Genomic DNA, 57671 nt, shown 5'->3' with positions numbered 1-57671 from the left:
CCAAAACTTTTTGCCAGCTGATTGACTTGTAATAGTATCATGTTCTTTCACCTCGGGTATAGAGTAAGTGTAACTCATTCATATATGTTCGGCAATAAAGGAGACAGGACTATAAGCACGCATGAAGGGCATTAAATCATAAAAAAAGGTAAATAAATATGTGAAGAACCTTACAAAGCACATACAAAGTAACGGAAAAATAGTGTATGATTTTGAAGAGAGGTGTTTTTAATGGCGGATTTTACTCATTTTAATCAAGAGGGCAGGGCAAAAATGGTGGATGTCAGCGATAAGCCTGAGACGTCAAGGACGGCCATCGCTCAGTCAAGTATTACGGTGAATCAGGAGATATACGAGAAGATCACTTCCAACTCCATGAAAAAAGGGGATGTACTCGCTGTTGCACAAACTGCAGGCATTATGGCGAGCAAGAAAACTTGGGACATTATTCCGATGTGCCATCCGCTGCCGCTAAAGGGTGTGGACATTTCATTTTCATGGAAAGCAGAAGAGGAAGAGTACGTCCTCATCATTACGGCTTCTGTTAAAACAAAAGGAAATACGGGTGTGGAAATGGAAGCGTTAACAGCTGCTTCTGTCTGTGCGCTGACCGTTTATGATATGTGCAAGGCTGTAGATAAAGGAATGGTAATTGGGCCAACCTTTTTAATAGAGAAAACTGGAGGCAAAAACGGAGATTTTAAACGAAATTAATTCATCATAAGAAATGGGGATGGACGAATGGCCAATGAACCAATTAAGATACCGCAGGCAACAGCTAAACGGCTGCCTTTATATTACCGCTTCCTAAAGAACCTTCATTCCTCCGGCAAACAAAGAGTCTCATCAGCAGAATTGAGTGAGGCGGTTAAAGTGGATTCTGCCACGATTCGCCGTGACTTTTCGTACTTCGGTGCGTTGGGGAAAAAGGGATATGGTTATAATGTGAACTACCTGCTGGGCTTCTTTCGGAAGACTCTTGACCAGGACGAGCTTACGAAAGTTGCTTTGGTTGGGGTAGGGAATTTAGGAACGGCCTTTCTTAACTATAATTTTCTTAAAAATAATAATACAAAAATAGAAGTGGCATTTGATGTGGATGAGAGTAAGGTTGGCACGAAAATCGGTGATGTGCCGGTCCATCATATGGATGACCTTGAAGAAGTGATTGTTAAAAATAATATTCAGGTGGCGATTCTAACAGTGCCTGCACCGCCTGCCCAGACGATTACCGATCGGATGGTGAATGCGAAAATAAAAGGAATCCTTAACTTTACACCTGCGAGGCTCACTGTACCGTCCTCGATTCGGATTCACCATATCGATCTGGCAGTGGAATTGCAGTCACTGGTTTATTTTCTGAAAAATTATCCTGAAGAAGTGTAAAAAAAAATGAGCCTATTGCGGGCTCATTTTTTCGTTTTAAAATGCTGACCAATCAAGCGGAGACCGGTGCCAAAATCAAATGTGGCAATTAGCATCAGAAAATAAGTAAAGAATCCCCAGCTTTCTTCCCGCTGGGTATTCTGGATGGCTATAAAGGTGAAAAGGCATCCGAGAAGGATGTAAATAAAGCCTGAAAACAAAGGTGTACTTCTCATGATAATCCCCCAGTAATTTTAAAACTCCACAGCATTTCGCTATGCTAGAAAAAGCTGATAAAGCTCTGCATGTTTTCCATTTCCTTTAACCACTTTTGCATATTATCCTGATTCAGCTGGACAACCGCAACAAAGGTGTTCATCGCCACATGGGCAAAAATCGGCACGATGATCCGCTTTGTCTTGACATATAAGAAGGCAAAGGTGAATCCCATTGCTGAGTATAACAGTACATGTTCAGGCTCAAAATGGGCAAGTGCAAAAATGACCGAGCTGATCAGGGCCGAAAGGAAGAAGTTGAAGCGCTTGTGAAGAGAGCCGAAAATAACTTTTCTAAAGACGATCTCCTCAAGGATGGGCCCGATGACGGAACTGATTAAAATGACGATTGGCGATGCTTCAATTATCCGGATAATCTGCTGTGTATTTTCAGATCCCATTTCAATGCCGATCAGGTTTTCGATGCTTGCAGCAGTAGCTTGAGCGATCAGGGCCAAAAATATGCCTCCAATAGCCCAGCCCACTGAGCCTGCTATAGAAGAGGCATCCCTATCCAGTCCCCGTTTCATTTCTTTCCTTAGTAATAGAAGTGTAATGATCAGCGTTATCGTGAAACTGATCACGAGCCAATAGGCAACAGCCAGAATCTGCATATTCTCCGGATTCTGTCCCAGGGCATCGGCAGCTAATAAAACGAGCGGAACGCCAAATAAGCTTGAAAGCTGCATGGCAATATAGGCGATTAATATAATCCAGTATTCCTTTTTCAAAATGTTTTACTCCTTAATCTGAGTGTTGGAAAACAAGTCCTAAAGTCATTGTACTCTTTATAAGGAGCGGGTTTCAAATATCAGCACACCCAAGCAGGAAAATACTATGGTAAAGATGACTTGTGTCGAAATATAGCGTGCATGCGCGAATGAATTTTTTTATAAAAAATTTAAGCTTCACCCTTGCAAATAGAAATGAGATTCATTAATATAATAATTGTGTTAGCACTCAAATAGAGAGAGTGCTAATAAATAAAAATATTTACATATTATTTGAGGAGGTTGTTTCACTTGTTAAAGCCACTAGGTGATCGAATCATTATCGAGCTTGTTGAAACTGAAGAAAAAACTGCAAGCGGCATCGTACTGCCGGACACTGCTAAAGAGAAGCCTCAAGAAGGCAAAGTTGTAGCTGTGGGAACTGGCCGCGTTCTTGAAAATGGTGAGCGTGTTGCACTTGAAGTTGCTGACGGCGACCGTATCATCTTCTCAAAATATGCTGGTACTGAAGTGAAGTATGAAGGCAAAGAATATTTAATTTTACGTGAAAATGACATTCTTGCTGTAATTGGCTAAGCGCCGATCAGACGAAGATTATTAAAAGATAAAGCTAAAATTTTTGAGGAGGTTTTTATCAATGGCTAAAGAGATTAAATTTAGTGAAGAAGCCCGCCGCGCGATGCTTCGCGGTGTAGATTCCCTTGCAAATGCGGTAAAAGTAACTCTTGGACCTAAAGGACGCAACGTGGTTCTTGAGAAGAAATTCGGTTCTCCATTAATCACTAATGATGGTGTGACAATCGCAAAGGAAATCGAACTTGAAGATGCTTTTGAAAACATGGGTGCGAAGCTTGTTGCTGAAGTAGCAAGCAAAACAAACGATGTTGCCGGTGACGGTACAACAACTGCAACTGTTCTTGCTCAGGCAATGATCCGTGAAGGCCTTAAGAACGTAACTGCAGGCGCTAACCCAATGGGCATCCGCAAAGGAATTGAAAAAGCGGTTTCTACCGCTGTTGAAGAGTTAAAAGCTATTTCAAAACCTATCGAAAACAAAGAATCCATCGCACAGGTTGCTGCGATTTCTGCTGCTGACAATGAAGTTGGCCAGCTGATCGCTGAAGCAATGGAGCGCGTTGGCAACGACGGTGTTATCACAATCGAAGAATCTAAAGGATTCACAACTGAGCTTGATGTAGTAGAAGGTATGCAATTCGACCGCGGATATGCTTCTCCATACATGGTGACAGATTCTGATAAGATGGAAGCGGTTCTTGAAAACCCTTATATCTTAATCACTGATAAGAAGATCACAAGCATCCAGGAAATCCTTCCTGTACTTGAGCAGGTTGTACAGCAAGGCAAGCCATTATTGCTTGTAGCTGAAGATGTTGAAGGTGAAGCACTTGCTACACTAGTAGTAAATAAGCTTCGCGGAACATTCAATGCAGTAGCGGTTAAAGCTCCTGGCTTCGGTGACCGCCGTAAAGCTATGCTTGAAGATATCGCGATCCTGACTGGCGGTGAAGTAATCACTGAAGAGTTAGGCCGTGACCTTAAATCTGCTACAATCGATTCTTTAGGACGCGCTTCTAAAGTGGTTGTTTCTAAAGAAAACACGACGATCGTTGAAGGTGCTGGAGACAGCGCGCAAATCGGCGGCCGTGTGAACCAGATCCGCACTCAAATGGAAGAAACAACTTCTGAATTTGACCGCGAAAAATTACAAGAGCGCCTTGCTAAGCTAGCTGGCGGTGTGGCAGTGGTTAAAGTTGGTGCTGCTACTGAAACTGAATTGAAAGAGCGCAAGCTACGCATCGAAGACGCCCTTAACTCTACACGTGCAGCTGTAGAAGAAGGAATTGTTTCCGGTGGTGGTGTTGCCCTTCTAAACGTATACAACAAAGTGGCTTCTATCCAGGCTGAAGGCGATGAAGCAACAGGTATCAACATCGTACTTCGTGCGATGGAAGAGCCTGTACGCACAATTGCTCACAATGCTGGCCTTGAAGGTTCAGTTATTGTTGACCGCTTAAAGCGCGAAGCAGTTGGAACAGGCTTCAACGCAGCTACTGGCGAGTGGGTAAACATGATCGAAGCTGGTATCGTTGACCCAACTAAAGTAACTCGTTCAGCTCTTCAAAACGCTGGATCAGTTGCAGCTATGTTCTTAACAACTGAAGCAGTTGTTGCTGACAAGCCGGAAGAAAATGCTGGCCCTGCAATGCCTGACATGGGCGGCATGGGTGGAATGGGCGGCATGATGTAATCATTGCCCATAAACGTTGATATACCAAGGATTGAGGGCTACAGAGGTAGCCTTCAATCAGTAAAAAATCACATTTCGTTCACATTATCTGCGATTTTGTGATATGAAGAATGTTGCTGAAATGGTCTTTTAATCCTTTCGGCAGCATTCTTTTTCTTTTTTCTGTAACATGTGTATGCGAAAGAGATTTGGAGTGGCATGCTTCTCAATAGAAGTCTTCTTAATATCCTTTACATTCGAACGATAGTGTTCTTTTGAATAAATCAGTTTGCTTTCTCTTTGCAGAAAATGAAATTGGCATCGTGATAATCTGGATTCATAAGTCGGTTTGCTAACTTATTCTTGTTCTGCTTTAAGTGTTGGTGGTGGATACTATGTTAATCGAGATACTAAGCTTAAGTAGTAAACACCGAACAAAACAAAGTTAAGAGCAGCTCAGTGTATTAATAATCCATATGGCTCTCAAAGCTACTCTTCAAACATAGGTGAAAGTTGGAATGTTACTTATGATGACTGGTGGTATGGGAAAACACTATATGAAATTAAACTTGTGGAAACAATAACAGATTCACATAAAACAGCAGAGATAGTTAAAGCTACATCAGGGGTTAGGGTGAGGAACTTCGAACCTGGACCGGGGGCAGACACAAAAACAGAAGAATGGGTAGTTTTACTTCTTGACGAAAATGATAATGACCCATTAATTATCTGGCAAATAAGAAATGAACAAACGATCTGGTTTAAAACAAAATAGAAATAAACTGAAAATGCCCTTCTCACTCGAGAGGGGCATTTTTATCGAAAATTACTTGAATATCCTTTACATTGACAAGTTCAATTTGCTTTGTGTCAAGGTCTCTAATCTCTCAATAACCAGATTTATATACATAAATCACTTAATAAACTTTATCTTTATATATTACTTTGTAGTTCCCCATAACTCCCCAGCTGCGTTTAAATGGTTTTACGGTTCTATTTTACTATTTAAAGAAAGTAATCCTTACTTCTGAAAACGGGAAGATTCTTAGACCTTCTCCAGATTTTCTCTAATTATTAGATATGCCCTAAGATAAAAATAATTATAGGATTATTTATTGCTTAACCTATGTATAGTGAAGTGGGGTTATTTGTAAAAAGTATGCTTATAGTTATATTTTTTATCGTAAATGAGCGAAATATAAATTAAAGACTGTCAGAATTACAATAGGTCTTTATTCTTATCAATTACACTATTTTTCCATATGTTGTTTAATTTTAGTAGAAAGTAACTAGCCATGAAAAATAAGTGCAGAAAAGGATATTTCTAAAATCTGAAGGGCGTTTAATAAGTATTTAATTGAATAGAGATGAGGAGAATTTAATATGAAGAAATTATTGTATACTCTTTTAGCTGCCTTATTTATTGCCGGTTGTTCCAATGAGGAAACTAAAGACGTTAAAAATGTGGAAAAGAGCACTGAAAACATAGCACAAGTGCCAATTAAACAGGCTAGTTTTGAGAGTTTTTCTGATAAAAAGACTTATGAAATAATTGGCGAGATGGAAAAATTCGCTTTATTTAAGAAGCCTTTTGAAGTAGAAAAGGAAGATACATATACTTGGTTAGTTTGGATAGAAAACCAGGAAAAAGCTGAGGAATTGATTGGAAAAGAAGTAGAGATTTTTGGAACAAATGAAAGAACTAAGGAAAAAGAGTTATTGACTTCTAGTAATATAGAGAAATTGACTTCCGATGATCCACAATTTCCTGGTAGTGAGTTAGCTGTGAAATTCTATGCTAAATTGAAATTGCTTAGAAAAGGGAAATGGAAAATAGAGTCATATGTTGATAACGAATTATTAGGTTCAACAGTTATTTATGTAGAAGGAAAAGATGAACTATAAAAAATGTTTACATACTAATTGGCCATTAGTTTGTTATAAAAAATTTTTGGAGGTGCAAAAATGAAAAAGAAAGTTATTAGCTGTATTACCGTATTAAGTTTATCATTCGGTATCGTAGGAGCTGCAGGAGCTGCATCAATTCCAACTGCAAAACAACCTACAACAAATTTTGAACCATCAATATCTATTCTAAATGTGCAAAGAGCCCACATGGAATACAGATATTACTCAAAACAGGAATATCAAATGAGTGGGTCAACTCCTTCAAGTCATTTTATTACTACATCCGATGGTTATTATGGTACCATTTATAGAAAATCTATTACTGAATATGGAGCAAATAAGGATTGGTGGAAAGTACAGTATTCAGGTACTTTAACAAAGTTTGAATAAGCGAAAAGCGCACAAAAGATGGGCGGCATGATGTAATCATCGCCCAAACCCCTTAATATTTTAGAGGGCTTATTATTTCTCAACTAAAATTAGAGGTTTCTCATGAGTTGTGCAAACTTGTGGGAAGCCTCTTTTTAGTCTAATAGGACAGTATAGTTGAAGAAGGAGCTTAATATTACATCTCGAATATCTAATGTAATTGAAAAATAAAAAGAAAGACAGGAGCTGGTTACAATGATAAAAGGTATTGGCGGGATATTTTGGAGAACCAAGAATCTTGATGTTGTGAAAAAATGGTACAGTGAAGTGCTGAAGATTGAAATAGATAATTGGAATGGGACTGTGATTACCCCCCAATTAGGAAATGAGACGATCTTTTCTTTCTTTGCAGAAAAGGACAGTTATTTTCCAACAGAACAAGAAGTAATGTTGAATTTCCAGGTCCATAATCTAGACGAGATGATTACACATCTAGAACAAATTGGTGTACCTCTGGTTAAGGAAAAAGAGGTTAGTGAGTTTGGAAAGTTTATTTGGATTGAAGATCCTGAAGGTAGACTGGTCGAGCTTTGGGAGAAATAGCGTATTTGATAATAAAGAGACATAGAGACAGGCGCCTTGTCTCAACCCCTAAACTGCTTATAACGCCAAAAAAGGAATTCCTATCTGGAAATTCCTTTTTTAAATAGTATACTTATTTCGAAAGGTATCGCCGCTGCTTATTCTTTATCCTGACCCCCGCCAAAAGCTTCCGGAATCATCGTAAAGCCTTCAATCACGGTATCTTCTTCCACCTCGATCATCAGGTAACGCTTGCCGTCAAAATTAATTTGTCTTACATATCTAAGATCCTGCGGGCAGATGGATATGTTGGCTGCTTTTGTGCTGATTTTGATTGATTTTGAATTGTATTTGGGCAGGACGCTGCTTGCTTTTATTTCATATTTGTCATCATCGATGATTTTTTGATAAGCGGATTGGACCTTTTCTGAATCAATGTCTTCGATGCCGCTTACCTTTAAAACATGTTCTACGTCTTTGGAATCCAGCTTCGGCGGTTCATCCTCTTCGTTTTCCACGATCATCCGGTTTATCTCTTCATATACGCTGGAAAGTGTTGATGGGCTAAGCTGATCTCCTGTGACGTCTTTAATAATTTCTTCAAAAACGATTTTATCATCCTGCGCCGTCATTGTTTCTTCCCCGTTTAACACGTCCTCAATGAACTGGTGGTCGGGCTCATGGACCTTGCCTGCAGAATACAGGACGTGATTGACATCAGCCGCGTGATCAGTGAAGCAAGGGAATAGGAACCCTGAAATGGGAGACTTGAGGTTGATAATCGGATCAACGGTAAAATGATATTTAAATTCCCTTTCAACATAATCAAAAAGCAGTTCTTTCTTCGGTTCCTGCGTGTTATTGATGCTGCAGAGAATAAAGGGATGAGAATAAACGGCATCCCGTTCACTTTCCTCGGCCTCTGGATTGCGGCGCTTCATAGGCTTTAGATACTCTCCGCGAATGAACGTAACAACAATATCTTTTTCATATTGCCGGACTCCCAGCATTTTGCCGACAATCTGAAGCATTTGTTCCGTCCAGCCCTCAGCATCATTGGTCAGCAGCCCTTGATGAAGGATGAGCTGACTGCTGTTTTCCGCATCCCTCTGAAACTTTAATTCAAAGAGCTTTTCATCCAATTGGCCGCCAAGCATCTTTTTGAAGTTGTCCATAAAGAGCTCCTGCTGATCCTGATCCAGCATTTCAAAAGGCTGGCTCTCATAATGATATATCTCGCTTGATTCCTTCATAATATAGACGTTAAAAATATCTGAGATCTTTAGTAAGTCATTATTTAACTTAAATTGTTTCCGAATCTGTGCAATGTCTTTTTTGTTCACGGTTAAAATCCACTCCTAAACTGCCCAATATGCATATTTACTAGAATAACAAAATACATCAGTTCTATAAATTATTAATCTCAGTTATTTTCGCTTTTTTGAAAAGGGACTTGTTAATTTAGAAATTAAGAACATAGAGTTGGTTTTTACCGGCCGGGGTTTGTGCTAACGATGTTCTGTGGAATGCTGCTATTTTGCTAACATAAAGATTGTTAATTGAGGCTTCTCATAAGTTGACTAAACCTATGGGAGACATTTTTATTTCTTTAATATCAAATTGTATAAAATTGGATTTGTAAATAAAAAATACAAGTATCGACAAAAAATGGCAAGTTTACTATAATGGTATAGTAAAATGTAATCGTGAAATTAGTCCTATTTAATAAAATAGAAAAAGGCAAACTTATCGAAAGGTAAGGACGCAAAGCTACGAGTCTAAAATCCTCTTGGGGTAATGACAGTCGGGTTGCCAAGGATAATAAAGACAGTTTATTTGGCTATCCCTTTTAATTTGGGGATAGTCTTTTTTTGGACACTGTCTAAATAGGCAAAAAAATATGAAGAATACAGGCAGAGGAGATCAGAGATGATAGTTGTAGATAAGAAAAAATACAAAATGGCCATTAATGAGGTTGCAAAGGAAGTTCATGTACAGGTTCATGGGTTAATGAGAGAGGAGGATGCGGAAGGTTATATGATAGATTTACAGGATACGATTAATAAGGTATCAAGGCAAAGTTATACATTTGTTGTAGATGGGACCCACCAATCACCTGTCCCATCAAAGGTGGTTCCACAGCTTGAACAGACAATGCAATTTTATTCTTCACTGGGATTTAAGGATATTCTTGTAGTAAAACCATCATCTAAAATTGCGCAGGTGCAAATCAGGAATGCACTTGAGAGAATTGAGTTCTCGGGTACATTCATTGATAAAGTGCCTCATGGCATCTGATGTTGGTGACAATGATGAAGGAATCATTATTTTACATTTGAAAGGGAGTAAAGAAGTGCAAACAACACTAGAGTTATATACATACGAAATCATAAAGAAGGATCAGCCAGAATTAATTGTGAAAGCAGCAGATTGTCTGGCTCGAACATTCATAGGGGTAGAGGTTGCAGGGAAATGGATTCAGGAGCCAATGGTAGGTCAATTGAATATAGGCTATGAGGATTTCTATCAGTTTACCAAGGATTATTTAGACTCTACGATTGAACAGGGATATTGCGCAGTTGCACTGGATGCTCATCATAATGTTGTTGGTGTACTTGCGGGAGATACAAATGCACCTGAGATAATCGGAGAAGATATATTTGAAGGTTCTTTTTATGATATGAATGTAATTCTGCGTGTTTTGGAAGATGTGGATAAACGTTTCATGGAAGATTATAAAATACAGAATGGACATGACATTATAGATGGGGAACTATTACACCTTTTTATGTTAGGCGTAATTGCTGAACATAATCGTCAAGAAATTATTCAGCAACTAGGAAATAGATTAATCGCAAAAGCATCATCCCAAGGATTAAAGGCTGTTCTAGGTGAAGCAACCAACCCGAAATCAATACGTGTAATGGAAAAATATCATAATATGAAAAAATATAAAGATACAGAAGGAAATTTTATCGTCTATAAATATCAAGAGAACCTTAAGTTGCGTGGCATTCCTGAAAATGTAGCGGATGGTACATATATCCTTATAAAAGAGCTTTAAATGTAAACACACTAAACTGAAGTTTAATTTAATTAAATAGATGTAAGGGGATTTTCAAAAATGGAAGCGATTATGCTAGGCATCATTATTATCTTAATGGGAGTATCGGTTTTTTTGGCCTACCGGTATTTTTCGTTAAAGCGCCATCTTCATATTCATAAAGAAATATTAAATGGAATGGAAGAATTATCAGCGGGCAACATTGCAAACAAAGTTGATGAACGAAGCTCTAAACATGCTGTATTTAATGGGCTTATCGACTATTTCGGCCTTGTAAGGGAAAAGTTTTATTCATATTCAAAAGATGTTCAGGAAAAAGGTGAAAACCTTACGGAAGTCGGTGAATATGCTTCTGAGAAAGCAGATATTGTTAGAGCGGCAATTGATGAGGTAGGCAGAGGGTTGACGAAACAATTGGCAGCAACAGAAGAAAGTGCTGCATCTATGGAAGAAATGACACAGGCTATCGAAAATCTATCCGGCAGATCACTTCAGATATCAGATCAATCGAATACTACCTTAGAACTGACGCAGGAAGGAAACGAGAAGCTAAAGGATTCCTTAGATAAGATGAATCAGTTTAATCAAACTGTAAATATAACATTTGATGCCATAAATAAACTCGGAGAAAAATCTCATGAAATCGGCACAATTGTAAAAGTGATAACAGGAATTTCAGAACAAATTAATTTATTAGCATTGAATGCGGCCATAGAAGCGGCCCGTGCGGGGGAGCATGGCAAGGGGTTTGCGGTCGTTGCTGATGAGGTTCGGAAATTGGCCGAACAATCACGGCAGTCTTCCTCTGAAGTATCAACCATTGTAAGGAATATACAGGAAGAAACTGAAATAGTTGTAAATTCCATGCAGCAGGGAACAGAGGAATTGAAAGATACAAATACCACCCTTGTAGAAGTTGGGACCATGTTCAAAAAAATTCTGGCTACTACAACAATTATTGCTGAAAATAATGAAAACTCTTCTGCGAGTACACAGGAATTATCCTCTGCTTCACAGCAGATCATGGCAACAATTGTTGAGATTGCCTCAATCTCACGGGAATCTGTTGAAATGTTTGAGGAGCTAATCGATATAAGTGATGATGAACTGTCTGCAATGCAAAAACTTGTACAGGTAGCAAAGAACCTTGTTGAGCTTACAAATGATGTGAATAAATTAATATTTGCATGGAATCATGGTGATGAAACAGAGGCGGCTCAGGGTCAAATTGCTGATAAAAAGGTCCGTGCAGCAGTATAAAGAGTTTTACCCTTGCTGGCTGTGATTCATATATAGGTTCTTATTTCAGTTAAGCGCAGCCTGTGGGAAGCTTCCATTTGATGCACGAATTAGTCCTTATGAAAGAATAAATAAATAGCACATTATTCCTTCTATTTAACAGGGAATATCTATGGCAGCCGGGTTGCCGGAAAGGCTGAATATTACTTAATGCGGCAATGATTTGTCCACCTGTGTGGACTTTTTTTATAGGATCTTTAGATAAATCTGCTTCTTGAAAAAGCATCCAGGAGGTACAGGATGAAGGAAATTCAAAAGTTATTTCCCAGTATGGACGGGAATGAACTTCAAAGAGAGAAATTATTGTCTTACTTTAAGACAATCTTAACGAAAATAGATGAGTTAAAGGATCCCAACAAACTAACACTTGGAAAAATGCCCGAGTACACAGAGGATTACTATAATCGTATCATCGAAAAGGCCGATGTTCCGAAAAAGGGTGTGCCGATGGAGGAAGTGATTCAGGAGCTTCTTAAATTGGCGGAAGGACACCGCTACGTCAATCGAAATTATGTAGCAAACGCAGCGCCCCTTCCGAATATAGCAAGTATGCTCGGGAACTTAGTAATGGTCCTGGTCAATGGGAACAATCTCTGGGATGTGGAAGGCCCAGCAGCGGCTGCAGCAGAAATCGAGATAACCAGTATGCTATCCAAATTAATCGGATACGATGAGAGCATTAGTGCAGGGTATACAACCTGGGGAGGACAAGGCGCTGTTTTTAATTCTTTGCGACTTGCCATTGCACGGTATGCACCGTCTTCAAAAGAAAATGGTGTGCCGCAAAATCTCTATTGCTTCTGTTCAGAGCTATCACACTATAGTCTGTATAAGTCTGTAGAAGCTGCAGGGATTGGCGTGAAGAATATGATTCGGGTAAAAGTGAATGCTGATCATTCTATGAATCTCGATGATTTAAAAGAGAAAATGGAGCTTGTTATTGTCAAAGGCGGTGTTCCTCTTTATGTACTTGCCACAATGGGAACGACTGATACATTTGGGATTGATGACATTGAGGGGATTAAGCGGGTAGCAGAAGACTTGGAACGTACCCATGGCGTATATCCGATTTATATCCATGCAGACTCGGCCATGGGCGGTATGTATACCTTCTTTAACCATTACGATTTTGAAAGTAACCCTCTGAGATTTGAAGACAATGTTAAGAAGGTTTTAAGATCCTATCAGCGTAAGTTCAAACAGATAAAGCTTGCAGATAGCATGGTCTTTGATTTCCATAAGCTTGGACAAACCCCATATATCACAAGTTTATTTTTAATTAAAAACAGAGAGTATCTTAAGTATGTAGATTTAGATGCAGCGGAAACGCCTTATGTTGGGAACCGTGGGTATGGGAGCTATCATACAGGCTTCACGCTGGAATGCTCACGGATGGGAAGTGCTTTAGGGATTTATGCATCTTTATTAGCATTTGGAATGGAAGGCTATCAAGAGCTTTTGGCCAATTATATCCGTGTCAATATTGCATTTAGAGAGATGTTAACAAGAGAAGTTTCGAATGTGGCAGTAACGAATGAAATTTCTCCTATTACAACATTCCGTTTTTACCCTGAAAAGATAGAATGGGATAACGAATTGAACAGACATTTAACTATGGAAGAAATAATGGAAATTAATCAATTTAATGACGAGTTTGCTGAAATAATTGGTACTGAACGAGATACTGTCTTTTTTGGAAATACAAAAAAGCAGCGACTCGTTGAAGCGGCAGACTTAAACAAGCAGCTGCCTGTGTACGCACATAAATTTTTCGCGATCTCTCCCTACACTACGATAGAAGAGGTCAACCGTTATGTCGGATTCTTAAAAGAACACTTGGAGATATTCCTGAAAATGAGAAATCGTAAGTATAGTATTTTAGGTTCCTAATGAGTAAATCAAGCAATTGACTGGAAAATATTTATGGAGACTTCTCATAAGCTGATTGTGGGAAGCTTCTTTTTTGTTTAATTGTAATGTACAGCCACCTGCTACGTAATTTTTCTGCCAGTTTCTCCATGTATCCCCCTGGAAAGCAGCCGATCCGATTCATCCAAGAATTGTACGGATTGCCGTGTTGTTTCTTCATTTTGGAGCAATATGGATTTATAGGCTTCTGTCACCTGATGAAGCTGCCTATTTAAAGCGTTCAATTTATTGATGAAATCAAGGACATTATTCTCTCCAATAGTGGATGCAAAGGATGGCTGGAGCCCGTTAGCGGAGGATTGAAGTTTAGAAAGTGCTTGTTCTATATCGTTTATCCTTAGCTTAATCTCAGTATCCATACTCAATACCTCCTCATTATTTCTTCGACCTCTCTGCTGCAAGCTGTGCTTCCAGGGAAGCGATTGTTTGTTTGATAGAATCGATTTCCTGCTGGATCTGCTGCAGCTTCCGGCTTATGGCTGAAAACACCTCATGAAACTGATTTGACTCAATGTCAGTATAACTCGTGAGCATTTGTTCAAACCGGATATCCTCAAATTCATCTGCCAGCTTTCCCTGCCAGGTAAAAGGGGAAAGATCCGGCTTTGTGACGGTATGCCGATAGTGGTTAAACTCCTGCTGTTTTCCTTGGAGCTCTCCCTCACAGGCCAGCAGTCTCTGCAGATCACTTTGTTTCTTCGCCAATAAACTGTAGTAATAGCCTAAAGACATGAATATTCACCTCTATATACTGCCATTTTCATATTATTAAACCGGGTAAAAAGAATCTATTTTACTATATCACAGGGAAATAATGTAATAATGATACATTTTTCTTATTTTAGACATTATGTCGATGGGTATTTATTACTGTTTTATACAAAAGTGTAAAAATAATCCTATTCGTAATAAAATTACTCTAATTTTTAGTGTAAAGTATAAATTATGGAAAATTCTAGTGAGGGGCTCTCTGAAGCGCCTCTATTCCAGTTGTCGAATGGCAGGAGGCGATTTATACTGAAGGTATTAGATGCAAGGGAGTTGCATAGCGGATTGAAGGAGCTTCACACCAGTCTCGACTCCTTAGAAGAGCAGATAAGAAACATTGCACGTGATGTAGAAGGAATTACTTCGTTTGAGGACTCCTTTCGGGGAGAGGGAGCAGCCGCTATTCAGGCTTTCTTCCAGGAATGTCATTCTCCTTTTCTCTTATTTTTTGAAGGCTTTCTTGCAGACTATCAAAATACTTTAAAAGGAATAGCTTCTTCCCTTCAGATGCTCGAACCGGCAAGCAATGGATTCATCCGTCAGAGCTTTTTGGATGGAGAAGCGGCACAGGGCCTGGTAAAAACAGAATCTATCACCAATAGCCTAACAGACGAGACCAATGTGGTGATGCAGAAAGTTTCTGATATTGTCAGTCTCCCTCACCTGCAGGATGGGGAGTTTTCGGCACATGTAAGGAGAGCGGAACTTCACCGGAAAAATACGGTTGATGATCTTATGACCTTTGACAGCTCGCAAACACTGGCTCTTGATCCAATTGAGCAGGATCTTCATCTGATGCAGACATACATCAATGAAATTTCCAGCCTCTTTCAGAGTGGAAATCTCAGCATTTCCGGCTATTCCGTCAAGCAGCTTCAATCAAGCCCAATCTATGGAGAGCTATTAGAAGGCATCAGGCATAAAGCAGGAAATTCCATGCATTCTCCGGAATTCTTTAAAGAGCTGGGAGTCACGGCCCTGGGTCAGATTCTGCCGCCCGGTGCTTATTCCATCTGGGCTATCTGGCAGAGTAATTACGAAAGAAAGACCATCCACTATCAATTAAGAGCCTTGAAGGCTTTAGCAGAGCTAAACAGTAACGAAATCAGCCCTGAGGAATTCGCCTCCCTGAGCGGCCGGGAAATCCTTACTGTTGATGTCATAGACGAGTATGGCATCGGCAGCGAGAATCAGGGCGGAAAGTTTCATCTATACGAGGACGGCCGGATTGTCAGGGAATTCTATGGAGAAAAAGGAATAGCCTACGAATTCGTCGACTCCATTCCAAAAGACCAAGTGGGCGGAGTGCGGGAACTGGACTCCATAGCTGACGGAACCCCGCTTGAAATACTCGAATACCTGTCGCTGGCTGCTGTTGTCCGAAAACAAGGAACCAAGGTCATACGGAAAAGCATCAAAAAGGCCGACTTTGATGCGCTTGTCAGGATATTGAAAGAGGAAAAGGGTCATGTGGTCTTGCCGGGGAGGAAGGCTGGTAAGGGTACGGATGAACTTAATAAGGATTTAGCAAAAGCTTATCTGAGGGATATAGAGGCTAAAACTGGACGAAAGGTTAATAAAGAGCAGATTCATCTTATAAAAGAAGCCTTGAGAAACAAAAACTATGAAAAATTGACACCAAAAGAGACAGCTAAGTATAGAAGCAAATTTACATCGAGCTTGAAAGATAAATTGATTGCAGAATGGGAAGAAAAAACCAACCAAAAGTGGCCAAGATATACAGAAGAAGTGCTTGATAAGAATGGAGAGGTTGCTCGGAGTATTGGTCAACCGTATGATGCCCATCATATCATAGAGAATAACTTTGGTGGCCCTCATGAGTGGTGGAATATTCATCCAGCAAAATATCCTAACGAACACCAAGCAGGGATACATGGAAAGGGAGCACCATCAGGTAAACTATTTCCAAGGAGGTAAAATAGCATATGGCTGATTTTGAATTTATTAATGAGCTAGAAAATAAAACCTATAAGGTACCTGAAGATGATCTTTTAAAAGCTGAACAAAGAATGGATATCAGTTTTCCAAATGATTTAAAACAGTTATATTTAGAAGTTGGTTATGGTTTTATTAAAGGTCAAAGTGCTAATGCAATAAATAGAATATTGGGACCAGGGGCTGTAGCAGATATTAGATTAAGAGAAGGTATTTTTGAATTTGACCCAGATTTAGATGAACTTTTTGATGATGAAGATAAACTTATTTTTTTTGAAGTAAACGAGGGTGTTTATATTACAATAGATTTACAATTAGTTAATAATCCAATATATTATTTCGATATTCAAATAGCTGAATCGTTAGAGGATTTTTTTAAAAAGTTTCTCAATAATAATGAATATTATTTAGATTTAATTGAGGATTAGGTTTAATTGGTAGAAAAAGTAAAAAATAATTGACCTTGATTGGCTATGAACTGCCTTTCAAGGTTTTTTACTTTGGATTTATGATAAGATATTGGACTTGAAAAAATTCATGAAAAATGTAAAGAATATGGAAAAGAAATGCCTACAGAGATAAAGTTACATTATAATGTGAAGCAGAATAGATTAAAAGGAAAATATAGAGATGATTTAGTATATTCGAATGCTGACGAACTATTGCCTGATGATATCTTTGAGTTATGGAATGAAAAAAACTGTTTTGTAAAAACAGACCCTTGAATGGCTTTATGTCTTTCAAGGTTTTTTAATGGTTTTAATAAGCGGTACAGGGCCTGGTAAAATAGAGAAGTTGAAGCAAGCCTTAAGAAATAAAGAAAATAAAAAAATGTCACCAATAGAAACAGCTAAGCATAGGGTAGAATTTAAAAATAAAAATAAAGTAATCAAAGAGTGGGAAGAAAATACAGGGCAAAAGTGGCCTGTGTATAATGAAAATGTTATTTCAGAAAAAACAGGTAAAATAATTAGGAAAAAAGGAGATAAGTATGATGCTCATCATATAATTGAGAATACATTTGGAGGAGAACATGAACGGTGGAATATGCATCCTGCAAAATTCCCAAATGAGCATCAAGCTGGTATTTATGGAACAGGATCACCAGCAAATTCGCTATTTAAAGGAGGTAAAAAATAATGGGCTACGAACCTATGAAGGCAAATCAAGAAAATTGTTTTTATCGAGTAACTGAAAACGAAATAAAAGAGGTTGAGAAGGAACTCGATTTAAAATTTCCTAAGGAGTTAGTTAATTTTTATATAGAGGTTGGCTACGGGTTTATTAAAGGTTCAGAGATTAATATAAATCGTATTATGGATCCTTATTCCGTAAGAGATTTTCGATTAAGAGTTAACGATTTTGAGTTTTATCCTGACATAGAAATCTATGATGAATTTGAAAATAACAAACTAATATTTTTTGAAGGCAGTGAATCAGCTTTAATGTCAATTGAATTGAATGAAAAGAATAGAAGTCCGGTTTACTATTATGATATTCAAATTGAGACTTCTCTTGAAGAATTTTTAAGAAAAATAGAAGAAAATGATAAATATTACTTGGAGTTGCTACTTGATTAAAAAAGCATAATAAAACGCATATCTTGATTGGCTAAATGCCTTTCAAGGTTTTTTAATGCTTTTAAGAAGCGGCACAGGGCCTGGTAAAAACAGAATCTATCACTAATAGCTTAACAGACGAGACCAATGCGGTGATGCAGAAAGTTTCTGATATTGTCAGTCTCCCTCACCTGCAGGATGGGGAGTTTTCGGCACATGTAAGAAGGGCGGAACTGCACCGGCAAAATAAGGTTGATAACCTTATGACCTTTGACAGCCAGCAAACACTGGCGCTTGATCCAATTGAGCAGGATCTTCATCTGATGCAGACATACATCGATGAAATTTCAAGCCTCTTTCAGAGTGGAATTCTCAGCATTACCGGCTATTCTGTCAAGCAGCTTCACTCCAGCCCAGTCTATGGAGAGCTTTTAGAAGGCATCAGGCATAAAGCAGGAAATTCCATGCGTTCACCGGATTTCTTTAAAGAGCTGGGCGTCACGGCCCTGGGCCAGATTCTGCAGCCCGGCGCTTATTCCATTTGGTCTATCTGGCAGAGTACCTACGAAAGAAAGACCATCCACTATCAGTTAAGAGCCTTGAAGGCTTTAGCAGAGCTAAACAGTAACGAAATCAGCCCGGAGGAATTCGCCTCCCTGAGCGGCCGGGAGATCCTGACTGTTAAAGTCATAGATGAGTATGGAACCATCAGCCATAATGATGGCGGCAATTTCTATCTAAATGAAGATGGCCGGATCGTAAGAGAATTCGACAGTGAAAAAGGAACAGCCTACGAATTTGTCGACTCCATTCCAAAAGACCGCGTGGGAGGAGTACGGGAACTGGACTCCATAGCTGACGGAACCCCGCTTGAAATACTCGAATACCTGTCGCTCGCAGCTGTTGTCCGAAAACAGGGTACCAAGGTCATACGGAAAAGCATCAAAAAGGCCGACTTTGATGCGCTTGTCAGGATATTGAAAGAGGAAAAGGGTCATGTGGTCTTGCCGGGGAGGAAGGCTGGTAAGGGTACGGGTAATGCTAAAGATATAACAAAATTAACTGTTGAAGATATACCAACTGCAAAGAGTGGGAATTTTAATAAATTCTTCAATTCCCTTACAAGTAGTGAACTAGACGAACTTTGGAAAGAGAAAAAGATTAGAAAGAAAATTGAACGCCAACTTAGAGAACCTGGAGGTTTACATGAGTAGCACTTAGTTTCAAGGGCTCCTCAATTTAAGTATTGGAATATTGGTGCTGAAGAGATTAAAGATTTAAGAACAGCTATTTCGGATGTCAAATTTGTCAATCCAAACGGTGTTCATGGAGGGTTAGGCTCAACTAAAGCACATAATGAATTGTTAGCAATAATAGATACTTCTAGCGACTATAATACATTTGTTAGACGACTTAATAATTGGGCTAATTATAGGTTAGAGGGTGGAGTTTCGTCTTTACCACAAGGTCTAAGATTAAAGTAGGAGGCTACTATAATGGAAAAACAAGGATGGGTTTCAATTTGGTTAGGAAATATTAACGATGAGGACTTAATAGGAGAGTATGTTGATTTAACGTATGATGAGGATGGCGAGTCTGTCCCATCCCAATTCTTTATCGACTTTAATATTGATATGGATGAAACAGATGAGGATACTATAGAAAAAGCTGTCTATAAGAATAGTAGTAGTGATATTTCAGCATTATTAGATGGTTGTTCATATGAAGAAATTGTCATTCCAAAAATCCAGAAAAGTATAAACCTAAAGAAATCATATAATGCAGTAATTTTAATATATAATTTTGAATATAAAAACGAAATTAGTTCAACAGGTGCTTTTGATTTTATTGCTGCTACAAATTATGAGTAAGAGAAATTAAAGGTATGGAGAATTTATTTAGTTGATGGTTAACTCAGAAATTACTTATCTGGTGGGGTTGCTTTATAATACAGATAAAAATATTTTAATCAGCCAGTTAAAAAAAGTAGATAATCCACTAACACTCCATTACTTTGCTGCCAATTATAATTGGAATAGCGGTTTTGAAGTACCAACAGTCATCTTAGAAAATGAGGCTTGTGATTTAGGGACAGGTTTACTAATGTTCCATTATGCAGATGGCTATCGTTTGTTAGAGAGTTCAGATGAAATTTCAAGTTCTTCATTAGAGGAATGGAAAGTTTTTTTGAGGAAGATTTATAATAAACTATTAAGCTTAGGCTTTAAATCACAAGACATTTCCTTTGACCCTGAATTAACAAAAATTCAAAAGTATAAGTTGAAAAAGAATAACCCAGACCTTCCTAACGTTTTAATTAGTAAGTCTCCAGGCAAAGAGATTGATATACCTGAGATATAATGTAATTTATTTGTAACCTTGATTGGCAAAGTGCCTTTCAAGGTTGTTTTTCGTTTAATATATCCTCAACATTCCCCCTCCAAATGTAGTGAATTTGCCCAAGCCAAACCCATTTCCCCGCATATACAATAATGTAGGCATATACAGAGGAAATGGAGGTATGTATGTATGTACCCTTATAGAGGCCCTTACCAGCCGCAGGATCAGCGGTTTTTTGGATTCTTTGGTCTGCCTTTTTTAGGCGGGTTAGCAGGAGGATTATTGGGCACTGCCTTATTCTACCCGCGTCCATATTATGGATATCCGCCACCGCCGCCTTATTATTACCCGCGGCCTTGCTGTGGACCGGGATTTGGATATCCTTATTAATACCTGTCAGGGGGAGCTCTTAAGAAATGCTTCCCTTTTTTGATGCCTGAAAGCACCGGAGTCATATTGCAGAGAAGAAGGCAAGGCTCAAGGCAGCATAAATCCTCCACATTAATTAAAGATGGTGATTAATAAGGAGTTTTTTTAAGATGAAGTACCTTTTTGGTTTGGAGAAAGAAGATTAAGGTTAAATATGAATATTATGGAATTATAGTGGGATAACTAATTTAATGATTTTTGCATGATTTAGCGGTTTATGTTACCCTGAAAAACGTATCTGCGGATAGGTTGTTCCATAATTTTACAATTGTTTGATGTATAGGAGGTGCTGAAAAGTTGATTGAGTTTAAAGAAGTAAACAAAGTCTTTCAGGACGGGTTTCATGCTCTCAAGGATATTACCTTTAAGGTCGAGGAAGGTGAACTGCTGGTTCTGATTGGACCCAGCGGATCTGGAAAAACCACAACCATGAGGATGATCAACCGTCTGATTGAGCCGACAAAAGGGACAATTACAATTGAAGGAAAAGATATTTCAAAAGAAGATCCAGTCAAGCTTCGCCGGACGATCGGCTATGTGATCCAGCAAATAGGGCTGCTTCCGCATATGACGATTAAAGAAAACGTTTCGCTTGTTCCGAGGCTGATGAAATGGAAGAAGGAAAGATACATAGATAAAGTGGACGAACTGATGCATATGGTAGGACTGGATCCGGAGGTGTTTGGTGAACGTTACCCTTCAGAACTGAGCGGTGGGCAGCAGCAGAGAATCGGTGTTATCCGTGCGCTGGCAGCTGAGCCGAAAATTATTTTAATGGATGAACCATTCAGTGCACTGGATCCGATCAGCCGGGAGCAGCTGCAGGATGAGTTAGTCCGCCTTCAGCGGGATATCCAGAAAACCATTGTATTTGTAACCCATGACATGGATGAGGCGCTTAAAATCGCTGACCGCATCTGTATTATGAAGGATGGGGAGGTGGTGCAGCTGGATACGCCGGAAAATATCATCCGCAGGCCGGCTAATGAGTTTGTCCGAAGCTTTATTGGAGAAGACCGGCTTCAGGAAAGTGACAGCATATCATTCCCTAAACTAACCAAATTAATGGTTCCGGCTGTAACAGCGGGCGAAAGCCGCAGGCTGGCTGAATCCTTGAAGCTGATGCGAAGCAAGCGGGTTAACAGTCTTGTCGTTGTGGATAATCAAAATGTTTTTCAGGGAATTGCAACCGTCTGGGACGTCCAGAAAAATTACAAGGATGAAGAGTTAATGCTTAAAGATATTATGGATTCAAGCGTTGTGACACTTCAGCAGAATGATCCGGCGGAAAAGGCCTTTCAGCTTGTGAACGAATCTGTTTACGGCTTTGTTCCGGTTATGGATGAACACAGGAACCTTTTGGGCATTGTGACCCGATCAAGTCTTGTAGAATATATGGTCGACGAAATCGTCGAATAAACAGGATAGGGGGTGTAGACGATTCTTAACATGATCAGCAGCACGACTGACGTTTTTGTAAACCGCTGGCCGACTATATGGAACTTAATTTTAGAGCATATGTATCTTTCACTTATTTCGATCGCCATTGCGATTTTAATATCTGTTCCTTTGGGGATTTATTTAACCCGCCATCGAAAAATTGCCGATTCAATTATTGGGATTGCAGGAGTTTTTCAGACGATTCCAAGTCTCGCACTTCTTGTATTTCTCGTGCCATTCATCGGAACGGGACAAGCCCCTGCCATTATTGCTTTAACCGTTTATGGCTTATTGCCCATTCTTCGAAATACATATCTAGGCATTACTGGTGTTGAAAAGTCTGCCATCAACGCCGGGGTCGGAATGGGAATGACGAATCGGCAGGTCCTTTGGATGGTGGAGCTTCCACTGTCCCTGAGTGTTATCATGGGCGGGATTCGTACTGCGACTGTATTAATTATCGGTGTTGCGACAATTGCAGGCCTCATTGGGGCTGGCGGTCTTGGAGATTTAATCTTCCGCGGACTGCAGACTTATAATACGGGTCTTATTCTGGCAGGTGCAATTCCATCTGCTCTATTAGCGATTATTTTTGACTATTTGCTGAAGCTTCTGGAGACAGATGTGACTCCGCAGGGGCTTAAACAAGGGCAGAAAACCAATCCAGCTGTGAGCCGCTGGAGAAAATGGGTGGTGACCGCATTAATTTTAATCCTTCCTCTTTCTGCGTTTGCTGCTCAGCTCGGCGAAACAGCCGGCGGCAAAGATACGATCACCATTACAGGCAAAAACTTCACAGAGCAGGAAATCATGGTTTACATCATGGGGCATCTGATTGAAGAGCATACAGATTTAAATGTGAAATATGAGTCCTTCCTGGGAGGTACCGCACCTGCATTTGAAGGCGTTAATAACGGAAATTATGATTTATATATGGAATATACGGGAACAGCCTTGCTGAGTATTTTAAAAGAAGAAATGATCAGTGATCCTGACAAGGTGTATGACCTCGTAAAAGAGCGCTTCAAGGCTGATTATGATTTGGTCTGGCTTGAGCCATTTGGGTTTAATAACACGTATACACTGACTATAAGAAAAGAAGATGCTGAAAACTGGGGAGTTAAAACCATCTCAGATTTAGGCAAGAAATCATCGGAGCTGTCTCTAGGCTCGGAGCCGGAATTTCTGGAGCGCCTTGATGGCTATCCCGGCCTTGTGGATACTTACGGATTTGAATTTGGCGGAACACAGGCCATGGACTCCGGCATTATGTACAGTGCCATCAAGAATGGAGAGGTGGATGTCATTGATGCCTTTTCCACTGATGGCCGCATACCGGCATTCAATCTGCAGGTCCTTGAGGATGATAAAAAATTCTTCCCTCCGTATTATGCAACCCCTGTCATCAGGGCTGATACGCTGAAAGAACATCCTGAAATTGAAGAAGCATTGAAGATGCTTGCAGGTAAAATTGATAATGAAAAAATGCAGGAGCTTAATGCAAGAGTTGATATTGATAAAGAACAATATGAAGATGTGGCGGTTGATTTCCTGAAAGAAGAGGGATTAATTGACTGACGCAAAAAGGACTGCGATCTTACGCAGTCCTTTTTAGCGTGATGAAAGTCTTATCCAATAAGGAAAATGTAGGATATTTATAATTCAGAATATTAATTCTTTTAGCAGATTTACATCCTCAGGTTGAAAAGGCATGATAGAAATAATTCGGATACCGAATTAAAAGAAGATCAGGGGAGGCTTAAAAATGAAGAAAAAATCATTATGGAAAGTACTTAGTTCAGCAGCGCTGGCGGCATCGATCTTAGTACCTCAAGTTAGCTTTGCTGAGGGAGCAAAGCCAGTGACAGAGGAAAATATATCTGTTAATGGCTTTGTAGATTATGAAGAATTGAAGAAAATGCTGAGCCAGCTTGAAAAGTCATCGAATGGCCTGGTTCAGGTTGAGTCCGCGGGTAAAACGAATCAGGGAAGAGATATCTTTACAGCAAGAGTGGGCCATGGAGATAAAGTAGTCCTGGTGCAAAGTGAAATTCATGGCAATGAGAAGACTGGTACTGTCGCATTGTTGAATATTCTTCAGCACTTAGGCTCAAGCCAATCAGCAGCCGCGAAAAGAATTAGGGAAGAACTGACGATTGTAGCGATTCCGATGATGAATGCCGATGGTTCTGAATTGGACAGGCGTGGTAATGTGATGACCTGGGAAGAAGTCCAGGAGAAGTTTCCTCAATTACATAACGCACTGCCAACCTGGAATTATTACACACGCACTCTGCAGGGGGATGACTATGCAGCAGCTCCAGGTTTTGATGTAAACCGTGACTTTAACCCCGACTTGAACTATGTTCCGAAAGCGGAGAACTTTCCGGGTAATTCGAGCACTCCAGGCTGGTATATCACACCTGAATCCCAAACAGTTCGGGATGTATATAAAGGTCTGCAAGAGGAGTTTGGAAATGTAGAAGTCTTTTTAGATCTTCATCACCAAAATTTCTATAAGATTGAAGGAACGGATGAAGACGTTACAATGTCCATCTCAGCCGATTTCATTCCCGATCCAAATTCCCCAGAGGGATCAAAATATAATCAATATGCGGAGAATTACCGCTTTGATTTCTCCCGGCAGCTAAATGTGGCACTTTATGATGCACTTCAGGAAAAAGGCAATTCAGTGTTTACCAATATTTCGTTATATGACCAGGACTTAGATTTGCCTGGAACAGCACTTGGTTCCTTTGCCTTGAACGGAAGCGGGGTAGTCTTGTTTGAAGTAAAAGGGCAGACACAGAACTATGGCCAAAAGATGAAAGGCCAGCTGGTTAAGACTGTAGAAACTGGTCTTATGGGAATCATTAATGGTGTTGCAGATGGCAGTGTTTATGATTTGAATCCGGAAGAATATAATGAAATCCCTAATAGGGAGTCCATTCGTTAATAGAGCAGCAGAGGCTGGTTCCATTTGGAATCAGCTTTTATTTTGCATGGAGCTCAATTTATCTGACAAAAAGAGGATTAGCTATTGTTACAAACATATTAAACATGTTAATATCAAAATATTATAAAAATTTTAAAAAATACATAATTGTTCAGGGGGATTTTTTGATGAAAAAGATGTTGGCCATCATGGCAAGCAGTGCATTGCTCATGCTTGCTGCCTGCGGTTCAGGAAATGAGGAAACCAGCGGAGAAGCTTCAGAAAAGAAAACGGTTAAAATCGGCATTACGCAAATTGTTGAGCATCCATCACTGGATTCTGCGAGAGAAGGATTTATAGCTGCATTGAAAGATGCTGGATATGAAGAAGGAAAAAATCTTAAAATCGACTTCCAGAACGCCCAGGGGGATATGAACAATAATATGTCCATTGCCCAGAACCTGGTCGCGGACAAGAATGATTTAATCCTGGCAATTGCTACTGCGAGTGCACAATCGGTTGTGCAATCAACGAAAGATATTCCAATCCTTTTTACAGCCATCACCGATCCTGTGGGAGCTGAGCTTGTGGAAAGCATGGACAAACCCGGCGGGAATGCAACGGGTACATCTGATACACATCCGGATGCCATCAAAAATACAATTGACTCTATCAAAACATTTGTACCTGATGCCAAAAAGGTGGGCATTATCTACAATGATGGGGAACCAAATTCAGTAGTAAATGTTAAGCATGCGAAAGAAGCCATTGAGGCGGCAGGTCTGGAAGCAGTAGAGACAACAATTTCAACAAGCTCAGAGGTAAAACAGGCTGCAGAATCCTTAGTGGGACGTGCTGATGTGTTTTACATCCCTAAGGACAATACTGTGGTATCTGCCCTTGAATCTGTGCTGAACGTAGCCAATGAAAAAGACATTCCAGCTTTTGTGGGAGAAAGCGATTCGGTTAAACGGGGCGGATTTGCTTCCTATGGCTTTGAGTACCATGATCTTGGTTACTCTACAGGCCAAATGGCTGTTGATATTCTTGAAGGCAAAAAGCCGAGTGAGATTCCTGTCGGCTATCCGGAAAGCCTTGAGCTTGTGATTAACAAGAAAGCAGCTGAGGAACAGGGAGTTGCTTTGACTGAGGACATGCTAAAGGATGCTAAGGTGGTTGGGGAATAAATAGGTTGTTAAAAGATACAGCGATTCAGCTGTATCTTTTTTGCTTAATGAATCCCGAAATTTATTTTGGAAAATGATTCAAAAGTACCATATAAACTAGAAGGCTGGTTTTAGGAAAAAAAAGGGTACAATAAAGTTTAGTAAATATCTATATAACAGGGTAATTTAACCTATAAAATACAATTAGGGGTTTATAGAATAATAGGAATAAAACCACAGACATAATTCGACACGGATGCATTAGCGATTTGACGAGTTTTGACTGCCATGATAGTAATAAATAGGTAGAAAATTTGAATTTGAAAATCAAAAAAATAGTAAAAAACTATGAAAAAAATACCAATTTAGGTTTAAACTTTTCGAAAGTGGGTATTAGTGGGTATAAATAACTGTTTTGTTATTTTTTGCAAGTAAGTAATTGACCTTTTTATTGTGTATTTTTACAATAATAGTAACCTATTGAAAAGGAGAGATTTGAATGTCAGGAGTTATTCGCGTTACACCAGCAGAATTAGTAGGCATGTCTAACCGCTATAATGGAGAAAGCAGCCAGGTTGGGGATCAGATTGTCCGTCTGGATAATATGATTCGTGAACTGGAAGGTGCATGGGAAGGGGAAGCAAGCAGAGCGTTTGCTGAACAATACCAATCTTTAAGACCTTCATTTGTTCAAATGCAGCAGTTATTAGAGGATATTTCTGCTCAGCTTAATAATACTGCAAGAGCTCTTGAAGATGCTGATAACCAGATCGCTGGCCAAATCCGCGGTTAATTAGATCTGAATCAATTAAGTGGAGAAGGAGCGCTGCATTCACAGGATGAAAAGCGCTCTTTTTTTATGAGGTGTTGACAATGTACATAGAAGTGACAATTGATTTAAAACATTATGAACTTGAACCTTTTGACCTCCGTCTATCTAACTATCACTCTGTTAAAAAAGTAGTTGATATTGTTTGGCAAGCTAAGTCAATTTCTCAGCCGCCCCGGGAAGGATATTGGGTCAGAATTCCCAACAAGCAAATGATTCTGTCAGGAAACGATAAGCTGGCAGAAAAGGGGATTACCACTGGAGACCGTTTCGAAATTTTATAAAGGAGCATTTAAAAATGTCAGAAAAGAGTCAAACCTACCTTGAAGAGCAGCTTGAAGCGGTTGTCGAAACAGATCATCAATCCCTTACTATTCTTTTCCAAAGAGAAAAAATTAAAGCTGATGCTGCTGCGGAATTGGAATTGCTCCAGGCGATGGAATCAGCTATTAAAAGGGATATCCATTTAACAGAGGATGAACTGCGCCTCGTCCTGAAACTTCCCTCAAATTACTTAACCTTTTCCAAATTAAAAAAGAAAGACCAGAGAAGCAGATGGATTTTTTCTTCGCAGCTCCTGAAGCTTGTGAAAAGTCATCCGTATTCCAGGCTGCATCTTATCATCTGTCCTGAAAACATTGTGGCGGATGAAAGCTTGTCACCCCATTTGCTTCATTATGGTGTAAGTGAAAGCCTTCCGCCCTATGAAACCAATCAGGAAAAACTCTGGATGGAATTGAAAGCGACCATCGCTTCTGCTGTAGATGGAAATCGCGCCTTCCGGGATTACCTTAGCCTTCATGAAACCATTGAATTGTCGCCCGCAGCGGCAAGTATCATCCAAGCCAAGGATGAAAATGAATTGTCAGACGTCATCCGGACTAATATAGAAATGCTTGAAAAGAAAGATAAGGAATATGCTAGGATTCCGCAAAAAAAGTGGAAAGCCACAAGATATTCGGCATGGGGTCTGCTGATTGCTTTAGTGCCTTTCGTTGCTTTCAGCCTATATTCCCTTATCTTTACTCAGCCAAAACAGGCAGCTTTTATTAACAGCCAGGAGCATTTCCTGAAAAGCCAGTATAGTGAAGTCGTTTCTGAGTTATCCAATTATGATATTGATCAGATGCCAAGAGTGGTACAGTACGAACTGGCACAGTCCTACATAATAAATGAAGCATTGACAGAAGACCAAAAAGAGAATGTCCAAAATACAATCACCCTTCAGACGGATCCCCTTTACTATCATTACTGGATTCACATTGGGAGGGGAGACGCCAAGGAGGCTCTCGATATCTCGCGGGATCTTGAGGATCGGGACTTAATTCTTTTCGCATTGCTTAAGTACCGTGAAGTTGTCAAAGCGGATGATAGCCTTGAATCCGATGAAAAACAGCAGAAAATCGACGAAATTCAAGCAGAGATTGATGAGTATTTAGAGGAACAGAAAGCTCAGGAGGAAGAGGAGCAGCGTCTTCAGGATGAGCAAAGCAGCAGCGAAAATAATGAACAGGCAGTAAAACAAGAGCCTGAACAAAAGGCTGCTGAAGAGCAAAAGCCTGCAGATGCAAAGGCAGCTGAAACATCTGCAGAAAAGCCTGCGGAGAAGAAGGAAGAGTCAGAAAAGACAAAGCCAAATTAAGATAGACAGGAGGTGGAAAGATGGAACAGTTATGGTTGTTTTACAGCGATTACTGCCAGCAGCTGTCTATGCCAATTGAAAAAATCAGCAGGATCACCATTGGCCCTGAGCTGGAACAGCTGGTGACAATAAGGGAGTTTCCTTTTACAAAAGGAATTGTGTCAATAGAAAAGCACGACAGCTTCTATGAAGTTAGGCAGAATGAGTCGGTTCTCGGAAGGCTGAATGGCGGAGAACCCTTTCATATAAATGATGCGGGGGAAATCCTGACGATAATAGTAACCTCTGAAGCCCTTAAAAGCCAGACCTACTATTCGGGCTATCAAAGGGAAATAGAGATTTCCTCTGATAACCCGGCAGCTTCCATTTATAAAAAGAACGGCATTTTAATGGAGGCCAGCCATTCTTTTGACCTGATAAGAACAAAAAAGGGCTGGATGGCAGAGCCGGGTTCAGGACAGCTTTATATAAACGGAAAAAGAGTTGAAGAGAGGACCTTCCTTGAAATGGGGGATGTGCTGTTCTTCCCCTTTATGTCTTTAAGAATAATAGAAGAAGATCTTTTCCAGATAGATAGCTTTGAATACTATGAATCAAAGCTTCCCATTACCATCAGGCCGCAATCTGAGATGGCAAAGAAATATCCGCTCTATCGGAGAACGCCAAGAATGATCTATGAAATGCCGGATGAGAAGGTTTCCCTGTCCTTTCCGTCACAGGAGCCGGATGATTCAGGCAGGGGATTATGGCTGATTATCATGCCGCCGCTGATTATGCTGATCGTTATGGGCATCGTGGCTTTAATTCAGCCAAGAGGGATTTTTATTATCATTTCAATGGTCATGTTCATGACCACTTTAGTGACATCCACAGTCCAGTACTTCAAGGATAAAAGCAATCAAAAAAAGCGGAAAGAGCGCAGGCATCGAGTTTATACTGCCTATCTGGAAGAGAAGCGAAAAGAGCTGCAGGCATTGTCTGACCAGCAGAAGCATGTTCTGGAATTCCACTTTCCGTCTTTTGAGAAAATGAAGTATTTTACGGGCCATATATCCGACCGCATTTGGGAGCGGCCTCTGCAGAGCTTTGATTTCCTTCAATTCAGACTGGGTACCGGAAATGTGCCTGCGAGCTATGAGGTGAAGGTCAGCTCAGGGGATATGTCAAACCGTGAAATCGATGATCTGCTTGAACAGTCACAGCAGATGGAAAAAGTGTATAAAGAAGTTAGAAATGTACCTGTGGTGGCTGATCTGGCAAAGGGGCCAATCGGGCTGATCGGAAAAGAGTCGGTTGTTAAAAATGAGATCCACCAGATCATTGGGCAGCTGGCCTTTTTTCACAGCTATCATGATGTTCGGTTCGTATTTATTTTTAATGAAAAAGAATATAAAAAATGGGAATGGCTCAAATGGCTTCCGCATTTCCAGATGCCGCATGCACATGCAAAAGGGCTGATTTATAACGAACAAACAAGAGATCAGCTGCTGTCTTCCCTTTATGAAATCCTGCGTGAAAGGGATTTGGATGAAAATAAAGAGAAGCAGGTGTATTCACCTCATCTTGTGTTCATCATAGCCAATCACCAGCTGATTGCAGATCATGTGATTTTGGAATATTTGGAGGGAGATCACTCCAATATGGGAATCTCCGTGATCTTTGCAGCAGACTCAAAGGAAAGCTTGCATGATAATATTCAAACCCTTGTCAGATATGTCAATCAGGAAGAAGGGGACATTCTGATTGAAGATAAAAAGGCCGTGAGCATTCCATTTAAGCTTGATGTTCATCAGAAGAAGGGAAATGAGGAATTTTCCCGTCTGTTAAGAACGCTTGATCATCAGGTTGGAATGACCAATTCCATTCCAAATAGCGTTTCCTTCCTGGAAATGATGAAGGTTAAAGAAGTAGGGAAACTTCCAATCAAAGAGAACTGGCTTACGAAGGAGTCTTCCAAATCCCTGGCAGTTCCAATCGGTTTAAAAGGAAAGGAAGACCTCTCGCTATTGAATCTTCATGAAAAGGCGCATGGCCCTCACGGGTTGCTGGCCGGGACAACGGGGTCGGGAAAAAGTGAATTTCTGCAGACGTATATTCTTTCACTTGCTGTTCACTTCCATCCCCATGAGGTCGCTTTCCTGCTGATTGACTACAAAGGCGGGGGCATGGCACAGCCGTTTAAGAACATGCCGCATCTCCTGGGTACGATTACCAATATTGAAGGCAGCAAAAACTTCAGTTCAAGAGCGCTTGCCTCCATCAAAAGCGAATTAAAAAGACGGCAAAGGCTTTTTGATCAATATCAGGTAAATCATATAAACGATTACACAGACCTTTATAAAAACAATATGGCAAAGGAGCCGCTTCCTCATCTGTTTTTGATTTCCGATGAGTTTGCGGAGCTTAAGAGTGAAGAACCCGAATTCATCAGAGAGCTCGTCAGTGCCGCGCGAATCGGCCGGAGCCTGGGAGTTCATTTAATTCTGGCAACCCAAAAGCCGGGCGGTGTCATTGACGAACAGATCTGGAGTAATGCCCGTTTCCGGGTGGCTTTAAAGGTTCAGGACACAGATGACAGCCGGGAAATCATTAAAAACGGCGATGCCGCTGCTATTACCGTAACCGGCCGCGGCTATCTGCAGGTCGGCAATAATGAAGTCTATGAACTGTTCCAATCTGCATGGAGCGGGGCCCCTTATATGGAAGACTCTTCTGAGACAGAGGATGAGATTGCAATCGTAACTGACCTTGGGCTTGTGCCATTATCAGATGTGAATTCACGCCAAGGGAAGAAAAAAGGCGGAAAGACAGAAATTGAAGCAGTTGTGGAAGAAATTGAAGCAGCACAGTTCTCGATGGGCATTAAGAAACTTAGAAGTCCGTGGCTTCCTCCTCTTGAAGGGCGCTTAAGCAGAAAACTTTATCGCGCTGAGGAGAATAATGAAATTCATTTAGGAATGGTGGATGAGCCTGAGAAGCAGAGCCAGTATCCATTAAGCTATCAAATCATAGAGGATGGAAATGTAGGCGTGTTCGGCTCATCCGGTTATGGAAAATCCCATACAATTATGACACTGCTGCTCAGCATTGCCGAAAAGCGGTCTCCTGAAGAAGCACATTATTATATTTTCGATTTTGGCAATGGTTCACTCCTTCCATTAAGGCAGCTGCCGCATACGGCCGATTTCTTCCTGATGGATGAAGAACGAAAAATTGAAAAGTTTATGAATCTGATCAAGGATGAAATTGCCCGCAGAAAGCTATTATTCCAGCAGCAGGAAGTCAGCGGAATTAAGATGTACAATTCGATGAGCAATGAAAAATTGCCGCTCGTCTATATCACATTTGATAACTTCGATTTAGTAAAAGAGGAAATGCAGGAGCTTGAAACGCAAATTAATCAGATTGCCAGGGATGGACAGTCACTCGGCATCTATATGATTTTCGCTGCGACACGGATCAATTCTATCCGGCAGTCGCTCATGAATAACCTCAAAACAAAAGTCGTCCATTATCTGATGGACAGCAGCGAGGCTTACTCCGTTCTGGGGAGAGTTCCATTCGCACCTGAGCCAATACCAGGAAGAGCCATTATTAAAATGGAAGAGGCCTATTTTTCACAGGTATTCCTGCCGGCAGAGGGCAAGGACGATTTCGAGATCATGGAATCGATCCGGGCTGACATCCAGGAACTGAAGGAGAAATACAAGGACTGCAGTCAGCCTGAAGAGGTTCCGATGCTTCCGGCAGAGCTTAATACAATTAACTTTACCCGTTACACTGCGGGAGAGACACAGCCAGGACTTGTACCAATTGGCCTTGATGAAGAATCAGTCAAACCTGTATATGCAAACTTCAATAAAACGAAGCATTGCATTATCCTTGGGCAGGCCCAAAAAGGAAAGACAAATGTCCTTAAGCTTATGATCAATCAAATGCTTTCTCAGGGTGCTGAATCTGTCGGTATTTTCGATTCCTTTGACAGAGGATTATCATCCTATGCCAGTGAGGAAAAGTCAGTCTATATCGAGACAAAGGATCAGATCAGCGATTGGGCAGCAAAGGCTGAAGAACAGTTATCCCTAAGGGAAAAAGAATATCTTAATTCCATCCAGCATGGCAATACAGATATAGAGTTTTCGCCGATCGTGCTGGCTGTGGATGGATACTCCCGTTTTGCACAGACATTGGATAACAGCCTGCAGGAAAGAATGGCAAGGCTGATGAAAAATGGAAGCCATCTTGGCTTTAGCGTCATCGTGACAGGCAGCAATAATGAACTGACGAAAGGATACGATTCCTTAACGGCAGAAATCAAACAGATCCGCCAGGCAGTCGTTCTGATGAAAAAATCAGAGCAGACGCTCTTTACCCTTCCATACGACCGGAAAGAGGCGGAGATTCAGCCGGGATATGGTTATTACGTTATAAACGGAAAGGAATTAAAAATTCAAATTCCTTTATGTGCCACTGAAAGGAAGGTCTTAGCATGACAGCCAAAACAAAATATATCGTGAAAATGGTTTTGGTGATGCTTCTGATTATTGCCGCGCCAGCCATCTTTTTTGGCTCAATCGGCGATAATCCTCTGCTGGTCAGGGAGAATGCCACAAGAACCATAGCAGTTGTTAATGAAGATACAGGGGCTGACAAGGAAGATAAGTCTCTTGATTTTGGAGAGGAAATCACATCGATCCTCGAAGACGGTTCACAATATGAGTGGAGCGTCATCGGCAGAAGTGCTGCAGAAAATGGCTTGAGGAATACCAAGTATGACGCAGTCGTTTATATTCCTTCCAATTTTTCAAAGAACATCATGTCCTATGAAAGCCAGCAGCCTGAAAAAGCAAATTTTGAATATACCGTTCAGAACCAGCTGAACTCACTGAACCGGGAAAAAGTTCTGCGCGAGATTCAGACAGCCACCAACCGTGTGAATGGAAAGATTTCAACCTTGTACTGGACCTATGTATCACAGGACCTTGAAAATGTGAAATCCCAGTTCGATACCATTTTACAAAAAGAAATAGACTTCCAGAATGCCATGCTCGCTTTCTATAAGCCCAGCTCAAAGAACCTGGCAGCGGAAATTGAACAGCAGCGCAATATGCTGGAGAGCATTCAGTCGACAGTGAAGACAGCTGCAGAGAGTACTTCAGAAGGTGAAAATAACCTTACTCAATTTGAAGAGAGTCTTGCTGGATTTGTTCAATATGTTGACCAATACCAGGAATATCAGGATGCACAGCGGGAAACTCTTCAGAAGCTGCAGGATGAAAGTGTGCTAAATATACAGGCCCTAACCGGGAAACACGATCCGCAGTACTCTGAATCATTAGCCGCACTAAATGAAGGCGGTGAGCAGCTGTCAAGCACACTTGATTCAGTTGAGTCTCAGCTAAAAGAAAACAGTGAGACATTCAGCAGCCTCTCTGCTATCCGCACTTCACAAGTGGATAGACAAAGAGAAGAATTGATTAATTATCTTATGGAACAAGAACGAAATACCCTAAGCCAAGTCGAGGCAAACATAGCTTCTTTGAAGCAGGAATTGTCAAAAGGGACATCTGCCGGAAATCCAGGAACAGCATCAGCGGCTTCAAACAAAAGCTATGCTGTAAAACAGACTGCTGCTACCACGAATCCGGATAAAGCCATTCCTTCAGTTCCAGGTCTGGAAAATGAGAGAGCAGAGCTGCAGGCCATTGCCAATGAAATAAACACGATTAAATCTTCGCTTGAAACAATTGAAGGAACTCCGGAGCAAGCTGCCGCAGCAGTCGCAAGCCTGCCGAAGCTTTCCCAGCGTTTGCTTAATGTAGAGCAGAAGATTTCTGCGAATGACACAGGAGAAAATCCTCTGCAGAAAGTAGTGGATGAACTCAAGGCTGTCAACAATGAATTGGCTGCTCAAAACGGAAAATTGGTTGAAGACTATAATAAGCTGGTTGAAGAGAACAAAAATTTGATTCAGCAGTTAAGTAATTCCGGAAATTTTTCATCTTTAATTGGTTTAATCGACCAGAAAGAAAATAAAATTCTTGAATTAAATTTAGACAGCGAAAGCAAGGCGAAGTTAACAGAAGTGTTTAACCAGCCAATTATCTATGCCGTTCCTTCAAAAATGATGGAATATTATTCTGCACTCGGAAGATTCGAAGGAACTATAGAGTCCTCCATTAATTATAATCCTGAGAAACTTAAAACCTTTATTGAGAAGTTGAATCCTATTGTAAAGGTGAACGAGGATGAACAAAAGGTTTGGGATGAATTGAATACATCCATCCCATATTCTGAGGAACAGCTTTCAGGTCTTGATAATCAGGTTACTGCATTTTTTAATGATTATAGCCAGAAGATTGAAGAGCAGCAATCTGCTATGCAATCAGACTTATCTGCACTGCAGGAAAGCGCAATAGCTGTTATGGATAATATTCAGTTATTATCGGCTAATACCCAAATGCCTGTCGATGGCATTGACGGAACTTCCGTTATGGTCAAACAAGAGGGAATCAGCCAAAGAATGCTGATGATTAATGATCTTGTTGGATCTATAGGAGAAAATCAAAGCAATATCGTATCCTATACAAACGAGCTGGAGCAAAAGGTGCAAAGTGTCCAGCAGGATGCAGATACACTGAATTCCAAGTGGGGCTCGAACGTAGAGACAACTCAGATGTTCAGGGATGATATTTACAATCTTCTTGGAAACACCTATGTGAATGGCCAAAAGAATGGTCCGGTATACGAGCAATTATCCAGCCCGCTTCAAATCAGCGGAGAAACAGCTGAAAAGAAAGAGGAAAACAAGCTGCCGCCGGTTGTCGTATTGGCCATTGTCCTGCTCAGCAGCTTAATGATCGGATACTTCAGCCATTATTTCAAAAATGCGCCGATGCTTGTCCATGCATCCATGTTTGTGCTGCTGAATCTAATTGTTGGTCTGATTATCAGCATATTCGGCCTCAATATTTACTCAATGGAACAGGATCGCGCAATAGAGTGGACCATTTTCACCATATTGCTGCTGACGGCAGCCTCGGCCATTGTACTGGCAGGGTTCAAGATCGGCAATTTGGCAGGATGGATTCTGAGTGTAGGTCTTATCGCCTTCTTCATCAGTCCGTTCCTTGCTCTTACAGCACCGAATATTAACTATGAGGACCCAATGTCCAAGGTGTATATGTCCATTCAGTATGACTCACAAACCCTGTTTATTCCGGCCATCGTCATACTGCTTGGCATTATTGCCTTCCTTGCCATCATTCCATTTGCAGTCCGGTCTATAAAGGACCTGCGTACAAAGAGGGATGAGGACCAGGCTTATGAAGCTTAATAAATTCCTTAAAGTAATAGTTCTGCTCCCGGCGTTTTGGCTGCTTGCTGGCCAATCTGCCGGGGCAACCCCTGATTTTAATAACGTAACACCGAATACCTATGAAAAAAAGGAATTCAAAGAGAATACCGATTACCTCCATGAAAAATCGCTTTATGAAAATAAGAAAGAGATCCCGGAAGAACAAAAGGATCTTACTTTTACAAAAAAGAACCTGGATCCTTTGAAGGAAGTGAAGGAGAAGCTTTTCGACGGCGGTGAAACCACTACTAATACCATCACCGCAAAAGCAGACCAGCTTCAGCTTTTTTCCGATTCGAAACAGGAAAGCTTTTTCACTGCGGAGGATCAAGCACCCGCTGAACAGGATAACAAATTAATGATTCTTTATAGTATTCTGCTTGTCATTGCCATAGGTGTGATTATGGGATTCCTCATTCCGAGGATGGCGAAGCAGGCTGACAATTAAATAATTCCCGTACATGTCTCCGGTTTGGAGACATGTACATAATTACTGCTACCAAATTCTTCAGCAAACTCCTCTCAAATAACTGCCCTCTAAAAATAGAATAAAGAATTAGGCATGAAAGAAATGAAGAGACTTTAAATTATTGGATAAAAAACTTTTAAAAATGAGGTGTCAAAATGAACTCATCACATGTAAGAGCCCTTGCAAGGGTATTTCAGACAGCTTCAGATGATATCAAAACAGAGGAATTCAAACTAAAGCAAAGTGTCCAAAACCATGCAGGTGAATGGAAGGGCAAAGCGCGGGACAAATTTGATTCCGCATTGGAAGAAGCAGGCGTCCTCTTCCAAAGGCACTCGGATAACCTTTATAACATCAGTCGAGAATTGGAAAGTGCTGCTAATGAAGTTGATAGAGTCAGAGAAGAAATTGAAAGACAAAGAGAATTAGAGAGACTGGCCAGACTTAAAGCGGATTGAAGAATATAAAGATTGGATGGGTTTTTATGTCTAATAATGAAAAGAAGAAAAAAGGTTCTTATGACAAGAGTAAGACGTATGATGACGGATGTGCTCCGGGGTGTGTTGATCTATTTTTATTGCCAATACAAGTTTTTATAGCAGGCTATCAAATAATAAATTTATTTTAATTAGGATAATAAATCGAATAGAAAAGAGGTATTGAAATGGGAAGTGAAATCTCTGTAAATCCGGATCGCCTGGAAGACCTGGCAAATGATATGGTTACTCGTTTGTCCAGAATTGAAGACGAATACAGAAATCTCCATATGGAGCTTGCGGATTTAATTAACAGCGCTCCGGCGGAATACAGGCATTGCTTTTATCATGTAGGAGACCCATGGGGTACAGGTAACCAGCTTACCGGGCAGCTTAGTGAAATGGAAATTGACCTGCGGATGGTGGCAAATAAATTTGCTGATGCTGATAATCTGGTAGGCAAGTTGTATAAGTTGTATGAGCAATATGGGGCCGTAACAGCTCTTGGAGCATTGATGACAAAACAGCTCGCATTTTATGGATTAGGTTTTACTCAATTTATTAAGAATGCTGATGGTGTATTCACCTATAAACATATGGCGGCCCTTCAACAAGTAACAGATAAAATTGATGAAACTAAAAAGTTAAGAACGATGACAAGAGCGTTCCTGAGTCCATTATATTTAACCAGTAAGTATAAAGATGTACCACTTGCGGATTTGGTTCATAAAAAGATTGCTAAATACTTGCCGGATGATGTGGCGAATTTTACGAGTAGCTCAAGGGCATTTTTGGATGAAATTAAATATAAAACTTTTAATCCCACTACGTTCAAATCTTTCGTTAGTACGGGTGCCAAATTTGCTAAAACAAATGCATTAAGTACAGTTGTTTTAACCGGTGCAATGGAAGTCGGAGGAATGGGGCTTAAAATTTCAGAGAACTATGCTAAGTACGGAAATAACCCCGATGTTTTGAAACGTGAAAATGCTAAAGCAATTGGTAATGCTGTAAATAATACAGTAGCTATCTCGGGAGGAGCAATTACAGGTGCAGTAATAGGAGGAGCTTTAGGTAGTTTAGCTGGTCCCGTTGGAACAGTTGTTGGTGCAGCTGCAGGTTCATTCGTTGGTGGAGTTATTGGAGAGAAAGCTGCTAAATTAACTGCTGGAATTGCTGAAAAAGGTGCTATCCTTATTAAAGAGCCTTTGCACCATGGAGTCGAGCTTTTTAAAGATGGATTTGAGAAAGCTGGAAAAGCTGTTGAAGCAGTAAATAAAGGTATTGATGTTGTTAATAAACAAATTAAAGAAACAATGTCCGATCCGGTAGGGAAAATTAAAGATATTGGAAAAGGATTGTCAAAGGCAAAGGAGACAGCTGGATCTTTAATAGATGGAGCAAAGGGATTTTTAGATAAAAAATTATCTTTTTTTTAAGGAGGCAATATGAGTACCATTCAACTAAGTATAGAAGAATTAATCTTTGCATTTTATAGTGAAGGGCTATATGAAGAAGGAATATCTATGAAAGAGACATACTTTCCTTCACTCCAAGATTCCGAATTGAAGTTACTGCTTGAGTTTGCAGCTCGCTCTTTGCTGGCAAAAGATATGGTGGTAGAGGTTAATAATCAATATAGATTAAAAGAAGACTATAAGTCTTATATTAATATTCTTAGTAATGCGGAGAAGACGGTTAAAGCTTCTAGATTTAATTTAAAGTTCGAAGGGGAAGAGAACATATCCTTTCATTTTGGGAATGGGGAAGTTTATCTTCATAAGTTATTGCATGACCATCAAGTACATTATATTTCAAAATCCACTCCAAAGGATATGATACCAAGTATTAAAAATTTCTTCGATATTAACAAGCTGCCTTTACATGATGAAGTGCTTTTTAGTTTGAAGAATGAAGAATTTGAAGAATTCTTAGGTGATATGAGTGAACCAGATTCATTGTCTGAATCTACTGCTCAAAAGTGGGAAAATAGAGTTAATGGTTCATTCTCATTTGAGTTTTTAAAAGATATTTCCAATAGAAAAGGCAGAATGGACAGTTTACTTAGTCTTGGATATGATTCTGCAAAAAATCCTGATTTAATTGATCTAATTTTTATTGTTCCTGGGAAAGTGGACTTCTGGATGATTTCAAGAGACGATAATCTTGATTTAAATGTTCAAAGGGCAGACGAGACATCTATTAGAAACCTATTATTTAACAATTCTGTCCAAGGAGGGATTCCTCTTGTCCATGATTGAGAACAAAGGAGAATCTGTATTAATAAAAGGTTCTAAGTTCATGTATGTATGGATGTTTTTGGCTACAGTAGGATTTTTACTTGCATGTATCTTCTTAATTATACATGGACTGAAATTCAATTCTAAATATTCTTTCCTCTATCTTGGCGGAGGAATCGTATTAACTCCCTTCTATCTTTATTTAACTATTTGGAGCCTGCCTGGATTAATGCCAGGAAAGGTTTTGTTTAGAATATTCCCGGGAGAAAAGGGAACAGTTAATGCTAAAAAAGATATGGTATCTATAAGTAATATTCGCAGTATCAATTTAGTCAGAAATCCATTAAATTTAATCAACGACATTGTTATTGATACATTCAATGATAAAAAGATAAAAATTAAAACGTATAATCTTCTTGGGGACTTAGATTATGAAATGATTGTAGATCAATACATTTATCCATATATGACTGAAAATGCAAAAAAGGTTTGGGACAGAAAGGTAGATCTTGAACGTCTTCGTAAAGTGGCAAGATACGAGAGAAAAGAGCCTAAAATTGAATAAAAATTAATTGAATCGATCAAACAAGTCTTCTCTAAAGAGAGAGCTTTCTCAGGGGGCGATCTATCGATGATTCAAAATAAAGATTATTCCATAAAGGTGAAGGGATCAAAAATTTATTATGTGCTAATGTCTCTTGCTACTGCAGGTTTTTTAATAGCCTGTATCTTTCTAATTGTTCACGGATTGAAGTTTGACTCTAAATATTCTTTATTCTATCTTGGCGGTGGAATAATTTTCACTCCTTTTTATCTCTATATCACCCTTTGGAATTTACCAGGTCTAATCCCGGGTAAAATCTTGCTGTCCATTATCCCCGGAGAAAATGGTGTGATTAAATCAAAAAAAGGCACAGTTCCAATTAAGGATATTCGAAACATTGATCTTGTAAGGAATCCATTAAATTTAATTAATGATATTGTTATTGAAACCTTCAATGATAAAAAGTTTAAAATTCGCACGTATAACCTGATTGGTGATTTTCGCTATCAGATAATAGTTGACCAATATATTTATCCTCATATGACTGAAAATGCAAAAAAAGTTTGGGATCTAAAAATAAACCTGGAGAATCTTCGGCAGCAGGCTAATTATGAGAGGCAAGAACCAAAGGCTGAATAACGATTTTATGTGTGGAATTTCTCTCTTTTTGTATTTAATTTTATAGCTATTAATATTAAATTTTTAAAAAACAGTACCACAGAGAAGCTCTTTAAAGGTCTAACCCTATAAAGAGCTTTTGTTTTGAGTTTCTTAATCTATGAAACCGAAAAGGCATTGCGCACGTAATAAAGTCAAGAAAGATTAAAAAGGAGGACCCCATGCCAAAGAAAAGCCCCATCACCATATTAATTGTATTATTAACCAGCTTCCTCTTCCTCTCAGCCTGCAGCAGCTCTGAAAGCAATTCAGAAGCCAAAGCGGAGAAAAAGGAAGAAGATAAATATGAAAAGCTGGTTAAAGAGAAAAACAAGGAACTTGAGCTCGAACCCCTTGAGCTGACTTCTTACAGCGAGGAAGTCGGGGCCGCTCTGAAAAATCCGGAGTATAAGGAGTTTGCCGCAAATGGAAAGGTGGCTGTGCAAGGAGAGGTTGAGAAGTACTCTGATCTCAAATCAGACTATGCCTGGATCAAGGTTCGTTCCACAGAGGATGGGCCGGCAGGGAATGATCTGGAATACTACGCACCCATCAAAGAAGGGAAGTTCAAGCAGAATATCCGATTATTTAATGGGGAAGGCGAGTATAAGGTAACGGTCCAGCTTCCAAGCACGGATAGTGAGAATTATTATTATGATCTTGCTTCTTTCACGGTGCACAATGTGAATCCGGATACAGAGCGGGATGTGACGTTTACTCCGTTTGGCCAGGAAGCAGATCTGGACCTGGATATCGAGTCGAGCTATCTAAAAGGCAATGAAGTATTCAATTTAAAAGGGGAAGCCGGAAGCCTAACAGATAGCGATACAATCATGCTACAGCTGAATAAGGATTCAGAAATGTGGAAGCATGTCATTAAGCTTAAGGATGGAAAATTCACCTATGATGTGCCGTTATTCTACGGAAAAGGCCTGCACAAGCTTGAGGTGCTCGTTCCTGACAAAGAGAGGGAAAATTACTATCAGACAGCCACAACCATTTTAATAGACAACGAGTCTGATAGGACGATGAGCCCAATTGAATTTTCTAAAACATATGAGGAGCGGGGAGTGGCGCTTGAATACCCGCAGTATGGCGGTGAGAAGTCCGACGGTGTCTTTTCTGTAAAAGGAAAAATTGATCCGCAGGCAGAATTCGGTCCTGAAACAGATCATATTTACATTACGACTAAAAAAGGTGAAGACGAAGCACTGGATGTTATCCCTGTAAAAGATTTCACGTTTGATGATTCTTTTTATTTAAGGTTTGGTCCTGGCACATATGAAGTCACACTAAGTGTGCCGGAAATTAAGGAAGAGAATAGTGATTATTTTCGCTTTTATGGATTTGCGAAATTTGAGGTGGAGTCAACAGGCGAGGATAAGCGGGACCTGCTTCCATCAAGAGGCGTTCAGTCCGATGCTCCGCAGATTACTGAACTGGCGCAAGATCTGACAGAAGGCATTAGCAGTGAAAGGGAAAAGGCGAAGGCCATCTATGATTATGTCGCTAAAACCGTTTCATATGATGTAAATAAGCTCGAAACAGATGACTTCAGCTGGGATGATAGTGCGCTCAAGACACTTGATTCCAAAACGGGAGTCTGCCAGGATTATTCGTATCTGGCCATTGCCCTGCTTCGGGCCAGCAACATGGAAGCCCGCTTTATTGAAGGAACTGCTTTTGGCGGATTCTGGCCGCAGAAGCATGCATGGGTGGAAGTGAAGGTGGATGGAAGCTGGCTCACGATGGATCCAACATGGGGAGCGGGTTACATTAAGGATGATAAATTTGTGGCAGCTTTCAATGAAAAATACTTTGATCCGAATCAAGCTGAGTTTGAAAAAACACATAGCCGCACAGGTGTATCATACTAAAAAAAAGTGCCATTCTCAGCAATGGCACTTTTTTTATGCTTAAAACGCTCCTGCACCTCCGCCTCCGCCGGAACCGCCGCTTGATCCGCTTCCGGATGAACCGGAGCTTGTATAGTATGTCTGATGATAATAATGATTTGTATATGAAAATACTTTTGCATCTGCAGAAGATAGGAGAAGCGCAGAAAAAGTTTTCGCATCTTCTGTAAACTTTCCGGCATAATGCAGATTCAGCTCGGTAAATAAGTCGAGTGAAAGGGCGTGCTGTATCCACTTATCTGAATCCTGAAAGTGAAATCTGCCTGTTTTTATGCTATTTCTAAACTCCCTGATCGCTTTATGATAAGGGGCTCCTTTAAAGGTAATATCCGAAATAGGCAGGAAGACGCTGACGAGAAAAAGGAGAATGTTTAAAGGGAAAAAGTCTTCCGGCATTTCGTATGCAATAGCTGCCGCAAAAACAGAGCCTAAGCCAAAATAGATTGGCAATGCCAGCCGATTTTTCTTTTGAATCAGCACCATGGCCCATCCGATTGTTAATAAAGCCAATATGGAAGCTAAGTCGAATAAGTCAGACATCCCTATATAGGCATTGAATAACGACATTAGAATCCAAATAGGAATTCCCCATTTGAGAAAGCTCTCTCTTATTAAATTTAATCTTACATACTCTTTTATCTCGGTATCTTTCAGTACTGTTTTGCGCCAGACTTTAAATGCCTTGTTAAACTCTTTTTCCATTCGCTTATATTCATCCTCCATTCTCCAGTTGCTCTTTTTTTCCTGAGCAGTTGGAAAGGGAAGCTGATCCAGGGAAAAAGTTTTTCGGCCTGTTTCATCTGGGGTAAAAAGCCAATCAATCAGTTTCTGCTCGTATTCGGTTAAACCTTTATTTTCACTGATAACTGTAAAAAGATAGGTGTGATCAGGTGCTTTTTCATCTTCCAAATAAGCAGGTCTGGCGGTGACCCGTTCCATGGATAGAAACCCTTTCTGCTGCATCCGAAACAGAGCGCTGATAATATCGAAATGCCGAAGCCTTCCCTTTCTGTAGATGGCAGCAAGCAGAAAGGAATCCTTATGCTTTAATTTTTCCGGCGAAGTTCCTTTATTAAACCACCTGTATAGTCTGCGGGGATAGATTACCAAATAAATCAGGAATATCAGCAAAATAAGGGTAATGATCGAATTCACTGTATCAAGAGGGTTGATCCAGTCTTTCCGGCTCTCCCTTTTTTGCTGATACTGTTCTTCCTCAGCAAGAAATTCGGCAAGTTTAGCGGTGTTTTCTGTATATACAGCATTCTTCAAGTATGTCTCAGGAAACAAAAATCGGATTTCCGCCGTTTTTCCTGCAGGAAGGAGCTTATTTTCATAAAGAATTCCATCCTGTCTGGATTTTTTCATCGATCCGCCAGTCAAGTCATGTAAAAAGGCATAGCCCTTGTTTAAAGCTGATGAATCATTATATAAAGCAATTTGAATACGAAGGTTGTGTATATCATTTTCATTCATTTCATCAAAAAATCGCCAATAAAACTGCCCTGTATCCCCATATTTGCTGACTGCATCCTTAATGCGGTAGCGGTAAAACACTTTCTTTGTTTCATTTTTAGAAGCTGTATGTATTTTATAAGTTAAATCATCTCTCTCTACCTTCAGCGTCTGTAAGCTTTGGGGATTAATCGTTTCAAGCTTGGCATCATCAGGAGCAAGATAGCCTTCAAAAAACTCCACTCCCCCGTGGTCGTCGTCCCCGATTGTTCTCGTTGTTCCATTAAAAGATCCATCGAAGGAGTATGTATATAATTCTTCTGTGTAGATATCTCCATTATCTAAAATTAGTGTCCTGATTTCTGCCTGGTCAATGGAAAAGGATTCTGCCTTAGCCTCTGCCGGGAGTGTCAGCAGCAGTAATATAGATATAAGAAAAACATATGAATGCAGTTTCATTGTAATTTACCCCCATTCTTCCATAAGGTCATTATAACGGAAAGCAGGGATGTTTTTGCCAATTCAATGGGAATTTAAACCGAAATACCCTTCAATATATATTCTGAAAATTATAAAATTAAATTGACTGGGCTTCCGTCCGGATCTCCCTTAAGGAGGGAATGGCTTGAAAATACATTTGGCAGGAGTGATCTTTTGTATGATGCTGATTTTCCCTGGTATGGCGAAGGCTGGCGGTTTTGGCGGTGATGACAGCGGGACTCCGGGTTATTGGTATGCCGGAGAATCACCTTCAAGCATTGACCCTTCCAAATCACCTCTTGTGTTTGTGCACGGCTATAATAATTCATCAGCAGTCTGGCATGAAGGTAATGATATGTACGAAGTGGCTTTGGCAAATGGATATGAAACAGCCTTCATTGATCTTCATCATGACCGGGATATGTGGACGAATGGTGCCATTCTGGCTGAGAAGCTTCAGGAAATGTACCATCATTTTGGGGGAAAAAAGCTGGTGGTCATCGGTTATAGCAAAGGCGGTGTGGATATTCAGACAGCCCTTGTGCATTACAATGCCCACCCCTATGTATCAAACGTCATCTCTCTATCCTCTCCTCATCATGGCACCCAGCTTGCGGATCTTGCACACAGCAGCGCCGCCTGGTGGCTTGCTGCTCTTCTTGGAAACAATAATGAAGCAACCGAATCCCTGCAGACAGGCAATATGCAATACTTTCGAAGCCTTACAGATTCCCATCAGAATGCTGGAAAAAATCGTTATTATACACTTGGCGGCACCAAATGGGGTTCATTTGGCAGTGCTTCCTACTGGGGAGGTTTATACCTGAGCACGTACGGAAAAAACGATGGTGTTGTGACAGCAGTTAATTCCCGGCTGCCTGGAGCTTCCATTGTTCAGGAAGGCGGCTGGAATCACACAACCATTCGGGAAGGATCCCATACATTCCTTGTATTCAAACCCTATACTACTATTACTCAGCCTGCAGCAGTTTTCTCGTCTCCAGGAACAGAAGCGGCTTCCAGTCAGCCTGGCTTTCATTCCATTGTAAAAGGCGGGAAAGCTGTCAGTGCAATCAGTGAGCAGTTTTCCGTGGAGGATAATGTAAACTCCCTAACTGTTTCTTTTTTAAGTGAAAAGAATTTGTCTGCTTTAAAATTAATCAGTCCGGAGGGAAAAGAATATAAAACGGGAAAAGCGTATAAAGAAGAATCCGATTTCTTCAAAGGAGCATGGGTTCACCAGTTTGAAATCGAGTATCCCGAAGCGGGAAGCTGGCTGTTAAAGGCTCCGGCAAATGCATCGTATCTTTACACCGTAACACTAAACAGTCCGTTAACTGATAAAATCCAGGACGAGTCTGCGAAAAGTCATAAAGCCTTTAAAACAAAATGGATCCGCTTCGGGTTTGATTCTTCAGGGAAAAAGCTGCAGCGAAAAGCGAAAGGAGAAAAGCCTGGCCTCATGACCGATAGCGATTTTTCACAGGAAGGCGTATACAATGTGACAATGGAAATAAAGGGCCATACCGAAAATGGAAAGCCATATGAAAGAACACTTATCGAATCTTTTTATATAGATCAGAATGGAAAACGACATAACTAACTGGTCTTTGGCTGCTGAGAAGCAGCCTTTATTTATGTTCTAAAACTATTTAGAAGATAGAACCATCCCAAGAAAAACACAGGAGTTTCCAGCGCGACAGCGAATATATAATAGGTTAGAATTAAATTTAGTAAATTGTAAATTAGTGGAATTAGAGATATAGAAAAAGGGGAGAGATTTCACATGGATCGAAATCAGATGCACCCTGCAATTGAGAGGGTATTAGGAAATATTGAAAAAGTCATGATCGGAAAACGGGATGTCGCAGAGTTAAGCCTAGTGGCGCTTTTAGCGGAAGGCCATGTATTGCTTGAAGATGTTCCGGGTGTCGGGAAAACGATGATGGTACGTGCGCTGGCTAAATCAGTCGGAGCTGCATTTAAACGCATCCAATTCACGCCAGATTTGCTGCCTTCGGATGTGACAGGTGTATCCATCTATAATCCAAAGGAAATGGAGTTTCAGTTCAGGCCTGGTCCCATTATGGGCAATATTATTTTAGCAGACGAAATCAACCGGACCTCTCCCAAGACGCAATCCGCTCTTCTTGAAGGGATGGAAGAAAGCAGTGTGACCATCGACGGAGTGACGCATCGTCTTGAAAGACCCTTCTTCGTTATGGCAACGCAAAATCCCATCGAGTATGAGGGAACCTATCCTCTTCCGGAAGCGCAGCTGGACAGATTCCTTTTAAAAATGAAAATGGGCTATCCGGATATTGCGGATGAGATGGAGGTCTTGAACCGGGCGCAGCGCATTCCGCCGATAGAAGATCTGGAAACGGTAATGGATCTGGCTGAATTGCGTTCCCTGCAGACAGAAATTAAAGAAGTGCATGTGGATCAAACGATTAAACGCTATATTGTGGAAATTGCCAATGGAACCCGTAACCACAGCAGTGTGTATTTAGGGGCCAGTCCGCGCGGTTCGATTGCTTTAATGAAAGCAGCCCAGGCTTATGCATTCATGTATGGCCGCGATTATGTTCTTCCGGATGACATTCAGTATTTGGCGCCTGCTGTTTTTGTTCACAGAATTATTTTAAGATCAGAGGCGAAATTCGAAGGCATTACCGCTGAAGAAGTGGTGGGAAGGGTCATTGCCAGGGTGTCTGTCCCTGTACAAAGGCTAGTGAAGTAAAATGAAACAGCTGTTAAATACACTGAAAGGTGTCTGGAAGCTGATTGTACTATTTCTGCTTATTTTGTTCACCTTTTCGTATGCCATGTTCCAGGGCGGCTTTGTCAGCTGGTTTTTGTTTTACAGCTTTGTGCCGTTTGCTTTATATGCACTGGGTCTGTCGTTTTATTCATTAAACGGCGTTAAAGTGGAGCGGATCCTGCCGAAAACAGAATACAATGCGGGTGAGCAGGCAGTGATTGCTCTGAAGATAAGCAGGGGGTCAGCTTTTCCTTTATTATACCTCGTCATTGAGGATGAAATGAGTGAACAGCTCCTGCATGCCAGGAAGTCAAACGAGGCAAAGAGATTCTTATTTCCGGGGTTCCAGAAGGAAATGTCCATTCAATACAAGATTAATAGTCTGCCCAGGGGAGAGCATATTTTTGCCTCTGTCCGTTTTAAAACAGGTGATCTGCTTGGTTTAGTAGAGAAAGAAAGGCAAGCTCCCGCTGAGAGCAGGATGATTGTCTACCCGGCGTATGAGGAAATCATCTATAAGCCCATGGCACATCATTACGAACAGGGAATGACTGCTTCAAAAGAGCGGGTGCAAAGGGATACTTCCATGGCAATCGGCATCAGGGAGTATCAGCCGGGAGACAGATTTTCCTGGATTAACTGGAAAGCTACCGCAAAGCGAAATGATATTATGACCAAGGAATTTGAACAAAGACAATCCCATGATGTCTATATTCTGATGGACTGTGCAGCGGATAGCCGATTTGAGGCCATCGTTTCGTTTACTGCCTCCATTGTAAGGGCGATTCTACGTAAAGGAGCACAGGTCGGGTTTTTGACCTCTGCAGCTGCCCGGACAGCTTTTCCTATCAGAGGCGGAGAAGCACACCAGCTTCAGCTGTTTCATCATTTGGCAAAAATAAAAGATGATTCGGCAGCATCCGTGGACCGGGTTCTTGAAGCAGAGCATTTTCTTCTGCAGCAGAACAGTCAGCTGATGATTGTTACAGCACAATTAACAAAAGTACTTATAGAGAAAGCCGGATTTTTTACTTCCAAAAATGGGGCCATGACGATATTTTTAATCAAAAATGAGCATGAATCTCCTTCCGGTGATGAACTGCTGCTTAAAGCCTCTGCGAATGCCAGGGGAATACGTGTCATATTAGTTCATAACGGACATTTTGCAGATGTGTTTTCGGGGGTGGGCATGTAATGGGATATCAGCGGGTTCAAAAGGATTTTGCCACCTTTCTTCTTTATGTTCTTGGCTTTTTCTTATTATGGGAATGGCTGCGCCCGGTTGAAGAGCTGACAGATACGTCGAATATTATCGTTTTCCTTGTGTTCCTTGTATTGTCACTCCTGCTGGCTTTCTTTGGTGTAAGTCCAGTAATGAGCAGTATTATTAAGGTGCTTTATATTTTATATGAGCTGCATTATTTATATTTTGAAGGCTCCTTTTTTCAGTTTTCATGGATAGCCGTGTTTGCATCGGATATGTGGCACAACTTAGAATTGCTTGCTGAGAGAGACTGGCCCGCCATAACCAATCTTTTCAGAAGCCTGCTTTTTTTCATACTGCTGTGGCTGATGACCTATTTGATTCAGTACTGGCTGATTAATCGCAGGCAGATTTTCATTTTCTTTTTCATGACACTCATTTATATAACGGTCCTGGACACCTTTACACCTTACACGGCAGACGCAGCGATTGTCAGGACAGTTATTGCGGGCTTTGCAGTTATGGGCATCTTAACGTTTAACCGCGTTCTGGAGCAGGAAGGGCTGAAGAAAGAAGCCTCTCTATCGCGAAAATGGATGATTCCGCTGACTGCCCTGATCGCGCTAAGCACCGGCTTGGGATTTGCTGCTCCTAAGGCAGAACCGATTTGGCCCGATCCTGTTCCGTTTATTAAATCCTATGGGCAAAACAGCGGCAGTGATGGCTCGGGTATTCAGAAAATCGGCTATGGAGAAGACGATTCCCGCCTTGGCGGCCCTTTTATAGGAGATAACGCTGTGGTTTTCAGGGCGGAAGTGGAGTCCCGCCATTACTGGAAGGTGGAAACGAAGGATACGTATACAGGCAAGGGCTGGGTAACCTCTCAGCCTGAAGGGGAATACCTTCCGTTTGGAATGGGAGAAGAAATCCCGGTTACATCGTTCATCGATAACGATGCAATTGAAACCACTGAAGAAGTAAGCTCGGTTTATACTTTTATGAATTACCCTCATGTGGTGTATCCGTTAGGGTTAAAAAGTATAGAAGCCTCGCCTTTCATTACCTATGAGCTGGAAACGGCCACAGAAAAGATCCGGACATTGGATAGCGGACGGCCATTTGCATTGGAAGATTACAAATTGGATTTTGCGGTGCCTGAATACAGTGTGACTGCCATGAAGGCATCGGGAGCAAAAGCGGAATCACTTCCTGAGGAATTTTTGTCCCGATATACACAGCTGCCTGAAGAACTGCCTGAAAGAGTCAGGGAGCTGGCGCAGGAAATCACTCAGGATCAGCCGGATTGGTTTGAAAAAGCCCGGGAGCTTGAGAAGTATTTCCGCAGAGCTGAGTATAGCTACAGCCAGACAGATGTAGCGGTTCCGGATGAAAATGAGGATTATGTGGACCAATTTTTATTTGATACCAAGCAAGGGTATTGCGACAATTTCTCTTCCTCCATGGTGGTTATGGCGAGGTCGATTGGATTGCCGGCAAGATGGGTAAAGGGCTATACAGAAGGAGAATTTAAGCAGTCGCTTGGGTCTGGTCTTCGCTTGTTTGAGGTAACAAATAACAATGCCCATTCATGGGTGGAAATTTATTTTCCTGAAATGGGCTGGGTTCCATTTGAACCAACCCAAGGCTTTAACAATAACGTTCAGTTCAATTTTGACACGGCCGGTGAAAATACGAACCAGCCGGAGGCAGAAAAGCCAAAAGAGACTGAGACTCCTGTCAAGCCGGACAAACCTGACGTAACTTCATCTGAAGAGTCGCCGTTTACTTTAGAAAAGCTTTTGGGCAATATAGAGTCTTTCTTTAAAGAACATTGGAAAGTCATTGGAGCAGCCGTATTGGCAGCTGCTTTGCTTGTTATCCTGATTTACCAAAAACGGGGTAAATGGCTTCCTTATTATTTCATCTGGAGATTTAAAAGAACAAGGAATGATGAGCACTTCTCCAAGGCTTACCTGATTCTTTTGAAGGAATTGGACCGATACGGGTTAAAACGGAAAAGCGGACAAACCTTAAGGGATTATGCCAAGTATGTTGACAGTTTTTTCTCAACAAGGGAAATGAGCAGGCTGACAGCCCGCTACGAAGAGCTTGTCTACAGGGGAGTCATGAAAGAAGGAAGCTGGAATGATACGAAGGAATTGTGGGAAAATTTAATTAAAAGGACAATAGCTTGACCGGGATTTGTGGCTGTTGTTACAATAGGCAAATAAGACAGCGGCATATTGTTCGGGTTTTGCCGTTTTACACAATTAAATCATGCACCTTCATATATCCTCGATAATATGGTTCGAAAGTCTCTACCGGATCGCCGTAAATGATCTGACTATGAAGGCAGAAGAAGTTTTTTGCTATACGTGAGAACCGGAATTCTGCCTTCACTTTTTTTTGTGGAGAAAGAGTCCCGGTTTTTTTATTGTCCAGCTTCCCGCTGATATATATGAAATGCTTGAGAAATTATATTTTTACTAGATATTTTATCTGCAGGAGAGAAGACTAAAGGCAATATAACAAATTTAATGAGGTGAACAGTGTGACGGGGAAAACAGAACTTCAAAATCAGGAAATGATAGTAGTGCTGGACTTTGGAAGCCAGTACAATCAGTTAATCACACGCAGAATTCGTGAGTTTGGTGTATACAGCGAGCTGCATCCGCATACGATTACAGCTGCAGAAATCAAGGAAATGAATCCGAAAGGAATTATTTTCTCCGGAGGTCCTAACAGTGTCTATGGCGAAAATGCCTTCCGCTGTGATGAAGAAATTTTTGAACTGGGCTTGCCGATTTTTGGAATCTGCTATGGCATGCAGCTGATGACCATGCACTTTGATGGAAAAGTAGAACCTGCCAAGCACCGTGAATACGGAAAGGCGATCATGAAGATTGAAAACGAGTCCAAATTGTTTACAGATCTTCCTCGGGAACAGACAGTCTGGATGAGCCATGGCGATCTTGTTGTAGAGGCTCCGGCTGGTTTCACAGTGGATGGTACCAATCCATCATGCCCGATTGCGGCTATGAGCAATGAAGAGCGCGGTTTATACGCTGTTCAATTCCACCCAGAAGTGCGCCACTCCGTTCATGGAAATGATATGCTGAAAAACTTTGTGTTCGGTGTTTGCGGCTGTACCGGTGATTGGTCAATGGAGAACTTCATTGAAATTGAAATGGAAAAGATCCGCCAGGAAGTTGGAGATAAAAAGGTGCTTTGCGCATTGAGCGGCGGGGTTGACTCATCTGTTGTTGCCGTCCTTATCCATAAAGCAATCGGCGACCAGCTGACATGTATTTTCGTGGATCACGGCCTGCTGAGAAAAGATGAAGCAGAAGGCGTCATGAAGACATTTGCTGATGGCTTTAATATGAATGTAATTAAAGTGGATGCCCAGGAACGCTTTATGAATAAGCTTAAAGGTGTGAGCGATCCTGAACAAAAGCGTAAAATCATTGGCAATGAATTCATCTATGTATTCGATGATGAAGCTGCTAAGCTTGAAGGCATTGATTTCCTTGCACAAGGAACACTTTATACCGATATTATTGAAAGTGGAACAGCTACTGCCCAGACGATTAAATCTCATCACAATGTAGGCGGGCTTCCTGAAGATATGCAATTTAAGCTGATTGAGCCGCTTAACACTCTGTTTAAAGATGAAGTGCGTGCATTGGGATCTGAGCTTGGCATTCCGGATGAAATCGTGTGGAGACAGCCATTCCCAGGTCCGGGATTAGGCATCCGTGTTCTGGGAGAGATTTCAGAAGACAAACTGGAAATTGTGCGCGAGTCTGATGCCATTTTGCGTGAGGAAATTAAAAAGGCAGGTCTGGACCGTGATATTTGGCAATACTTCACTGTTCTGCCCGACATCCGCAGTGTGGGGGTAATGGGTGATGCCCGGACGTATGATTATACGATTGGAATCCGTGCCGTTACTTCAATTGATGGCATGACATCTGACTGGGCACGTATCCCTTGGGATGTGCTGGAAATTATTTCAACAAGAATCGTGAATGAAGTATCACATGTAAACCGGGTTGTGTACGATATTACGAGCAAGCCGCCTGCTACGATTGAGTGGGAATAAAATACGAACAATAATAAAAAGCGGACATGAAAATGTTCGCTTTTTCTATTGACTGGGACTTTTTGAGGTGCTATGATAAAGAAGAATTAAATATGTCGTTTTACGTCGTATAATCTTGGGGATATGGCCCAAAAGTTTCTACCGAGCTGCCGTAAATAGCTTGACTACGAGGTAAGTGCAAATAGGGATGTTTTTGCCTTTATTCTTTTTTGTTTTTCCCTATGGCAAGCACGAGCCAGTTGTCAATGCTCCGGTACTCAATACCGGAGTTTTTTTTATTGTGAAAATAAAGATAGACAATAGGGGGAAAAGAAATGAAGAAGTACTTCCAGTTTGAAGAACTTGGTACGAACTATCGCCGTGAATTCATCGGCGGACTCACAACGTTTTTAGCAATGGCTTATATTTTAGTCGTTAACCCGATTACTTTATCGTTAATGGATATACCGGATTTGCCGGATGCCATGAGAATGGACTATGGGGCAGTTTTTGTGGCGACAGCAGTGGCTGCGGCAATCGGATCCCTTTTAATGGGGGTATTAGCCAAATACCCGATTGCACTTGCACCCGGAATGGGATTAAATGCGTTTTTTGCATATACAGTTGTGTTAACAATGGGAATTCCTTGGCAGCATGCATTAGGCGGGGTTCTGATCTCAGGGATTATTTTTATCCTTTTATCCCTGTCAGGTTTGCGTGAAAAAATTATTAACTCGATTCCTGCAGAATTAAAGTATGCGGTCAGTGCCGGAATCGGTTTGTTTATTACATTTGTCGGCGCTCAAAGCGCAGGGCTTATTGTCAACAATGATGCGGTCCTTGTTGGATTAGGCGATTTTACTGACGGGAATGTGCTCCTGGCTATTTTCGGCATCGTCATAACAGTGATCCTGATGACAAAAGGAATTAATGGCGGAATCTTTATAGGTATGGTAATTACCACAGTTACTGGGATGATTGCCGGCTTGATTGACGTCCCTGGAAAGGTAGTTGATTCTGTGCCAAGTGTGGCTCCAACGTTCGGAGCGGCATTCGGGGCATACAGCGACCCTTCATTCTTCTCAACCAGCATGCTGGTCGTTGTCCTGACATTCCTGTTCGTCGACTTCTTTGATACAGCTGGAACGTTGGTGGGTGTTGCCAACCAGGCGGGCTTAATGAAAGAAAATAAATTGCCTCGTGCAGGTAAAGCGCTTCTGGCAGACTCAACAGCAACAGTCGTTGGTGCGATTTTCGGAACATCCACCACAACTTCCTTTATAGAATCTTCATCAGGGGTTGCGGCAGGTGCTAGAACAGGATTTGCATCAATTGTCACAGCTGGGTTCTTCCTGCTTTCATTATTTTTCTTCCCGCTATTAGAAGTCATTACTTCTGCGGTGACGGCTCCAGCACTGATCATTGTCGGTGTATTGATGGTTGCATCATTAGGCAACATTGACTGGACAAAGTTTGAAATTGCTGTTCCGGCATTCCTGACAATTATTGCAATGCCATTGACTTACAGCATCGCAACAGGAATTGCAATCGGATTTATCTTCTACCCAATCACCATGATTGTAAAAGGAAGAATCAAAGAGATTCACCCAATCATGTATGTGCTGTTTGTCATATTTGTTATGTATTTCATTTTCCTGAAGTAACAGGATGTGTGGGACCCGCTGGGATGCGGGTCTCTTTTTAATTCAAATCGATTCGTTGACTTCCCGTACAGGCTTTTATACCATGAGAGTACATTGTTTAATGGGCGGGGAGAAGAGAATGGGTGAGTACAAGGTAAAAAAAGTGCTGAATAATAACGTCCTTATTGGCAGCCATGAGTCATTGGGAGAAGTCGTCCTGATTGGAAAGGGGATTGGCTTTAACCGGAAATCGGGCCAGCCAATCGATTCTGCTTTGGTTGAAAAGCTTTTTGTGCTTAAAAATGAAAAAGAGCAGGAGAATTATCTGAAGCTCATGCCTTATGTGGAGAATGAATTGCTTGAGGCAATTATCTCCTCGATCCAATTGATTAAACAAAGGGCAAACTCCATGCTTAATGAGCATATCCATGTTGCGCTTACTGACCACTTGATGTTTGCGATAACACGCATGAAGAAAGGGATGGAAATGAGAAATCCTTTTCTTATCGAAACGAAGACACTTTACCCATTTGAATTCGAAATCGCCCAGGAAGTTGTAAATCTTATAGGGCATCGCACGGGTATTTATTTGCCGGAAGGAGAGATTGGGTTTATTGCCCTGCACGTTCACAGTGCTGTAATGAACCGTGATTTATCCGAAGTGAATCAGCATTCTCAGCTGGTGACTCATCTCGTTAACATGATTGAAGACCAGCTGGACATTCAAATTGATAAAGACAGCATCGATTATATGAGGCTTGTCCGCCATATCCGCTTCACCATTGAAAGGGTCAACAAAGGCGAGATCGTTGAAGAACCGGAAAAAATAACTTCACTCTTGAAAGAAGAATACCCGGTATGCTACAATCTCTCATGGAAGCTCATTAAAGTAATGCAGCAAACATTAAAAAAAACAGTCTATAACGCAGAAGCTGTGTATCTGACTATGCATCTGCAAAGGCTTCAAAAGAAAATAAATTAATTACGATAGTATCTTGTCCAGAAATGGCAAGTCTTTACGTGTTACTGATTCGATCAGGCATGAGTGAAGAAAGGTAATTGAATTTAGGGAAATAGGGTATGATACCCTTGTATGCACCTGGATTCTATCCTTTTTTCCTCATGCCTTTTTTATTTTTTAATGGTTGCCGCTATTAAATGAAAACGCTTAATGAGTAAAAAATTTAGGGGGTTAACATATGTTTAAAAAAGTATTTGGCGTCCTGCAAAAAGTCGGAAAAGCCTTGATGCTTCCTGTAGCCTTGCTGCCTGCAGCGGGGATTCTGCTTGCTCTTGGTGCGGCTCTGCAGAATCCGGCGCTGCTCGAACTGGCTCCGTTCCTGGATAACAGCGGGGTTGAAATCGTTGCCCAGGTTATGCAAAAAGCAGGGGATATCGTCTTTGCCAACCTGCCGGTGTTATTTGCAGTTGGTGTAGCTGTTGGTTTGGCAGGCGGTGAAGGTGTAGCTGCGCTAGCTGCTATTATCGGTTATTTGATTATGAACGTGACAATGGGTACGGCTGCCGGAATAACGGCAGAGGATGTAAATGGACTTAATTATGCGAATATCTTAGGTATTCCAACTCTGCAAACTGGTGTATTCGGCGGTATTATAGTTGGGATTATCGCTGCTGCATTATACAACAAATTCTATGAAATCGAACTTCCTTCATACTTAGGATTCTTTGCAGGGAAACGTTTCGTTCCCATTATTACGGCTGCTGCATCAGTAGTCCTTGGTTTGCTGATGCTGGTTATTTGGCCGCCAATCCAGGAAGGATTAAATGCCTTCTCACAAAACATGGTTCATGCAAACCTGACTTTATCAGCATTTATATTTGGCTTAATTGAACGGTCGCTGATTCCTTTTGGTCTGCATCATATTTTCTACTCTCCGTTCTGGTATGAATTTGGACAGTATGTAACGAATGCAGGTGAAACAGTACGCGGAGACCAGCGGATTTTCATGGCGCAAATCAGTGACAATGTACAAAACCTTACTGCGGGTACATTTATGACTGGTAAATTCCCGTTCATGATGTTCGGTCTGCCTGCTGCTGCATTAGCCATTTATCATGAAGCACGTCCTGAAAAGAAAGTGGTAGTCGGAGGTCTTATGGCGTCTGCGGCATTAACTTCTTTCTTAACAGGTATCACAGAGCCGCTTGAATTCTCATTCTTGTTCGTAGCTCCGATTTTGTTTGCTGTACACGCAGTGTTTGCAGGTCTTTCGTTTATGACCATGCATCTCTTGGATGTGAAAATCGGCATGACTTTCTCAGGCGGTTTGATTGACTATATTTTATTCGGATTAATCAACCCTCAGACAAATGCCTGGATTGTTATTCCGGTTGGATTGGTATTCGCTGTGATCTATTACTTTGGCTTCAGATTTGCCATCCGCAAATTTAATTTAATGACTCCTGGCCGTGAAGAAGTAGAAGATGAAGAATCGGCTGCTTCAGGCAAAGGTGGAGATCTTCCATATGAAGTTCTTGATGCTATGGGCGGACAAGAAAACATCGCTCATCTAGATGCTTGTATTACTCGACTTCGTGTATCAGTAAACGATATTAAAAATGTAGATAAAGAACGCTTGAAAAAACTTGGCGCTTCTGGGGTACTGGAAGTTGGAAACAACATTCAGGCTATCTTTGGCCCGAGATCTGAAACAATCAAAGGCCAAATGAAAGACATCATGAGCGGCAAAAGACCGCGCGCAGTTGAAAAAGCTCCGGAAGGCGGAGTGGAGCAGCAGATTGAAGAAGTAAATCCTGAGGCTCTTCAGACTGAACATAAGGAAGATTCATTCATTGCGCCAATAAAAGGTGAAATCAAACCAATTACAGAAGTACCTGACGCTGTATTCTCAGGTAAGATGATGGGTGATGGTTTTGCGATTGTGCCTTCAGAGGGAACTGTAGTTTCACCGGTAGACGGGAAAATCGTTAATATGTTCCCGACTAAGCACGCAATCGGCATCCTTTCAGACTCAGGCCGTGAAATCCTGATTCATGTGGGTATCGATACAGTTAACCTGAAAGGCCAGGGATTTGAAGCGTTAATTGCTGAAAATGACCGTGTAGAAGCTGGACAGCCGCTATTGAAAGTGGATCTTGATTATATCGGGGAAAACGCCACTTCTATTATTACACCGATCGTCTTCACAAACCTTCAGCAGGGTGAGGCGATTAAAATTAATAAGCCTGGCGCTGTTGATCTTAAAGAAAAAGATATCATCGTCATCTCAAAACAATAATATATAATATAGAAGAAACCAGCTGCGGTTCAAACAGCTGGTTTCTTTTAATTTTGAAAGGATAATAAAATCCTTATATTTTTTATGAATAATTTGTTGACCTTCTGGGTAGCAGGTGTTATTATATAAAAACAGTCGCTTGAGACGCTAACAGCATTTGAAAGTTTTTAAAAAAGTTGTTGACGAAGCGATTGAGAAATGATATATTAGTAAAGTCGCTTCTGAGCGGCAGATTGATCTTTGAAAACTGAACGAACAATACGTCAACGTTTAAATCATTAGTCTTTT

General features: G+C 40.9%; 50 protein-coding genes, 2 pseudogenes and 3 riboswitches (1 of these 55 running past the window's edge). Of the genes and pseudogenes, 45 read left to right on the top strand and 7 right to left on the bottom strand.

All coding sequences use genetic code 11. The features are described from left to right. Positions 1–41, bottom strand: partial view of an ABC transporter ATP-binding protein gene (locus BK139_RS19745; protein ID WP_076262209.1) — the 5' portion only. Its footprint begins 1885 nt before the window's first position; only the first 41 of its 1926 coding nucleotides appear in the window; the start codon lies at positions 39–41; the stop codon falls past the left edge of the window. Positions 42–231: 190 nt separating this feature from the next. Between BK139_RS19745 and moaC the strand changes: the two genes are divergently transcribed. Beyond that, entirely contained in the window at positions 232–714 is a 483-nt protein-coding gene (gene moaC, locus BK139_RS19740) for a cyclic pyranopterin monophosphate synthase MoaC (RefSeq protein ID WP_076262206.1), read from the top strand. A gap of 27 nt (positions 715–741) precedes the next feature. After that, complete coding sequence (locus BK139_RS19735; RefSeq protein WP_061794079.1) at positions 742–1386, top strand: redox-sensing transcriptional repressor Rex; 645 nt, start codon at positions 742–744, stop codon at positions 1384–1386. Between the two features lie 23 nt (positions 1387–1409). Here the strand turns inward: BK139_RS19735 and BK139_RS19730 are convergent, their stop codons facing one another. After that, the gene (locus tag BK139_RS19730) at positions 1410–1601 is read right to left on the bottom strand and encodes a YdiK family protein (protein WP_076262204.1); all 192 of its coding nucleotides are present in this window, start codon (positions 1599–1601) and stop codon (positions 1410–1412) included. A gap of 44 nt (positions 1602–1645) precedes the next feature. Then, positions 1646–2371: a CPBP family intramembrane glutamic endopeptidase gene (locus BK139_RS19725; protein ID WP_076262201.1), complete on the bottom strand. Its 726-nt coding sequence runs from the start codon at positions 2369–2371 to the stop codon at positions 1646–1648. Positions 2372–2662: 291 nt separating this feature from the next. Between BK139_RS19725 and groES the strand changes: the two genes are divergently transcribed. The 6 genes from groES to BK139_RS19695 all read left to right on the top strand — a co-directional run bounded on the left by groES (position 2663) and on the right by BK139_RS19695 (position 7499). Further along, positions 2663–2947 carry a co-chaperone GroES gene (gene groES / locus BK139_RS19720; RefSeq protein ID WP_009336289.1) on the top strand — a complete coding sequence of 95 codons (285 nt, stop codon included), beginning with the start codon at positions 2663–2665 and terminating at the stop codon, positions 2945–2947. Between the two features lie 61 nt (positions 2948–3008). Next, a complete protein-coding gene (groL, locus tag BK139_RS19715; protein ID WP_048010891.1) occupies positions 3009–4640 on the top strand; it encodes a chaperonin GroEL in 1632 nt (543 codons plus the stop codon). A 550-nt stretch (positions 4641–5190) separates the two neighbouring features. Further along, entirely contained in the window at positions 5191–5394 is a 204-nt protein-coding gene (locus BK139_RS19710; protein WP_076262199.1) for a hypothetical protein, read from the top strand. A gap of 608 nt (positions 5395–6002) precedes the next feature. Next, complete coding sequence (locus BK139_RS19705; RefSeq protein ID WP_076262196.1) at positions 6003–6524, top strand: hypothetical protein; 522 nt, start codon at positions 6003–6005, stop codon at positions 6522–6524. Positions 6525–6584: 60 nt separating this feature from the next. Continuing rightward, positions 6585–6917 carry a hypothetical protein gene (locus BK139_RS19700; protein ID WP_076262193.1) on the top strand — a complete coding sequence of 111 codons (333 nt, stop codon included), beginning with the start codon at positions 6585–6587 and terminating at the stop codon, positions 6915–6917. A gap of 234 nt (positions 6918–7151) precedes the next feature. Further along, entirely contained in the window at positions 7152–7499 is a 348-nt protein-coding gene (locus tag BK139_RS19695) for a VOC family protein (protein WP_076262190.1), read from the top strand. A gap of 137 nt (positions 7500–7636) precedes the next feature. Here BK139_RS19695 and BK139_RS19690 read toward each other — a convergent pair whose 3' ends face one another. Continuing rightward, complete coding sequence (locus BK139_RS19690) at positions 7637–8821, bottom strand: DUF4317 domain-containing protein (protein ID WP_076262188.1); 1185 nt, start codon at positions 8819–8821, stop codon at positions 7637–7639. 386 nt (positions 8822–9207) lie between these two features. Then, a riboswitch (cyclic di-GMP riboswitch) is annotated at positions 9208–9295 on the top strand. Between the two features lie 112 nt (positions 9296–9407). On the opposite strand from BK139_RS19690, the gene BK139_RS19685 reads away from it, so the two are divergent. The 4 genes from BK139_RS19685 (at position 9408) to BK139_RS19670 (ending at position 13731) form a co-directional block, all read left to right on the top strand. After that, complete coding sequence (locus tag BK139_RS19685; protein WP_076262186.1) at positions 9408–9776, top strand: hypothetical protein; 369 nt, start codon at positions 9408–9410, stop codon at positions 9774–9776. Continuing rightward, entirely contained in the window at positions 9766–10542 is a 777-nt protein-coding gene (locus tag BK139_RS19680; protein WP_286149060.1) for a hypothetical protein, read from the top strand. The genes BK139_RS19685 and BK139_RS19680 overlap by 11 nt, the downstream gene beginning before the upstream one ends. A 60-nt stretch (positions 10543–10602) precedes the next feature. Next, positions 10603–11802, top strand: coding sequence for a methyl-accepting chemotaxis protein (locus BK139_RS19675; protein WP_076262184.1), 1200 nt, complete (start codon positions 10603–10605; stop codon positions 11800–11802). 279 nt (positions 11803–12081) lie between these two features. Next, on the top strand, positions 12082–13731 hold the full coding sequence (locus tag BK139_RS19670; protein WP_076262182.1) for a pyridoxal phosphate-dependent decarboxylase family protein: 1650 nt from the start codon (positions 12082–12084) through the stop codon (positions 13729–13731). Between the two features lie 101 nt (positions 13732–13832). Here BK139_RS19670 and BK139_RS19665 read toward each other — a convergent pair whose 3' ends face one another. Beyond that, entirely contained in the window at positions 13833–14129 is a 297-nt protein-coding gene (locus BK139_RS19665) for a YwqI/YxiC family protein (RefSeq protein ID WP_076262180.1), read from the bottom strand. Between the two features lie 16 nt (positions 14130–14145). Then, positions 14146–14502, bottom strand: a complete 357-nt coding sequence (locus BK139_RS19660) for a YwqH-like family protein (RefSeq protein ID WP_076262178.1) — start codon at positions 14500–14502, stop codon at positions 14146–14148. A 213-nt stretch (positions 14503–14715) separates the two neighbouring features. Between BK139_RS19660 and BK139_RS19655 the strand changes: the two genes are divergently transcribed. The 25 genes and pseudogenes from BK139_RS19655 (at position 14716) to BK139_RS19535 (ending at position 42454) form a co-directional block, all read left to right on the top strand. Next, complete coding sequence (locus BK139_RS19655; protein WP_286149059.1) at positions 14716–16476, top strand: ribonuclease YeeF family protein; 1761 nt, start codon at positions 14716–14718, stop codon at positions 16474–16476. An 8-nt stretch (positions 16477–16484) separates the two neighbouring features. After that, the gene (locus BK139_RS19650; RefSeq protein WP_076262176.1) at positions 16485–16922 is read left to right on the top strand and encodes an SMI1/KNR4 family protein; all 438 of its coding nucleotides are present in this window, start codon (positions 16485–16487) and stop codon (positions 16920–16922) included. Positions 16923–17277: 355 nt separating this feature from the next. Beyond that, positions 17278–17634: pseudogene (locus BK139_RS19640) on the top strand (LXG family T7SS effector ribonuclease toxin YxiD); the annotation flags it as partial. After that, positions 17634–18074, top strand: a complete 441-nt coding sequence (locus BK139_RS19635; RefSeq protein ID WP_076262174.1) for an SMI1/KNR4 family protein — start codon at positions 17634–17636, stop codon at positions 18072–18074. The pseudogene BK139_RS19640 and the gene BK139_RS19635, both read left to right, overlap by 1 nt. A gap of 77 nt (positions 18075–18151) precedes the next feature. After that, positions 18152–19267 (top strand): annotated as a pseudogene (locus BK139_RS24460) (T7SS effector LXG polymorphic toxin); the annotation flags it as partial. Positions 19268–19549: 282 nt separating this feature from the next. Next, positions 19550–19924 (top strand): immunity 22 family protein, encoded by a 375-nt coding sequence (locus tag BK139_RS19625; RefSeq protein ID WP_076262172.1) that lies wholly within the window; start codon positions 19550–19552, stop codon positions 19922–19924. 34 nt (positions 19925–19958) lie between these two features. Continuing rightward, the gene (locus tag BK139_RS19620; RefSeq protein WP_076262227.1) at positions 19959–20414 is read left to right on the top strand and encodes a DUF4274 domain-containing protein; all 456 of its coding nucleotides are present in this window, start codon (positions 19959–19961) and stop codon (positions 20412–20414) included. A gap of 168 nt (positions 20415–20582) precedes the next feature. Continuing rightward, the gene (locus BK139_RS19615) at positions 20583–20783 is read left to right on the top strand and encodes a hypothetical protein (RefSeq protein WP_076262170.1); all 201 of its coding nucleotides are present in this window, start codon (positions 20583–20585) and stop codon (positions 20781–20783) included. Positions 20784–21119: 336 nt separating this feature from the next. After that, complete coding sequence (locus BK139_RS19610) at positions 21120–22241, top strand: ABC transporter ATP-binding protein (RefSeq protein ID WP_076262168.1); 1122 nt, start codon at positions 21120–21122, stop codon at positions 22239–22241. A 30-nt stretch (positions 22242–22271) separates the two neighbouring features. Further along, positions 22272–23840, top strand: coding sequence for a glycine betaine ABC transporter substrate-binding protein (locus tag BK139_RS19605; protein ID WP_076262166.1), 1569 nt, complete (start codon positions 22272–22274; stop codon positions 23838–23840). Positions 23841–24027: 187 nt separating this feature from the next. Next, on the top strand, positions 24028–25218 hold the full coding sequence (locus BK139_RS19600; protein ID WP_076262164.1) for a M14 family zinc carboxypeptidase: 1191 nt from the start codon (positions 24028–24030) through the stop codon (positions 25216–25218). Positions 25219–25385: 167 nt separating this feature from the next. Then, positions 25386–26384: an ABC transporter substrate-binding protein gene (locus tag BK139_RS19595; RefSeq protein WP_076262162.1), complete on the top strand. Its 999-nt coding sequence runs from the start codon at positions 25386–25388 to the stop codon at positions 26382–26384. 478 nt (positions 26385–26862) lie between these two features. Continuing rightward, a complete protein-coding gene (locus BK139_RS19590) occupies positions 26863–27156 on the top strand; it encodes a WXG100 family type VII secretion target (RefSeq protein ID WP_076262160.1) in 294 nt (97 codons plus the stop codon). A gap of 80 nt (positions 27157–27236) precedes the next feature. Beyond that, positions 27237–27476, top strand: coding sequence for an ESX secretion system protein YukD (yukD, locus tag BK139_RS19585; protein ID WP_076262158.1), 240 nt, complete (start codon positions 27237–27239; stop codon positions 27474–27476). Positions 27477–27490: 14 nt separating this feature from the next. Beyond that, the gene (essB, locus tag BK139_RS19580; protein ID WP_076262156.1) at positions 27491–28834 is read left to right on the top strand and encodes a type VII secretion protein EssB; all 1344 of its coding nucleotides are present in this window, start codon (positions 27491–27493) and stop codon (positions 28832–28834) included. Between the two features lie 20 nt (positions 28835–28854). Beyond that, positions 28855–33327, top strand: coding sequence for a type VII secretion protein EssC (gene essC / locus BK139_RS19575; RefSeq protein WP_076262153.1), 4473 nt, complete (start codon positions 28855–28857; stop codon positions 33325–33327). Beyond that, positions 33324–36170, top strand: coding sequence for a type VII secretion protein EsaA (gene esaA / locus BK139_RS19570; protein ID WP_076262151.1), 2847 nt, complete (start codon positions 33324–33326; stop codon positions 36168–36170). The genes essC and esaA overlap by 4 nt, the downstream gene beginning before the upstream one ends. Beyond that, the gene (essA, locus tag BK139_RS19565) at positions 36160–36639 is read left to right on the top strand and encodes a type VII secretion protein EssA (RefSeq protein ID WP_076262149.1); all 480 of its coding nucleotides are present in this window, start codon (positions 36160–36162) and stop codon (positions 36637–36639) included. Before esaA ends, essA begins: the two co-directional genes overlap by 11 nt. 176 nt (positions 36640–36815) lie before the next feature. Continuing rightward, positions 36816–37118 (top strand): WXG100 family type VII secretion target, encoded by a 303-nt coding sequence (locus tag BK139_RS19560; protein ID WP_076262146.1) that lies wholly within the window; start codon positions 36816–36818, stop codon positions 37116–37118. Positions 37119–37144: 26 nt separating this feature from the next. Next, entirely contained in the window at positions 37145–37288 is a 144-nt protein-coding gene (locus BK139_RS24125) for a hypothetical protein (RefSeq protein WP_175609160.1), read from the top strand. Between the two features lie 36 nt (positions 37289–37324). After that, entirely contained in the window at positions 37325–38575 is a 1251-nt protein-coding gene (locus BK139_RS19555; RefSeq protein WP_076262144.1) for a hypothetical protein, read from the top strand. 9 nt (positions 38576–38584) lie between these two features. Beyond that, positions 38585–39397, top strand: coding sequence for a hypothetical protein (locus tag BK139_RS19550; protein ID WP_076262141.1), 813 nt, complete (start codon positions 38585–38587; stop codon positions 39395–39397). Continuing rightward, on the top strand, positions 39390–39941 hold the full coding sequence (locus BK139_RS19545) for a DUF5381 family protein (protein ID WP_076262225.1): 552 nt from the start codon (positions 39390–39392) through the stop codon (positions 39939–39941). Before BK139_RS19550 ends, BK139_RS19545 begins: the two co-directional genes overlap by 8 nt. Positions 39942–40007: 66 nt before the next feature. Continuing rightward, a complete protein-coding gene (locus BK139_RS19540) occupies positions 40008–40559 on the top strand; it encodes a DUF5381 family protein (protein WP_076262139.1) in 552 nt (183 codons plus the stop codon). Between the two features lie 200 nt (positions 40560–40759). Next, a complete protein-coding gene (locus BK139_RS19535) occupies positions 40760–42454 on the top strand; it encodes a transglutaminase domain-containing protein (protein ID WP_076262136.1) in 1695 nt (564 codons plus the stop codon). Positions 42455–42493: 39 nt separating this feature from the next. Here the strand turns inward: BK139_RS19535 and BK139_RS19530 are convergent, their stop codons facing one another. Next, positions 42494–44407: a DUF2207 domain-containing protein gene (locus BK139_RS19530; protein ID WP_076262134.1), complete on the bottom strand. Its 1914-nt coding sequence runs from the start codon at positions 44405–44407 to the stop codon at positions 42494–42496. Positions 44408–44573: 166 nt separating this feature from the next. On the opposite strand from BK139_RS19530, the gene BK139_RS19525 reads away from it, so the two are divergent. The 8 genes from BK139_RS19525 to ptsG all read left to right on the top strand — a co-directional run bounded on the left by BK139_RS19525 (position 44574) and on the right by ptsG (position 57383). Beyond that, a complete protein-coding gene (locus BK139_RS19525; protein ID WP_083675415.1) occupies positions 44574–46031 on the top strand; it encodes an esterase/lipase family protein in 1458 nt (485 codons plus the stop codon). A gap of 183 nt (positions 46032–46214) precedes the next feature. Continuing rightward, entirely contained in the window at positions 46215–47171 is a 957-nt protein-coding gene (locus tag BK139_RS19520) for an AAA family ATPase (protein WP_076262131.1), read from the top strand. A 1-nt stretch (position 47172) separates the two neighbouring features. After that, positions 47173–48387, top strand: a complete 1215-nt coding sequence (locus tag BK139_RS19515; protein ID WP_076262128.1) for a DUF58 domain-containing protein — start codon at positions 47173–47175, stop codon at positions 48385–48387. Then, entirely contained in the window at positions 48387–50591 is a 2205-nt protein-coding gene (locus BK139_RS19510) for a transglutaminase TgpA family protein (protein ID WP_076262125.1), read from the top strand. The genes BK139_RS19515 and BK139_RS19510 overlap by 1 nt, the downstream gene beginning before the upstream one ends. A 70-nt stretch (positions 50592–50661) precedes the next feature. Then, positions 50662–50763: riboswitch (purine riboswitch) on the top strand. Positions 50764–50980: 217 nt separating this feature from the next. Continuing rightward, positions 50981–52501 carry a glutamine-hydrolyzing GMP synthase gene (guaA, locus tag BK139_RS19505; protein WP_175609161.1) on the top strand — a complete coding sequence of 507 codons (1521 nt, stop codon included), beginning with the start codon at positions 50981–50983 and terminating at the stop codon, positions 52499–52501. 85 nt (positions 52502–52586) lie between these two features. Beyond that, a riboswitch (purine riboswitch) is annotated at positions 52587–52688 on the top strand. 127 nt (positions 52689–52815) lie between these two features. Next, positions 52816–54144 carry an NCS2 family permease gene (locus BK139_RS19500; protein WP_076262119.1) on the top strand — a complete coding sequence of 443 codons (1329 nt, stop codon included), beginning with the start codon at positions 52816–52818 and terminating at the stop codon, positions 54142–54144. A gap of 118 nt (positions 54145–54262) precedes the next feature. Beyond that, positions 54263–55105: a glucose PTS transporter transcription antiterminator GlcT gene (gene glcT / locus BK139_RS19495; protein ID WP_076262116.1), complete on the top strand. Its 843-nt coding sequence runs from the start codon at positions 54263–54265 to the stop codon at positions 55103–55105. A 217-nt stretch (positions 55106–55322) separates the two neighbouring features. Next, positions 55323–57383 (top strand): glucose-specific PTS transporter subunit IIBC, encoded by a 2061-nt coding sequence (gene ptsG / locus BK139_RS19490; protein WP_076262113.1) that lies wholly within the window; start codon positions 55323–55325, stop codon positions 57381–57383. The last annotated feature ends 288 nt before the right edge of the window (positions 57384–57671 follow it).

It is taken from the genome of Paenibacillus sp. FSL R5-0490 (assembly GCF_001956215.1).
GTDB lineage: Bacteria > Bacillota > Bacilli > Bacillales > Cytobacillaceae > Cytobacillus.
This window is presented reverse-complemented; position numbering and strand designations above follow the sequence as displayed.

What these genes read in the sequence shown, in the direction of transcription:
- essC (WP_076262153.1), top strand. Translation starts at nt 28,855, where the DNA reads ATGGAACAGTTATGGTTGTTTTACAGCGATTACTGCCAGCAGCTGTCT.
- BK139_RS19700 (WP_076262193.1), top strand. Translation starts at nt 6,585, where the DNA reads ATGAAAAAGAAAGTTATTAGCTGTATTACCGTATTAAGTTTATCATTC.
- glcT (WP_076262116.1), top strand. Translation starts at nt 54,263, where the DNA reads ATGGGTGAGTACAAGGTAAAAAAAGTGCTGAATAATAACGTCCTTATT.
- BK139_RS19650 (WP_076262176.1), top strand. Translation starts at nt 16,485, where the DNA reads ATGGCTGATTTTGAATTTATTAATGAGCTAGAAAATAAAACCTATAAG.
- yukD (WP_076262158.1), top strand. Translation starts at nt 27,237, where the DNA reads ATGTACATAGAAGTGACAATTGATTTAAAACATTATGAACTTGAACCT.
- ptsG (WP_076262113.1), top strand. Translation starts at nt 55,323, where the DNA reads ATGTTTAAAAAAGTATTTGGCGTCCTGCAAAAAGTCGGAAAAGCCTTG.
- BK139_RS19510 (WP_076262125.1), top strand. Translation starts at nt 48,387, where the DNA reads ATGGGATATCAGCGGGTTCAAAAGGATTTTGCCACCTTTCTTCTTTAT.
- BK139_RS19500 (WP_076262119.1), top strand. Translation starts at nt 52,816, where the DNA reads ATGAAGAAGTACTTCCAGTTTGAAGAACTTGGTACGAACTATCGCCGT.
- BK139_RS24125 (WP_175609160.1), top strand. Translation starts at nt 37,145, where the DNA reads ATGTCTAATAATGAAAAGAAGAAAAAAGGTTCTTATGACAAGAGTAAG.
- BK139_RS19685 (WP_076262186.1), top strand. Translation starts at nt 9,408, where the DNA reads ATGATAGTTGTAGATAAGAAAAAATACAAAATGGCCATTAATGAGGTT.
- BK139_RS19535 (WP_076262136.1), top strand. Translation starts at nt 40,760, where the DNA reads ATGCCAAAGAAAAGCCCCATCACCATATTAATTGTATTATTAACCAGC.
- moaC (WP_076262206.1), top strand. Translation starts at nt 232, where the DNA reads ATGGCGGATTTTACTCATTTTAATCAAGAGGGCAGGGCAAAAATGGTG.
- BK139_RS19635 (WP_076262174.1), top strand. Translation starts at nt 17,634, where the DNA reads ATGGGCTACGAACCTATGAAGGCAAATCAAGAAAATTGTTTTTATCGA.
- BK139_RS19600 (WP_076262164.1), top strand. Translation starts at nt 24,028, where the DNA reads ATGAAGAAAAAATCATTATGGAAAGTACTTAGTTCAGCAGCGCTGGCG.
- BK139_RS19730 (WP_076262204.1), bottom strand. Translation starts at nt 1,601, where the DNA reads ATGAGAAGTACACCTTTGTTTTCAGGCTTTATTTACATCCTTCTCGGA.
- BK139_RS19555 (WP_076262144.1), top strand. Translation starts at nt 37,325, where the DNA reads ATGGGAAGTGAAATCTCTGTAAATCCGGATCGCCTGGAAGACCTGGCA.
- BK139_RS19560 (WP_076262146.1), top strand. Translation starts at nt 36,816, where the DNA reads ATGAACTCATCACATGTAAGAGCCCTTGCAAGGGTATTTCAGACAGCT.
- BK139_RS19675 (WP_076262184.1), top strand. Translation starts at nt 10,603, where the DNA reads ATGGAAGCGATTATGCTAGGCATCATTATTATCTTAATGGGAGTATCG.
- BK139_RS19520 (WP_076262131.1), top strand. Translation starts at nt 46,215, where the DNA reads ATGGATCGAAATCAGATGCACCCTGCAATTGAGAGGGTATTAGGAAAT.
- BK139_RS19590 (WP_076262160.1), top strand. Translation starts at nt 26,863, where the DNA reads ATGTCAGGAGTTATTCGCGTTACACCAGCAGAATTAGTAGGCATGTCT.
- essA (WP_076262149.1), top strand. Translation starts at nt 36,160, where the DNA reads ATGAAGCTTAATAAATTCCTTAAAGTAATAGTTCTGCTCCCGGCGTTT.
- guaA (WP_175609161.1), top strand. Translation starts at nt 50,981, where the DNA reads ATGATAGTAGTGCTGGACTTTGGAAGCCAGTACAATCAGTTAATCACA.
- BK139_RS19605 (WP_076262166.1), top strand. Translation starts at nt 22,272, where the DNA reads ATGATCAGCAGCACGACTGACGTTTTTGTAAACCGCTGGCCGACTATA.
- BK139_RS19695 (WP_076262190.1), top strand. Translation starts at nt 7,152, where the DNA reads ATGATAAAAGGTATTGGCGGGATATTTTGGAGAACCAAGAATCTTGAT.
- BK139_RS19615 (WP_076262170.1), top strand. Translation starts at nt 20,583, where the DNA reads ATGTACCCTTATAGAGGCCCTTACCAGCCGCAGGATCAGCGGTTTTTT.
- esaA (WP_076262151.1), top strand. Translation starts at nt 33,324, where the DNA reads ATGACAGCCAAAACAAAATATATCGTGAAAATGGTTTTGGTGATGCTT.
- BK139_RS19680 (WP_286149060.1), top strand. Translation starts at nt 9,766, where the DNA reads ATGGCATCTGATGTTGGTGACAATGATGAAGGAATCATTATTTTACAT.
- BK139_RS19620 (WP_076262227.1), top strand. Translation starts at nt 19,959, where the DNA reads ATGGTTAACTCAGAAATTACTTATCTGGTGGGGTTGCTTTATAATACA.
- BK139_RS19665 (WP_076262180.1), bottom strand. Translation starts at nt 14,129, where the DNA reads ATGGATACTGAGATTAAGCTAAGGATAAACGATATAGAACAAGCACTT.
- essB (WP_076262156.1), top strand. Translation starts at nt 27,491, where the DNA reads ATGTCAGAAAAGAGTCAAACCTACCTTGAAGAGCAGCTTGAAGCGGTT.
- groL (WP_048010891.1), top strand. Translation starts at nt 3,009, where the DNA reads ATGGCTAAAGAGATTAAATTTAGTGAAGAAGCCCGCCGCGCGATGCTT.
- BK139_RS19705 (WP_076262196.1), top strand. Translation starts at nt 6,003, where the DNA reads ATGAAGAAATTATTGTATACTCTTTTAGCTGCCTTATTTATTGCCGGT.
- BK139_RS19515 (WP_076262128.1), top strand. Translation starts at nt 47,173, where the DNA reads ATGAAACAGCTGTTAAATACACTGAAAGGTGTCTGGAAGCTGATTGTA.
- BK139_RS19540 (WP_076262139.1), top strand. Translation starts at nt 40,008, where the DNA reads ATGATTCAAAATAAAGATTATTCCATAAAGGTGAAGGGATCAAAAATT.
- BK139_RS19545 (WP_076262225.1), top strand. Translation starts at nt 39,390, where the DNA reads ATGATTGAGAACAAAGGAGAATCTGTATTAATAAAAGGTTCTAAGTTC.
- BK139_RS19735 (WP_061794079.1), top strand. Translation starts at nt 742, where the DNA reads ATGGCCAATGAACCAATTAAGATACCGCAGGCAACAGCTAAACGGCTG.
- BK139_RS19655 (WP_286149059.1), top strand. Translation starts at nt 14,716, where the DNA reads ATGGAAAATTCTAGTGAGGGGCTCTCTGAAGCGCCTCTATTCCAGTTG.
- BK139_RS19595 (WP_076262162.1), top strand. Translation starts at nt 25,386, where the DNA reads ATGAAAAAGATGTTGGCCATCATGGCAAGCAGTGCATTGCTCATGCTT.
- BK139_RS19660 (WP_076262178.1), bottom strand. Translation starts at nt 14,502, where the DNA reads ATGTCTTTAGGCTATTACTACAGTTTATTGGCGAAGAAACAAAGTGAT.
- BK139_RS19550 (WP_076262141.1), top strand. Translation starts at nt 38,585, where the DNA reads ATGAGTACCATTCAACTAAGTATAGAAGAATTAATCTTTGCATTTTAT.
- BK139_RS19670 (WP_076262182.1), top strand. Translation starts at nt 12,082, where the DNA reads ATGAAGGAAATTCAAAAGTTATTTCCCAGTATGGACGGGAATGAACTT.
- BK139_RS19530 (WP_076262134.1), bottom strand. Translation starts at nt 44,407, where the DNA reads ATGAAACTGCATTCATATGTTTTTCTTATATCTATATTACTGCTGCTG.
- BK139_RS19625 (WP_076262172.1), top strand. Translation starts at nt 19,550, where the DNA reads ATGGAAAAACAAGGATGGGTTTCAATTTGGTTAGGAAATATTAACGAT.